This is a genomic window from Micromonospora rosaria (assembly GCF_001567585.1).
GTDB lineage: Bacteria > Actinomycetota > Actinomycetes > Mycobacteriales > Micromonosporaceae > Micromonospora > Micromonospora rosaria.
Genome location: NZ_LRQV01000002.1, coordinates 54675 through 110625, shown reverse-complemented (window position 1 = coordinate 110625; position 55951 = coordinate 54675). Strand labels below are relative to the sequence as shown.

Below are 55951 nucleotides of genomic sequence, written 5' to 3'. Positions count from 1 at the left end.
CCTGCGTGCCCACGAGATACAGCGTTCTGATCGGATTCGCAGCCGATCGAGGCCTCCTTCCGGAGGTGACTACCAGCAATCCTCACCGGGGGCGTACGCCACGCGCCGCAAACGCCCGTGCCGTTCCTGCTTCGTAGGGTGTACACCGGCCGGCGGACGGCAAATTCCCCTTTCGTTCCTAGCATCAGAGGAATGCGAATCAACCGTCGTCGTCTGCTGCAACTGACTGGCCTGTCGGCGCTCGGGATCCCGCTGGCCGCTGTCTCCGCCGGCTGCTCGTCCGACGTCACCGGCAGCGTGCTCAAGAGCAAGGCGGACGTGCCCGACCCGTTCCGCGTCGCGCTGACGCTGCCGCCGGTGCTCAAGCCGGTGCGCCGCACCGATTCGGCCGACTACTACGAGATCACCGCCCGCGCCGCGTCGGTGGGGATCCTGCCCAACCTGCGTACCCCGATCTGGGGCTACAACGGCTCGTTTCCCGGCCCGACGATCGTCTCGCGCAGCGGCCGGCGCACCGTGATCCGACACACGAACCGGCTGCCCGTGCCGCTCGTCGTGCACCTGCACGGTGGCCGCACCCCGCCGGCCGACGACGGCTACCCCCTCGACCTCGTCATCCCCGAGGGGGGCAGCGCCGGCGGCGGGCCCCACGCGGGGCACGGCGACACCAGCACCGGGTCGAGGGAGTACGACTACCCGTTGGAGCAGCGTGCCTCCACGCTCTGGTACCACGACCACCGGATGGACTTCACCGGCCCGCAGGTGTGGCGGGGCCTGGCCGGCTTCCATCTCGTCCACGACGACGAGGAGGAGAGCCTGCCGCTCCCGTCCGGTGACCGGGACGTGCCGCTGATGATCTGCGACCGGTCGTTCGACCGGGACGGCTCCCTGATGTACCCGTCGGTGGACGACTCGTTGATGGGCGACCACGGCGTCGACAACGACTACCACGAGGGCGTGCTGGGTGACGTCATCCTCGTCAACGGCCGGCCCTGGCCGGTCATGGAGGTGGCGGCGGCGCGGTACCGGCTGCGGTTGCTCAACGCCTCCAACGCCCGGCGCTACGAGTTGGCGCTGGACCCGGCGCCCGACGGGCCGTCCTTCGTGCAGATCGGCAGCGACGGCGGCCTGCTCGGCGCGCCCCGCTCGCTGGACACGCTGCCCATCGCCCAGTCGGAGCGGTACGACGTCGTCGTCGACTTCGGGAAGTTCAAGCCCGGCACCACCGTCGACCTGGTCAACCGGATCGACGACGGCAAACTCGGCAAGGTGATGCGGTTCGCCGTCACCGAGACGGTACGCGACGAGTCACGGATCCCCGACCGGCTGTCGGACATGTCGGAGTTCGACGCGCTCGACCCCGCCGACGCGGTGGCCACCCGCAAGATCGCCTTCGGTCGGGGCGGCAAGCAGAACGGCCACGAGACCTGGGTGATCAACGGCAAGCTCTTCTCACCGGACTTCTCGGTGGCGGAGCCGAAGCTCGGCACCAGCGAGATCTGGGAGTTCAACACCGACGCGCACCACCCGGTCCACGTACACCTGGTGCACTTCAAGATCCTCGGTCGGTCCGGGACGGGGGGTCCGGCGCTGCTGCCCACCGACGGTGGCTGGAAGGACACCGTGGACCTGCGCGGCGGCGAGAACGTCCGGGTGCTCGCCCGGTTCGGCCCCTACAAGGGGAAGTACGTCATGCACTGCCACAACCTCGAACACGAGGACATGGCGATGATGGCCAACTTCGTGGTCCGCTGACAGCAGGTGCCGCCGGTCGGTGTCCGACCGGCGGCACCGCACCCCGGCCCTACGCCCCCACCGCGTGCACACCCCCGTCGACGTGCACGATCTCGCCGGTCGTGGCCGGGAACCACTCCGACAGCAGCGCCACGCAGGCCCGCGCCGCCGGCCCGGTGTCCGTCACGTCCCACTCCAGGCACGCCCGGTCCTTCCATACCGCCTCGAAGTCACCGAACCCGGGGATGTTCCGCGCGGCCACCGTCCGCAGGGGGCCCGCCGCCACGAGGTTGACCCGGATGCCGCGCGGCCCCAGGTCCCGGGCGAGGTACCGCGCGCACGACTCCAGGCCGGCCTTGGCCACGCCCATCCAGTCGTACCCGGGCCAGGCCACCGTGGCGTCGAAGGTGAGCCCCACGACCGCGCCGCCGGCGCCCATCAGCGGCAACGCCGCCGTGGTCACCGAGGCGAGCGAGTACGTCGAGACGTGCACCGTCCGGGCCACGTCCTCCCAGCCGGTCCGGAGGAACCGCCCGCCCAGCGCCTCCTTCGGCGCGAAGCCGACGGCGTGGACGACGCCGTCGAGGCCGTCGACGTACCGGCGCACCCGGTCGGCGAGGCCCGCCAGGTGCGCGGGGTCGGTGACGTCCAGTTCCAGCACGGGTGGCGTCCCCGGCAGCCGGGCGGCGATCCGTTCCACCAGGCCCATCCGGCCGTACCCGGTCAGCAGGACCTGCGCGCCCTCGGCGATGGCCACCTGGGCGGTGCGGAACGCGATCGACGACTCGGTCAGGACACCGGTCACCAACAGGCGCTTGCCGTGCAGCATCGACATGGTGCCTCCCCTGGGTCGGCCCCAGGTCTACCAACCCGGGCTGGTGCGGCGGCACGAGACGCGGTCGGATCCGCCTCGCGGGGTGGTCGAGGGCGACTGGTGGGCCTTTGTCCGGTACGCCGTCCTGCCCCTAGCCTGGGTCACGCGGGCATTCCCGCTTCTCGATGCAGTCGGCCACGGCCACCCGAGGTCCCGCGCGGTGGCCGTGGCCGGTCGTGGCGTACGTCGCTGAGAAGGAGAAACCGATGCGGGTGGACGAGACCGGGGTGCTGATCGTGGGCGGCGGGCTGGCCGGACTCGCGACGGCCGCCTTCCTGGCGCACTGGGGAGCGTCCCCGGTGCTGGTGGAGCGACACGAGACGACGTCGAGGCACCCGCGGGCGCGCGGGGTGAACGCCCGGACCATGGAGCTGTTCGACGTGCTGGGGATCTCCGGCCGGGTGCGGGGGACACCGTCCGGGCGGGCGCTGGCCGGCAACCGGGGCATCCGGGCGATGGAGAGCCTGGCCGGCCAGGACATCGGCGAGTTGCACGCACCGTACTTCGTGGACACCGACGTGGACATCTCCGACCTGAGCCCGGCCCGGTGGTGCCTGTGCGACCAGGACGAACTGGAGCCGGTGCTGCGCGATCGGGCGGTGGAGCTGGGCGCGGACGTCCGGTTCGCCACCGAGCTGGTCGACGTGACGGTCGACGACTCCGGGGTGCTGGCCGAGGTGCTCGACCGGGCCACCGGGGAGCGGCGGCTGATCCGGGCCCGCTACCTCGTCGCCGCCGACGGGCCGCAGAGCCCCCTGCGACAGCGGTGGGGGGTCGGCACCGAGGGCGAGGGCACCCTCGCCACCTACCTCAACATCCACTTTCGGGCGGACCTCGCGGCGCCGCTGGGCGACCGGCGGTTCATCCTCTCGTACGTCGTCAACCCCGATCTCATGGGCGCGCTGGTGCCGGTCGACAACGCCGACAACTGGCTGCTGCACGTCATGTACGACCCGGCGAGCGGGCAGAGCCCCCGGGACTTCCCCGAGCAGCGGTGCGTGGCGTTGGTCCGCTCGGCGGCCGGCATCGCCGACCTGGACGTCAAGATCCAGAGCGTGCTGCCCTGGGAGGCGGCCGGACGGTGGGCGACGCGGCTGCGGCGGGGGCCGGTGTTCTTCGTCGGGGACGCCGCGCACGTGATGCCTCCGACCGGGGCCCTCGGCTCCAACACCGGGATCCAGGACGCCGTGAACCTCGCCTGGAAGCTCGCCGGGGTGCTGCGTGGGGTCGCCGGCGCGGAGCTGCTGGACTCGTACGAGTCGGAACGGCTGCCGGTGGCCCGCGCCACGGTGCAGCAGGCGGTGCTGCGGTCCCGGGACCGGCCGGTCCTGCTCGGTGAGGAGTTCGAGGGCTCGGCGGAGATCCTGCCGGACCGGGTCGTCCACTTCGGCCAGCGGTACCGCTCGACGGCGGTGGTCGGCGGGGACACCGCCGCCGTCCCGGCCGACGCGGACCCGGTCTGGGTGGACCACTGCGACGGTACGCCGGGCACCCGGGCCCCCCACGCGCCGGTACGCCTCGACGGCCGGCCGGCCTCCGTGCTGTCGTTGTTCGGCGCGGGCTGGACCGTCGTGCTCGGCGCGGAGGCCGCGGTCGACGACACCGTGGCGGCCGTCGCGGCGGATCTGGACCTGCCGGTGACCGTCCACCGCATCGGCGCCGACGTGCTGCTGGACGACCCGGTGGGCTCGCAGCCGTACGCCGACGCGCAGCTCGTGCTGCTGGTCCGGCCGGACGGCCACGTCGCGTGGCGGGCGGCGGCCGACGCCCTGCCCGACCCGGGGCAGGCCCTGCGCGACGCTCTGACCGGGGTGCTGTCCCGGGGCGGGTCCCGATGAGGCTGCACCTGCTGCGGCTGGGCACGATCGCCGGTCTCGACGCGCCCGTGCCGGGGTACCTGGTCCGCGCCGACGACGGCACGAACCTGCTGGTCGACACCGGGCCGCCGGTCGACGCCCCGGACCCGGCCGGTGTGCTGACGGTCGCCCCGCACGAGCGGGTGGACCGGGTACTCGACGGGCTCGGCCTCCGGCCGGCGGACATCCACGTGGTGGTCTGCACCCATCTCGATCCGGACCACGCCGGCAACCACGCCCTCTTCCCCGACGCCGAGTTCGTGGTGCAGCGCCGGCACCACGAGGCCGCGCTGGCCGGCAGGATCGACCGGATCGCCCGGACCCGACCCCGCTGGGACGTGCCCGGAGCGCGGTACCGCCTGGTCGACGGGGACACTACCCTGCTGCCCGGCGTCGAGCTGGTCGAGACGTCCGGGCACGTACCCGGTCACCAGTCCGTCCTGGTCCGGTTGCCCGGTGACGGGCCGGTGCTGCTGGCCGGGGACGCGATCCCGATGGGCATCGCGGCGGACCCGCAGGAGCGGCCGATCCTGCCGTTCGACCTGCACGAGGAGGACACCCGGCGCAGCACCGCCCGGCTCGTGGCCCTGGCCGGGGCGGAGGGCGCGCTGCTGGTCTTCGGGCACGACCCCGTGCAGTGGCCGGCCCTGCGGACGGGGACAGCCGGCTACCGCTGAGCCGGCACGGTACCCGCCCGGAGGGCTCGCCCCCCGGGCGGTGCCGCGTGCGCCCACCCGGATCGGGGCGCGGTGGACCGGGCCGGGAGCGTCGGCCCCCGGCCCGGCCCGGTCGAGGCGGTCAGGGGATCTCGACCACCTGGGCCGCGTAGACCATGCCCGACCCGAACCCGATCAGCAGCGCCAGGTCGCCGCTGGTGACCTCGTTCTGGCGCAGCAGCCGGTCCATCGCGAGCGGGATCGACGCCGCCGACGTGTTGCCGCTCTCCCGGATGTCGGTCGCGACGACGACGTCGTCGCCCAGCTCCAGCGCCGTCGCCACCGCCTGGCTGATGAGCAGGTTGGCCTGATGGGGGATGAAGGCGGACAGGTCCCGCGCGGTGACGCCCGCGGCGTCCATGGCGGCCCGGGCGATCGGGGCCAGCTCACTCGTGGCCCAGCGGAACACCCGCCAGCCGGACATGCCCAGCACCGGCCAGGCCCGCTCCGGATCCCGCTGCAGCTCGGGCAGCCAGTAGCCGGTCATCCCGACGGCGGCGGCCCGGGACCCGTCGGAGCCCCAGACGACCGGCCCGATCCCGGCCTGTCTCCCGGGACCCACCACCACCGCGCCGGCACCGTCGGCGAAGAGGAAGGCGGTGCTCGGGTCGGAGCGGTCGAGGATGTCCGAGATGCGTTCCGCGCCGAGCACCAGGGTGTAGCGGCTGCTGCCGGCGGCGACCAGGTCGTGCCCGAGGGCGAGGGCGTGGCAGAACCCGGCGCAGGCGGCGGAGACGTCGAAGCCGGCGGCGGTGCGGCGGCCGATCTGGTACGCGACCATCGAGCCCAGCGACGGCATCTGGGTGAGGTGCGTGGTCGTCGCGGCGACCACGCAGTCGATCTCGGCCACGTCGATGCCGGCGGCGGCGGCGGCCTTCTGCGCCGCGGTCACCGACATGCGGACCAGGGTCTCCTCGTCGGTGGCGAACCGGCGTTGCCGGATGCCGGACCGGGACTCTATCCACGCCGCGGACCGACCGACCTGCGGGGCGATCTCCTCGTTGTCGACCACGGTGCTCGGGCGGTAGACGCCGAGGCCGAGCATCCGGGCGGTGACCGGGGCGGAGTTCCGGCGAAGTGCTACAGGCATGGAATGTGCACCTTCCTCCGAGGGGGACGTGAACGACCGGCGACCGGCCGCCGAGGTGGCGGGACGGTCACCAGGCGACCGGCAGGGCCCGCAGGGCGCGGATCATCGAGCTGGCGCCCCAGTCGAGCTCGGTCGGCGGTACGGCCAGCCGCAGGCTGGGGAAGCGGCGGGTGAGGCCGCTGATCGCGGTTTCGAGCTCGATCCGGGCCAGTCGGGCGCCCAGGCAGTGGTGGATGCCGTGGCCGAAGGCGAGGTGCCGGTTGTGCTCGCGGTCGAGGCGGAACCGGTCGGCGTCGGCGAAGACCGAGCCGTCGCGGTTGGCCGACGAGGTGGCCGGGATGACCGCCTCTCCGGCGCGTACGGTCACTCCGGAGAGCTCGACGTCGGTCACGGCGACCCGGATGGTGCCGCCACTGGCGGCGGCCGGCGTGTGCCGCAGCAGTTCCTCGACGGCGACCGGCACCAGTTCGGGCCGGTCGTGCAGGAGCTGGACGGTGCCCGGGTGGCGCAGCAGGGTGAGCGTCCCGTTGGCGACGCCCGCCGCCACCGTGTGGTAGCCGGCGGTGAGCAGCGTGGAGCCGAAGGTCAGCAGCTCGTCACGGGTGAGCCGGTCGTCCTGGTCGTGCGCGGTGACCAGGACGCTGAACAGGTCGTCGCCCGGCTCCCGGCGCTTCTGCTCGACGAGGGTGCCGAGGTAGGCCGAGAGCGCGTCCCGGGCGGCGGCCACCTCGTCGGCCGCGCCCGGTCGGAGCAGGAGGGTGCTGTCGGTCCAGCGGCGGAAGTCGTCGCGTCGGTCGTGCGGGACGCCGAGCAGCTCGCAGATCACCGCCATCGGCAGGGGCGTCGCGTACGCCCGCACCAGGTCGACGGGCCCGCCGGTGTGCGCCATGGCGGTCAGGAGCCGGTCCACGGTGGCCTCGATCGTCGGGCGCAGCGCCTCCACGCGCCCGGTGGCGAAGGCCGGTGCCACCAGGCGTCGCAGGCGGGTGTGCTCCGGTGCGTCGAGTGACATGATCGACGCGCGGTCCGGCGGAACCGGCCGCAGGCGGGGGGCGCCGGGACGCGCGGCGGCGGCCCGGCTGAAGCGGTGGTCACCGAGCACGGTCCGGACGTCGTCGTAGCGGGTGGCGAGCCAGGCGGTGTCGCCGGTGGGCAGCGACACCCTGGCCAAAGTCCGCTCGGCACGGAGTCGGGCGAACTCTGGCGGCGGCTCGAGCAGGTCTGGCGTGGGGAAGGGGAACGGCAGATGGACGTCCCGGTCCGCCGGGTGCGGTGACTTCATGGATGACCGTCCCTGTCGGCGAGGATCTCGGTGGGCCCCGGCGTGGCGTGGGGGCCGGCCTCATCCTCACTGCGAGGGATCGAGCTGCGGTCGACGACCGCTGGTGCCGACGGGCTCGGGCCGAGGGTCAGTAGCTGGCCAGTTCCCTCAGCGGCGCGTCCGCCAGGATGGCCTGCTGGGCGTGCTGGAGCTGGTGGGAGGGCTCCAGGCCGACCTCTTCGCGCAGGATGCGCCGGACGTCCCGGTAGACGGCCAGTGCGTCGGTCCGTCGACCGGTGGCGTGCAGGGCGATCATGAGCTGACGGTGGAGCCACTCGTTGAGCGGATGCAGTGCCGTCAGGGCACGCAGCTCCCCGACCAGTTCCCGGTACCTGCCGAGCCGGAAGTCGGCCTGAATGCGCAGCTCCAGCGCCGTCAGCCGGGTCTCCTCGAGCCAGGCGATGTGCGCCGCCAGCCGGGGGCCCGGCTCGACGTCGGCGAGGGCGGCCCCGCGCCAGAGGGACAGCCCGGAATGGAGCATCGTGCTCGCGGTGGCCGGATCGTCGTCGTCGAGTGCGGCCCGGCCGCTCCGAACCAGGTGATCGAAGCGGGTCGCGTCGAGCTGGTCGCAGGTCGTGTTGATGACGTATCCGGGTGGGCGGGTCATCAGGATGTCCCGGTTCTCGCCACCGCGCTCGGAACAGAGGATCTTTCGCAATTGATAGATGTAGGTCTGGAGGGTGGCCTGGGCGCTGCGCGGCATTTCTCCCCGCCAGAGCTCCGTGGCGAGGGTCTCGGTAGGAATGACCCGGTTGGATTGCAGCAGGAGCAGGGCGAGTAGTTCACGCAACTTCGGCGCGCTCGGTGTGCAGTCACGGTCGCCCTTGATTACCTCGAGTGAGCCGAGGATTTTGAAATCAGTCACTAGTCTCCCCCGATACTAGGCTGGACATCGATGAATGTAGCACCGTGCGGTGGTGGTGTCACTCCCCACTGCGTATTCCCGTGGATCCTTCTGGAGTATCTTGATCTAAGCGCTACACCCATAGGCTTACTTCAAATGATCTAATTCCGCTCCCCACTCGGCGCTGCCGTCGCATCGGGTTCCCGGGTGGCGGGCCCGCCCCGTGCTGAACTGCCCAACCCTCCGAGGTGTGGCCCGTCGCAGGTTGGCCGGCACGCGATTCTTCGACCGGGGCTCGGTCGGGGCCTGTTCCGGTGCGCCCCGTCGACGTGGCGGCGGATGTCGGGTGGCGGGGGAGCGCCGGAATTAGGCCTTTTGGTGGCCCGAGCGGATGTCTTGGTATATTTGTCGCACTCTCCGGATGGGTTGTGTGCGTGTTGCCGGCGCGTTGGCTGTCGCATGTCGGACACGGGGTGACTGGTGGCGCGGCGATTCGGTCGCGCCGTCGGTCGGGATCCGTCCGGAGTAACGCGACTACTTCGGAAGATGTACGTGGATGGATTATTGCTTTAGCGGGCCGAGATCGTATCAATATGTAGTCCGAGATGCTCCGCCTGTTCGCCGGCGCGGTGTCCGCCCCGACAGGCAATCGCCATTCCGCAGGGGGGTGCCCCTGCAGCCGATACGGAGGTCGCCGGCAAGTGGCCGAGCCCGGAGCAGAATACAGCCGCCGGTCCAGTGTCTATTGGTTGACCGACCGAGGCGCCCGTGAGCGGGACCTCGTCGGCGACGAGATGGCGTGCCTCAGTGGACTCGCCGACGAACTCCCGGTGCCGCCGGCGTTCTGCATGACCGCGCTGTCGCCGTACGACCTGCTCGCGGGGGAACTCGACGAACTGTGGGCGCTGCTGACCACCGCGTACGCGCGGATGCAGACGATCGCCGGCCAGTCCGAGCCGCGGCTGGTGGTGCGCCGCTCCCGCTGCGACCTGTCCCCGGTCGCCGGCATGCCGCCCACCTTCCTGAACATCGTCGGCCTCGACGGGCTCGCCGCCGCCGTCCACGAGGTGCTCGCCTGGCCCGCCCCGACCCGCAGCACCGACCCGAGGCTGCCGCCGGAGGCGCTCGGCGGCCGGGGCCGCTCGGCCGTCCTGGTGCAACTGCTGGTCCCGGCCGAGGCCGCCGTACGGGTCGGCCCCCGGCCGCGGGACCCGCTCGCCGCCACCCCGACGTCGACGACCGGAACCGGGTCGGCGGCGCCGGTCCGTGCCGCCCCGGTCGACCACGCGGTGATCTCGGTGCGGGCGACCTGGGGCCTCGGTGAGGGCATCGCCGACGGGGCCACCCCGGCGGACGTCCACCTCTTCGACCACGACCTCCGCCTGCTGCACCACGAGGTCGCCGACAAGGAGTGGATGACCGTGCTGGCCGACGGCGGCGTGGACAACGTCCGGGTGCCCACGCGGCTGCGCCGGGCGGGCAGCCTCGACCTGCGCGACGCGCGCCGGGCGGCGACGCTCTACCTGCGGGCCCGGCAGCGTCTCGGCCGCGACGTGTGGCTGAACGTCGCCGCCGCCGACGGGGACCTGACGGCCGTCGCCTGCACGGAGGCGGACTGACGGCCGTCGGCCGCCGGGTCAGGCCAGGTGGCGACCCAGTCGCCGGGCTCCCAGCGCCACCATCGTCGCGACCAGTGCCACCAGGAGGCCCAGCCCCGCGAAGTACCCCGTCTGGGGTACGACGTCCGCCAACCGCGCCACCTGGCCGCCGATCGCGACGCCGAGCGCGGCGAACAGCCACCAGACGCCCATCAGCTGACCCACCAGGGCCGGCGGAGCCACCTGCGACAGGGCACTCAGGCCGGTGGGCGCCAGCGCGAGTTCACCGCAGACCTGGAGCAGGTAGACCAGGACCAGCCACCAGACCGTCACCAGGACACCGTCGGCGGCCCGCTGGGCGGCGACCGCCATGACCAGGAAGCTCGCGCACATCAGGGCCAGCCCGGCGGCGAACTTCGCCGGCACGCCGATCCGCCGGTCGGTACGCACCCAGAGCCAGGCGAACAACGGCGCGAGCAGCAGGATGAAGCCCGGGTGCAGCGACTGCAGCCAGCTCGCCGGGAACTCGAAGCCGAGGACGTCGCGGTCGGTCTGGCGCTCGGCGAAGAGGTTCAGCAGCGAGCCGCCCTGGTCGTACGGCAGCCAGAACACCGCCGAGGCGAGCAGCAGCCACCGGAACGCCCGCAGCCGCCGCCGGTCCGCCGCGTCGAGCGTCGGACTGCGCAGGATCGCCCGGTACGTCAGCACCGGCACCACGAGCGCGGCCACGCCGATCACGGCCAGCACGTGCTCGATCGTGAACGTACCGGCGGCCACGTCGACCGCGACCAGCAGCGCGGCCACCACCACGGCGACCGTCACCCACCGGGCGACCCGGCGGCGCAGCTCGGGCGGCGCGGGGTCGGTCGGCGCGGCACCGAGGTCACCGAAGTGGCGCGAGCCGAGCACGTACTGGACGAGCCCGACGGTCATCCCGACAGCCGCCGCGCCGAAGCCCAGGTGCCAGTTGATCCGTTCGCCCAGCAGGCCGGTGACGACCGGCGCGAGCAGGGCGCTGACCTGGATGCTCATGTAGAAGACCGACCAGGCGGCGTCGCGCTTGCCGGTCTCGCCCCGGTAGAGGTGGCTCACCATCGAGCCCATCGACGGCTTGATCAGCCCCGTGCCGGCCGCGATCAGCGGCAGCCCCAGGACGACGCCGGTGGTGGTGGGGATCGCCATGCTGTAGTGCCCGGCCGCGATCAGCAGCGCGCCCAGCAGGATCGCCCGGCGTGCGCCCAGCAGCCGGTCGCAGACCCATCCACCGGGCAGCGCGGCCAGGAACACCGTCGACATGTAGAGCCCGAACACCGCGGCGGCCTGACCCGCCGGCACCCCCAGGCCGCCCCGCTCGGTCGGCGCCACCAGGTAGAGGAACAGGATGGCCCGCATCCCGTAGAAGCTGAACCGCTCCCACATGTCGACCATGAACAGCGTGCCGAACCACCGGGGCTGACCGAAGAACGTCCGGCCCGGCGTACCCGCGGCCGGTGGCGGCGTGCCGGTGACCGGTGGTGCCGGGGCGGTGGCCGCGCGGTCCGGGGCGGCGGCCGGGTGGCCCGGGGCGAGCGCGCCGGAGCCGGACCGGTCGGCGGTCACCGGGGTCCCTCGGGCAGCGGTGTGCGGGGTCCCGGCGCCCACCGGCCGGTGACGTGCTCGACGACGACCGCGGCGTCGGCGTCCCCGTCGCCCCGCCGGGCCACCTCGGCGAACCGCCCGGCCGCCGCCGCGGTCACCGGCAGGTCGACCCCGAGCCCGGCGGCCTCGGACAGGGCGAGGGCGAGATCCTTGCCCATCAGCGTGCTGCGGAACGCCGCCGGGGTGTAGCTGCGCTGCCGCATGATCTGCGCGCGGAAGCTCATCACCAGCGAGCTGAAGCCGCTCTCGGCGACGGCGGTCAGCAGCATGTCGCGGTCCAGGCCGGCCCCGACCCCGTACGCCACGCCCTCGGCGAGCGAGGTGACCTGCGCGCCGAGCAGCAGGTTGAAGACCAGTTTCAGGGTGGCGCCGGCACCCGTGTCGCCGACGTGCAGCACCTGGTGACCGAGTACGTCGAGCACGTCGCGTACCGCCTCGACGTGCGCGGCGGGTCCGCCGGCGAAGACGCGCAGCGCCCCCGCGCGGGCCTGCTCGGGGTTGCCGAGGACGCACGCCTCGACCCGGGTGACGCCGTGCCCGGCCAACCGCGCGGTCACCTCCCGCGACCAGGTCGGGGAGACGGTGGAGGTGTCGACCAGCCACGTTCCGGCGCGCAGGGCCGGCAGGGTCCGCGTCAACAGGACGTCGCGCTGCGCCGGCTCGTCGGCGAGGCTCACCACCACCACGTCGGCCCCGGCGACCGCCTCGGCCGGTGTCGCGGCGAGCCGGGCGCCGGCCGCCACCACCGCCGCCGCCCGGGCCGGGGTGCGGTTCCAGACCACCAGCGGCAGGTCGTTGTCGAGCAGGTTCCCCGCCATCGCCGAGCCCATCGTGCCCAGCCCGAGGAAGGCGTACGACCGGGCGCTCACGCGCGTCCCGCCGCGGACTGCCGGTACCGCTCGATCGGGATGTCGGCCATCAGCTCCGCCGGGACGCTGAGCTGCTGGATGGAGCGCATGGTGCTGTTCTCGAAGTAGTGCAGGAAGCCCTCGACCGTGCTCGTGTCGCGGGCCTCGGCGAGGTACGGTGCGAGCCGCTCCTCGGCGGTGTGCACGCCGGCCTGCCCCGCCATGTGCCTCGCCACGTCGGACAGGTGGCCCTCGTACTGGATGACGCGGACCATGGTGTCGTCCTTGATGAAGAGTCCAGTGGCGAGGATGATCCCCACCTCGTCACCGTCGTCGTCGTGCAGGATCGGGGAGTCCGCCCGCTGGAAGTCGGCGAAGATCGCGGCGATCTCGTCCTCGTGGCCGGGCTTGACCTTGTAGGTGATGGCGGCGAAGGGCATGGTTCCTCCTCAGGGTCCGAAGCGGACGGGTGCTCAGATGCCGCCGTCGACCGGGATGGTCGCTCCGGTGACGTAGCGGGACAGGTCGGAGGCGAGGAAGAGCACCACGTCGGCGACCTCCTCCGGCTGTGCCAGCCGGCCGAGCGCGACCATCGCGCTGAACCGCTCGTACAGCTCCTCCGGGAGCCCGGCCTGGGGCTCGGTCTCGACGATTCCCGGCGCCACCTGGTTGACCCGGATCCGCCGCCCGCCCAGCTCCTTGGCCAGCGAGCGGGTCAGGCCGAGCACCCCGCCCTTGGCCGCGCCGTAGTGGGCCCGCAGCGGTACGCCCCGGGCCGCGGCGGCACCGCCGATGTTGACGACGCTGCCCCCGTCGGCCAGCAGCGGCAGCGCCGCCCGGGTCACCAGGAACAGTGAGGTCAGGTTGGCGTCGAGCAGGTGGTGCCACTCCTCGGGCGTCATGCTCTGGAACGGGTCCATCCCGTCGATGCCGGCGTTGTTGACCAGGATCTCCAGCCCGCCGAGCGACGTGCGGACCTCCTGCGCGAGCCGGGCGACCTCGTCGGCGTCGGTGACGTCGGCCCGGACCACCACGTGCCCGTCGCCGTGCCGCTTCAGCTCGTCGGTCAGCGCGGCGGCGGCCTCGTCGTCGGCTCGGTAGCAGGCGGCCACGGTGGCACCGGCCCGGGCCAGGCCGAGGCTGATGCTGCGACCGATGCCCCGGGTCCCCCCGGTCACGAGGGCCCGGCGGCCACTCAGGTTGAGGTGCATGTCTTCTCCTCGGGTCAGGGCTGGACGAAGAGGACCGTGACCAGGCCGAGCAGGAAGGCCGCCAGGGCCAGCGAGGTCCGCAGCAGGTGCAGCCGTCCCCACACCGGGCGGGGGTCCACCCAGTCCGGGCCGGGCACGGTCTCCGCCGGCAGCGACTTCACGCTCCGGTTCAGGGGCACGTTGCCGAGGTGGGAGACGCCGGCGACCGCCGCCATCAGGACCGCGCCCAGGCCGAAGGCCACCCGGCTCGGCACCGGGTCGACCACGACGGCGAGGGCGAGCAGCGCCGCCACCGTGGTCAGCACCACGATCGGCATGGTCGGGTCCCAGTTGCGGCCGAGCAGCCGGTGCGCCTGCACGTAGCGGTCCACCGGCATGGCGCGCAGCGCCGGCACCATGCTCAACGCCACCGCGAACAGCACGCCGGCGGTGGTCCCGCTGCCCAGCAGCGCGACGAAGGTCAGGACGTCGGTGGCCATGGCAGAACCTCCGGTCGACTCCGGTCAGGTCGCAGCGACGGTGCCACGGGCGGCTAGAAGGCGGATCGAGGACGACTCGACGGGCACCGGCGGTCGTCGAGCGAGGCTCGACAGCGCTCCGAGCGGGCTTTGCCAGCCTGCGTCACAGGCCGCGCGGCGGCTCGACGAGAGGAGCCCTGATGCACCGGACCCTGATCGTGGCTCGGCTGGAGCCGGAGAACGCGGCGGACGTGGCGGCGATCTTCGCGGAGTCCGACGCCACCGAACTGCCGGAGCTGATCGGCGTCCGGAGCCGGACGCTGTTCACGTTCCACGGACTCTACTTCCACCTGGTCGAGGCGGACGAGGACAGCACGCCACGGCTCTACCAGGCCCGGGAACACCCCCTGTTCCAGGACGTGAACACCAAGCTCGCCAAGTACATGAGCCCGTACCACCCGTCCTGGCGGGAGCCGAAGGACTCGATGGCCGAGCGGTTCTACGAGTGGGAGCGGGACTGAGTCCCGGCGACCCTGACGAAGAAGGAGACACGCTGTGTCCGCTCCGATGATCCGCAAGGTCTCGCTGTGCGACACCCCGGCCGACCACCGCCGGGGCGGCACCATCAACCTGCTGCTGAGCCCCCGCTCGGTGGGCGCCACCTCCGGCTTCATGGGTGTGGGCCGCCTCGAACCCGGCGAGTACGTGATCGAGCACTACCACCCGTACTCCGAGGAGTTCGTCTACGTCGTCGAGGGCGAGCTGCACGTGCGGGCCGAGTCGCAGGAGCTGACGCTGCGCGCCGACGACAGCCTGCTGATCCCGGTCGGCGTACGGCACCGGTTCGAGAACCGCGGCGACGTGCCGGCCCGGGTGGTCTTCCACAACGGCCCGCTGGCGCCCCGCCCGGACCTCGGGCACGTCGACGTCGAGGAGCCGCTGACCGAGGGCCCACCCCCGCAGGTCGGCGGGCCGGTGCGGGAAACCGGGGGCGTGCGGTGAGCACCCGCCGCGCGGTGGTCACCGGGATGGGGGTCGTCGCGCCCGGCGAGCCGGGCAGCAAGGCCTTCTGGGACATGATGACCTCCGGCCGGACCGCGACCCGCCCGATCTCGCTGTTCGACGCGGCCGGGTTCCGCTGCCGCATCGCCGCCGAGTGCGACTTCGATCCGGCGCTGTCCGGGCTGACCCCGCAGGAGATCCGGCGGATGGACCGCGCCGCGCAGTTCGCCGTGGTGGCGGCCCGCGAGGCGCTGGCCGACAGCGGCCTCGGCGATGGCGAGGTCGACCCGGACCGGGTCGCGGTCGCGATCGGCAACGCGGTCGGCAACACCACCAAGATGGAGCAGGAGTACGTCGTCGTCAGCGACGGCGGCCGGCGCTGGCTGACCGACTGGACGTACGCGGTGCCGCACAGCTACCAGTTCATGGTGCCCAGCTCGGTGGCGACCGAGGTGGCCTGGCTGGTGGGCGCGGAGGGACCGGCCACCGTGGTCTCCACCGGGTGCACCTCCGGCCTGGACGCGCTGGGGCACGCCATGCAGCTCATCGCCGAGGGCACCGCCGACGTGGTGATCGCCGGTGCGACCGAGGCGCCGGTGTCGCCGATCACCGTGGCCTGCTTCGACGCGTTGAAGGCGACCACACCGAACAACGCCGACCCGGCCGGGGCCTGCCGCCCGTTCGACCGTGACCGCGACGGCATCGTGCTCGGTGAGGGCTCGGCGGTGTTCGTCGTCGAGGAGGCCGGCCACGCCCGTCGCCGCGAGGCCCGCGTCCACGCCGACCTCGTCGGGTACGCCAGCCGCGCCAACGCGTACCACATGACCGGTCTGAAGGCCGACGGCCGCGAGATGGCCGAGGCGATCCGCGCGGCGCTGCGGCAGGCGCGGATCACCCCGGCGGAGGTGGACTACGTCAACGCGCACGGCTCGGGTACCCGGCAGAACGACCGGCACGAGACGGCGGCGGTGAAGGCCAGCCTCGGCGGGCACGCGTACCGGGTGCCGATGAGCTCCATCAAGTCGATGGTCGGGCACTCGCTGGGCGCGATCGGTTCCATCGAGATCGCCGCGAGCATCCTCGCCATCACCCACGACGTCGTGCCGCCGACGGCGAACCTGCACCACCGGGATCCGGAGTGCGACCTGGACTACGTGCCGGTGCACGCCCGGGAGCACCCCGTCGACGTGGTGCTCAGCGTCGGCAGCGGGTTCGGTGGCTTCCAGACGGCGGTGCTGGTGGCCGCGCCGGGGCGGGTGGCGGCATGACCACGGCCACGGTCACCGGCATCGGTGTCGCCGCGCCCACCGGGGTCGGGTTGGCGGCGTACTGGTCGGCCACCGTGGCCGGCAAGGGCGCCATCGACGTGATCGGGGCGTACGACGCGAGCGGCTATCCGAGCCGGCTCGCCGGTGAGGTGCGCGACCTCGACGCGGTGGAGCGCGTCCCGAAGAAGCTGCGACCGCAGACCGACCACATGACCCACATGGCGCTGGTCGCCGCCGAGGAGGCTCTCGCCGACGCGGGCATCGACCCGCTGGCCTGGCCCGAGTACGAGATGGGGGTGATCACCGCCAACTCCGCCGGTGGCACCGTCTTCGGGCAGCGCGAGCTGCAGAAGCTGTGGACCAGGGGTCCGCTGCACGTCAGCGCGTACATGTCGGTGGCCTGGTTCTACGCCGCGACCACCGGGCAGCTCTCGATCCGGCACCAGATGCGCGGACCCTGCGGGGTGCTCGCGGCCGACCAGGCCGGCGGGCTCGACGCGCTCGGCCAGGCGCGGCGCGTCCTGCGCGGCGGCACCCGCATGGTGCTGGCCGGCGGGACGGACGCGCCGATGTCCCCGGCCGGCCTGACCGCCCAGATCGCCACCCGGCTGCTCAGCCGCAGCGACGACCCGGCCCGGGCGTACCTGCCGTTCGACAGCGCCGCGGGCGGCTTCGTGCCGGCCGAGGGCGGCGCGATGATGACCGTCGAGGACGCCGCCGCCGCGCGTGGGCGTGGGGTGCGGGGCTACGGGGTCATCGCCGGGTACGCCGCGACCTTCGACCCGCCGCCCGGCTCCGCCCGGCCGCCCGCGCTGGGCCGCGCGATCGTGCGGGCGCTGGCCGACGCCGGCGTCCGCCCGGACGAGGTCGACGTGGTCCTCGCCGACGCGGCGGGCGTGCCCGCGCTGGACCGGGCGGAGGCCGACGCGCTGCGTGGCGTGTTCGGCCCGCGTGGTGTGCCGGTGACCGCGCCCAAGACCACGACCGGCCGGATGTACGCCGGCGCCGGCCCGCTCGACGTGGTCACGGCGCTGCTGGCCATCCGCGACGGCGTCATCCCGCCGACCGTCAACGTCGCCGAACCGGCGCCGGAGTACCAGCTCGACCTGGTCTGCGGCGCCGCCCGGCCGGCCCGGCTGGCGACCGCCCTGGTGCTGGCCCGGGGCCACGGCGGCTTCAACTCCGCGGTCGTCGTCCGCGGCCCGGACCGCTGACCAGCACACCGTCCGAATCACCCGACACCCTGGGGAGGGGTCATGAGTCAGTTCACCTTCGACGACCTGTTGGGCATCCTGCGCGCCGTCGACGACCAGAGCGGCGGCGACGTCACCGAGGAGTCGCTCGACGCTCCGTACGAGGACCTGGAGTTCGACTCGCTCGCGGTGCTGGAGATCGCCACGCACATCCAGCAGAAGCTCGGCATGTCCATCCCGGACGAGGCGGTCGAGGAGATGCGCACGCCCAGGGCGACTCTCGACTACGTCAACCGGCGTCTGGCGGCGGTGTGACATGGCGGGCCGCACGGACAACCGGGTCGTGATCGCGGCTCCGCTGGACCTGGTCTGGGACATGACCAACGACCTGGAGTCGTGGCCGACGCTGTTCGGCGAGTACCGCAGCGTGGAGATCCTGGAGCGGGAGGGCGACCGGGTCCGCTTCCGCCTGACCATGCACCCGGAGCCGGACGGCACGGTCTGGAGCTGGGTCTCCGAGCGCCGCGCCGACCGGGCGTCGCGGACCGTGCACGCCAAGCGGATCGAGACCGGGCCGCTGCTGGAGTTCATGCACCTGTTCTGGGAGTACCGCGAGGTGCCCGGCGGGACCGAGCTGCGCTGGATCCAGCAGTTCCAAATGAAGCCGGACGCGCCGGTCGACAACGCCGGCGCCCAGCGGCACCTCGACGCGCAGACCGCGAAGGAGATGCGGCGGATCAAGGAGATCGTGGAGCGGGCGGCGGCGGAGACGCCGGCGACCGGCGCCCCGGCCTGACGGGGGTGGGTGACCGTTGTCCGAGGTGCTCGCGGTGGTGGCGGTGGTCGGCAGCGGTCTCACCGCCGGGGTGCTGGTGTCCACCATGCTCGGGATCATCCCGTTCATGCGGACCCTTCCCCCGGACCGCTACGTCGCCGCGCACCGCTACCTGTGGAGCCGCTACGACCCGTTCATGCCGATCTGCTTCGGCCTGAGCGTCCTGGCCGACCTGGTGCTCGCCGTCCGCGTCACCGACCCCACCGTCCGCACGCCGGTCGTCCTCGCCACCGTGTGCCTGGCCGCGGTGATGGTCATCTCCGTCACCCGGCAGGTGCCGATCAACCGGTGGGTGCGCGACCTCGACCCGGCGGCGCTGCCGCTCGACTGGGCCGAGGTCGACCCGCGCCGACGCTGGCGGAACTGGAACCTCGCCCGCACCGTGCTGGCCTGTGCCGGCTTCGGGCTCAACGTCGTGGTCCTCACGGCGATGCCGTGACCCGCTCGACAACCACTGAGAGGAAGTCATGACCGGTCTACTTGCCGGCAAAAACGTGATCGTCACCGGGGGAAGCCGGGGGATCGGGCGGGGCGTCGTGCTCGGCCTGGCCCGCGCCGGTGCCACCGTCGTCACCTGCTACCGCACCGAGGGCGAGCACGTCGAGACCCTGCGTCGCGAGCTGAAGGACCTCGGCGGTGACCACCGGCTGGTACGCGCCGACGTCACCGAGGTCGCCGACGTGGAGCGGCTGGTGGCGGAGGCCCGGGACACCGGGCGTCCGCTGCACGGGCTGGTGCACAACGCCGGGGTGATCAGCCACGTGCCGTTCGCCGACCTGACCCCGCAGGAGTGGCACCGGGTGGTGGACACCAGCCTCACCGCCGCGTTCCTCGTGCTGAACAAGGCGCTGCCGCTGATGGGTGAGGGTTCCTCGGTCGTCGCCGTCGGCTCCCGTGTGGCGACGGTGGGCATCCCGCTGCGCGCCCACTACACCGCCGCCAAGGCCGGCCTGGTCGGCTTCATGCGGTCGCTCACCAAGGAACTCAGCCCACGCGGTATCCGGGTCAACGTGGTCGCCCCCGGGATGATCGAGACCGAGGAGGCCGAGAAGCTCTCCCCCGAGCAACGCCAGGCGTACGCCCAGCGCTACGCCCAGATCATCGCGATGGGCCGGTTCGGCCGGCCGGAGGACGTCGCCGACGCGGTGGCGTTCCTCCTGAGCGACCGGGCCGCCTACATCACCGGCGAGACCCTCAACGTGGACGGAGGCATCTGACGTGGGCACCTTCCGGGTGATGCTGCGGGCCGAGATCAGGCCCGGCATGGAGAACGACTTCGAGCAGGCGTGGTTGTCCGTCGGGCGGAGGGTCACCGACCACCCGGCCAACCTCGGGCAGTGGCTGTGCCGCAGTGAGACGGAAGCGCACGTCTACTACATCTTCAGCGACTGGACCGACGAGCCGAGCTTCCGCGAGTTCGAGCGCAGCGACCAGCACGTCGAGCACCGGATGACGCTGCACCCGTACCGCTCGGGCGGCGCGATGAGCACCATGACGGTGCGCCACGCGCTGACCGGTACCGAGGCGGCGACCCGGTGACCGGGCGGGCCCGGGTGATCGTCTACCTGCGCGCGCCGCAGGAGGGTCCGGGGGCGATCGAGAAGGCGTACCACGAGATCAGCGGCCGGCTGGCGGCGACGCCCGGGCTCCTGCGCAACGAGCTGATGCGCTCGACCCTCGACCCGGGTGGCTTCGCCGTGCTGTCCGAGTGGTCCAGCCTGGCCGACTTCCGCGCCTGGGAGGAGGGGGCCGCGCACCGCAACGCCACCTCGCCGCTGCGGCCGTACCAGGACCGCGACGGGGCGCGGCACTACGGCATCTACGAGATCGTCGCCGCGTACTGAGAGGGGTGGCCCGTGAAGCCGACCCGGATCCTGCACGCCCTGGTACGCGCCGGCGCGGCCTCGCTCCGGTGGGTGTGGGAGAGCCTGTGCGTGTACGGCAGGTCGATCGAGTTGGCCGCCGGGGTCACCCCGTACCGCCACCGCGGACCGCCCCCGACGCATCCGGAACGGCCGGCGGGCCACATCCCGCCGACGCCGGTGGAGCGGCGGTTGTGGTCCCAACTGGACGACCGGGCAGACAAGGGGGAGAGATGACTGCGCTGCTGACCGACGCGGCGAGTTGGAGACGGTGTGGCAGCTGCGCCGAGCTGATCTACCAGCGGCGGTTCCTGCGCAACCTGCGGGTGTGCCCGCACTGCGCGCACCACGAGCGGCTGGACGCGCCGGCCCGGCTGGCGCAGCTGCTCGACCCCGGTTCCGCCGAGCCGCTGCCGGCCGGCGCCGCCACCGTCGTGGACCCCCTGGACTTCGTCGACGACCAGCCGTACCCGCACCGGCTCAAGGCGAGCGCCGACCGGACCGGGTTGGACGAGGCGGTGGTCTGTGTCCGGGGCCGGATCGAGGACCAGCCCGTGGTCGTGGCCGCGATGGACTTCCGGTTCATGGGTGGCAGCCTGGGCGTGGCGGTGGGGGAGCGGATCACCGCCGCGGCCGGGGTGGCGCTGCGCGAGCGGGTGCCGTTGCTGGTCGTCACCGCCTCCGGCGGCGCGCGGATGCAGGAGGGCGCGCTGTCGCTGATGCAGATGGCGAAGACCAGCCAGGCGATGGCCGCCCTCGACGAGGCGGGGATCCTCACGCTCTCGGTGGCCACCGATCCGACGTACGGCGGCGTGGCGGCCTCGTTCGCCTCCCTCGCCGACGTGATCATCGCCGAGCCTGGCGTCCGGATGGGTTTCGCGGGCCGGCGGGTGATCGCCCAGACCATCCGGCAGGAGCTGCCGGCCGACTTCCAGAGCGCGGAGTTCCTGCTGGAGCACGGTCTGATCGACCTGGTGACGCCCCGCGCCGCGCTGCGGGGAGTGCTCGGCCAGCTGCTGCGCGCCGGCCGGCGGTGGCCGGGGCCCCCGCCCGTGGCGCCCGCCGACCGGGTGCTCGTCACCGACGCCGCCGCGCTGCCGGAGCGCCGCGCCTGGGATTCGGTGCAGCTCGCCCGGCACGTGGACCGGCCCACCACGCTGGACTACGCCGCGCACCTGCTCGACTGGTTCGTCGAGCTGCGGGGCGACCGGATGGGCCGGGACTGCCGGGCGATCGTGGGCGGCATCGGTCTGCTCGACGGCCGCCCGGTGCTGCTGATCGGCCAGCAGAAGGGTCACACGACCCGGGAGCTGGTCGACCGGAACTTCGGCATGCCCAGCCCCGAGGGCTACCGCAAGGCGGCCCGCCTGATGCGCCTCGCCGCCAAGGTGGGGATGCCGGTGGTGACGTTCGTCGACACGCCCGGCGCGTACCCGGGGATGGCGGCGGAGCAGCACGGCCAGGCGGCGGCCATCGCGGAGAACCTGCGGCTGATGTCCGGCCTCCCGGTGCCGGTGGTGTCGGTGGTGACCGGGGAGGGCGGCAGCGGCGGCGCCCTCGCCATCGGCGTCGCGGACCGGGTTCTGGCCTGCGAGAACGCGGTCTACTCGGTGATCAGTCCGGAGGGGTGCGCCGCCATCCTCTGGCGGGACCCGGCCGCCGCGCCGACCGCCGCCGAGGCGTTGCGGCTCACCGCCCGTGAGCTGCTGCGGCTGGGCATCGTCGACGGGGTGGTCCCGGAGCCCGCCGGTGGCAGCCAGCGCGACCACGTGGCGGCCGGGGAGTCGGTCCGGGCGGCGTTGGCGGAGGTGCTCGCCGACCTGGCCCCCCTGGCCGGGCAGGAGCTGATCCGGTCCCGGCGCCAGCGCTATCTCGCTTTCGGCAGGGAGGACGTCGGTGACAGCGCAGCATGAACGACGCGGGGTCCGCGACCCACGGGACGCCCTGGAGGCGGTCGCGCTGAGCGCGATCGAGCTGGCCCGCCGGGCCAGCGCCCGGCCGCGCCGGATCAGCGTCCGACACGGGGACACCAGCGTGGAGATCGAGTGGGAGGCGGGCGAGGGCGGCCCGGCGGCCCCCGCCCCGGCGGACCCGGCGGTCGGTGCCGACGGCGACGCGGCGAGCGGCCACGAGGTCGTCCGCTCGCCCGTGGTCGGCACCTTCTACCGGGCGCCCGAGCCCGGCATGAAGCCCTTCGTCGAGGTCGGCGACGCTGTCGAGCGGGGCCAGCAGGTCGGGATCGTGGAGGCGATGAAGCTGATGAACGGGATCCAGTCCGAGGTGACCGGCCGGGTCGTGGAGATCCTGGTCGCCGACGCGACCCCGGTCGAGTACGGGCAGCCGCTGATCGTCGTGGCGCCCCTGGACGTGGCCGTGGATCGGGGGGAGTGATGTTCAAGAAGGTCCTCATCGCCAACCGGGGCGAGATCGCGCTGCGGGTGGCGCGTACCTGCCGGGAACTCGGCATCGCCACCGTGGCGGTGCACTCCACGGTGGACCGGGACTCGGCGGTGGTCCGCTTCGCCGACGAGGCCGTCCAGATCGGGCCGGCCGCGGCCCGGCGTACGTATCTCAACGCCGGCGCCATCGTGGAGGCGGCCCTGCAGACCGGGGCGGACGCGATCCATCCCGGGTACGGCTTCCTGTCCGAGGACCCGGACATCGCCGACATCTGTGCCGAGCACGGCATCACCTTCGTGGGGCCGGGGCCGGAGGTGATGGCCCAGCTCGGCGACAAGGCGACCGCCCGGGCGCTGATGGCGTCGGCGGGGCTGCCGGTGCTGCCCGGGTCGCCCCGGACCCTGGACAGCCTGGACGGGGCCACCGAGGTGGCCGACCGGATCGGCTACCCGCTCATCATCAAGGCGGCGGCCGGGGGCGGTGGTCGCGGCATGACCGTGGTACGGGCCCGGCGTGACTTCCGGGCCGCGTACCGGAGCACCCGCGCCGCCGCCCAGGCGGCCTTCGGTGACGGCCGGGTCTACGTCGAGCGTTATCTGGAGCAGGCCCGGCACATCGAGGTCCAGGTGTTGTGCGACAACCACGGCAACGCCATCTACCTCGGCGAGCGGGACTGTTCCATCCAGCGACGGCACCAGAAGCTGGTCGAGGAGACCCCGGCGGTGGCCCTGCCGCCGGGGCTCGCGGGGCAGATGGGGGAGGCGTCCGTCGCCGGCTGCCGTGCGGTCGGCTTCACCGGCGCGGGGACGTTCGAGTTCCTGGTCGACGGCGACGGCTCCTTCTACCTCATGGAGATCAACTGTCGGATCCAGGTCGAGCACCCGGTCACCGAGATGATCACGGGGATCGACATCGTCCGGGAACAGTTGCGGGTGGCCGCCGGTGGCCGGCTGCCCTTCACCCAGGCCGATGTCGCGCCCCGGGGCGCCGCGATCGAGTGCCGGGTCATCACCGAGCACCCGGAGCGGGGCTTCCTGCCCACCCCCGGTCTGCTCACCGAGTTCGAGCCGCCCGGCGGGCCGTTCGTCCGGGTGGACACGCACGGCCGGGCCGGCTACCGGGTGACGCCGGACTACGACTCGCTGCTGGCGAAGGTGGTCACCTGGGGCGCCGACCGGGACGAGGCCATCGCGCGGATGGACCGGGCGCTCGGGGAGTTCCGCGTCGCCGGACCGGGCGTGCACACCACCATCGACTTCCTGCGCCGCGTCCTGGCCAACCCCGAGTTCCGGACCGGCACCCACACCACGGGGACGCTGGACACGATGCTGGCGGGCTGACCGCACGTCGAAGGGGGCCGCGCCGGAAACGGCGCGGCCCCCTTCGACGGCACGCTAGAGCGTGCTGAACCAGTCCCGCCACTTCATCGCGAAGAAGGTGTTGCCCGAGACCTTGAGCTTGCCGGTCATGAACGCCTGCGGGCCGGCCAGCTTCCCCGTGGTCATCTGGAGGAAGTCCGGCAGCGCCACGCCGATCTTCACCTTGTGCTCCGCCGGGATCCCCTTCCCGATCCGGCATTCTCCGTGGTCGATCTCGACGTGGTAGTGCTTCGCGCCCTCGGGCGTGCTGATTTCGTACAGGAACGTGCCCTGCTGCTTGCGGGTCTTCTCCGCCTTGAAGGTGCTCGGCGTCAGCTCGAAGACCAGGTCGAGGACACCGTCGATGCCCTCGGGCTGCTTCGCGATCTGCTCGACCAGGTCGTCGCCGCTGGTGGAGTCGATCACCGGTCGCAACTCTTCGAAACGGTTCTGTGCGTCACTCATCAGCGCCTCCTGCTGGCATGGCCACGTGAGGCGAGATTGGCAGCCGGCGCTAGGAGCGCACTAGAAAAATGCTGGGTCGCCCCCGTTGAGCCGGTCTCGATTCCGCCCCTAGCGCGGATTGCCAGCATGTGGCCGTCGGAGCCGACGCAGGGAGGCACGGAGATGGCATTGGTGAACCGGAGGGCCCTCGCGGCCATCACGTCGGTCGTCACACTGGCGCTCGCCGTACCCGGCGTCGCGGCGGTCACCGCCGGTGCCCCACCGGGGGCGCCGTCGCTGACCGGTGGCGCCGACCCGGCGGAACGGCTGCGCGAGATGTCGTCGTTCACCGGCCGGTGGCGGTGCACCGGCCGGGACTCCACCCCGGAGGGTACGTCGTACCCGGTCGTCGCCGACGCGACCGTCGACTGGGCCGCCGACGGCAGTTGGCTGCGCTTCGACCTGGCGGAGCGGCGTACGGCGGAGAACCCGGAGCCGCTGTCCGGCACCTGGCTGTGGGGGTACGAGACCACCGACAAGCGGTTCAGCGCGTTCTTCTTCGACAGCCTCGGCAACCGGACCGAGCAGTACGCCCCCGGCTGGCGCGGCGACGAGCTGCTCTTCGAGGGGCGGATCGTCGGCCCGGGGTTCGAGGCGCCGTACCGCGACGTGGTGACCCGCACCGGCGACACCGGCTTCACGGTCAGCGGTCAGGGCCACCTGGCCGGTCAGTGGATCACCTTCCAGGAGCTGGAGTGCCGGGGCTGAGCCGACGGCACGCCGCACCCCCCACCCACCCCGTAACGAGACCAAGGAGCGTGCACGCATGTGCGGTATCGCCGGCTGGATCGATTTCGAGCGTGACCTGTCCCGGGAGGGTGCGGTCGCCGAAGCCATGAACGAGGCGCTGGCCTGTCGGGGCCCCGACGGCCGGGGCGTGTGGGTGGACCGGCACGCGGTGCTCGGCCACACCCGCAACGCGGTCATCGACATCCCCGGTGGCGGCCAGCCGATGGCCGTCGAGTCCGACGGCCGGACCGTGGCCGCGATCTCCTACAGCGGGGAGATCTACAACTACCGCGAGCTGAAGAAGGAGCTGGAGTCGTACGGGCACCGGTTCCGCTCGAACTGCGACACCGAGGTGGCGCTGCGCGCGTACCTGCAGTGGGGGCTGGCCAGCGCCGAGCACCTGGTCGGCATGTTCGCCTTCGGCGTCTGGGATCCGCGTGAGCAGCGCCTGGTCCTGATCCGCGACCACATGGGCATCAAGCCGCTGCACTTCGCCCGGGTCGCCGAGGGCGTGGTCTTCGGCTCCGAGCCGAAGGCGTTGTTCGCCTCCGGCCGGATCAGCCCGGCGGTCAACGCCGACGGCCTGCGCGAGTTGTTCTGCCAGTCGAAGACGCCGGGCGTGTCGGTCTTCACGGGGGTGCAGGAGGTCAAGCCCGGCCACGTCGTGGTGATCACCCGGGGCGGCCTGACGGAGCACTGCTACTGGCGGATCGAGTCCCGGCCGCACACCGACGACCTGGCCACCACCGTCTCCACCATCCGGGAGCTGCTGACGGAGTCCGTCGCCTCGCAACTGGTGGCCGACGTGCCGGTGGGCATCCTGCTCTCCGGCGGCTTGGACTCCAGCGTCATCACGGCGCTGGCCGAGCGGGACCGCCGGCGGCGGGGCGCCGACCCGCTGCCCACCTTCTCGCTGGACTTCGCCGGCTACACCGAGAACTTCCAGCCCGACGAGGTGCGCGACACCCCGGACGGCCCGTACGCGTGGGAGATGGCCCGCCACGCGGGGACCGAGCACCGGGAGATCCTGCTGGACCCGGGGACCATGATGGACCCGGAGGTCCGCCGGACCACGATGCGCTGCCAGGACCTGCCCACCCCGATGGGGGACGGCGACGCCTCGATCTACCTGGTCTCCCGGGAGGTGCGCAAGCGGGCCACGGTGGTGCTGTCCGGGGAGACCGCCGACGAGGTCTTCGGCGGCTTCAACTGGGTGCACAGCCCGCAGCTCGTCTACGCCGAGACGTTCCCGTGGGTGGCGATCGGCCAGCTCGTCGACCCGACCTGGCCGGGGCTCGGCGCCGGACTGCTCGACAAGGGGCTGTTGGCCAAGCTGGACATCGCGGGCGCCACCGCCGACCGGTACCGCGACGCCCTCGCCGAGGTGCCGCACCTGCCGGGTGAGCAGGGGCACGAGCGCCGGATGCGGGAGCTGCTGCACCTGCACCTGACCCGGTGGCTGCCGGTCCTGTTCGACCGCACCGACCGGCTGGCGATGGCGGCGGCGCTGGAGATCCGTGTCCCGTTCTGTGACCACCGGCTGATCGACTACGTGTTCAACACCCCGTGGGCGATGAAGAGCTTCGACGGCCGGGAGAAGAGCCTGCTGCGCGCCGCCGCCGGGGACCTGGTGCCGCGGTCCGTCCTGGAGCGGCGCAAGAGCCCGTACCCGGTCACCCAGGACCCCCGGTACGCGCGGCTGCTGTGCGCCGAGTTCGACCGGCTGCTCGCCGACCGCGACGCCCCCGTGGCGCCGCTGTTCGACGCCGCCGCCGCCCGGCAGGTGACCGCCGACCCGGACGAGCTGGCCACCGGCATGGGTGCCTGGGTGCAGCGCGGCAACGTCGAGATGATCCTCCAGCTCGACGCGTGGCTGCGCGACTACGACGTCCGGGTCTCCCTGTGAGGCCGGCGGAGGTGGGGAGGGCACCGTGACCGCGCCGCCGACCGACCTCGACGACCTGCTCGCCGCGACCGAGCGGGACGGCATCGAGTTCGTCCTGATGATGTTCGTCAACCTGTCCGGTAAGCCGTGCGCCAAGCTCACCCCGGTGGCCGTCCTGCCCGAGCTGGCCCGGACCGGGATCGGCTTCGCCGGTCACGCCGCCGGTGAGCTGGGCCAGTCGGCGGCCGACCCGGACGTGGTGGCGATGCCCGACCCCCGGTCGTACGCGCCGATGCCGTGGCAGCCCGGACTGGCGGTGCTGCAGTGCGACCTCTGGGTCGAGGGCGCGCCGTGGCCGTACTCGCCGCGGGTCATCCTGCGGCGGGAGACCGAACGGCTGCGCCGGCGCGGCCAGGTGCTGAAGGTGGGGGCGGAGCCCGAGTACTTCCTGCTGGAGCGCGACCCCGGCGGAGGGCTGCGGGTGGCCGACCCGCTCGACGACGGTCACTCGCCCTGCTACGACGCCCGCGCCGCGACCCGGGCGTACGGGCACCTGACCGAGGTGAGCCGGACGCTGGACCACCTCGGGTGGGGCAACTACTCCAACGACCACGAGGACGCCCACGGCCAGTTCGAGCACAACTTCGGCTACGCCGACGCGCTGACCACGGCCGACCGGGTGGTGCTGTTCCGGTACCTGGTGCACACGCTCGCCCAGCGGGCCGGTCGGATCGCCACCTTCATGCCCAAGCCGTTCGCGCACCTGACCGGCAACGGGCTGCACCTGCACCTGAGCCTGTGGAGCACCGACGGCGACGAGCTGTTCGCCCCGGGGCCCGACGACGCGGCGGGCCTGTCCGGTCTGGGCAGCCGGTTCGTCGCCGGCATCCTGGCGCACGCGCCCGGGCTGATGGCCCTCACCTGCCCGACGGTGAACTCCTACAAGCGGCTCGGGGCCGGGTCGGCGACCGCCAGCGGGGCGAGCTGGGCCCCCGGCTACGCGAGCTGGGGCGGCAACAACCGCACCCAGATGCTGCGGGTACCGGCGGACGGGCGGGTGGAGGTCCGCTGCGTCGACGGCGCCGCCAACCCGTACCTGGCCCTGGCCGGGCTGCTCGCCGCCGGCCTGGACGGCATCGACCGGCACCTCGATCCCGGCCCGCCCAACACCGACGACCTGGAGCGGGGCACCGCCACCCGGGGCGCGGCCCGGCTGCCGCAGACCCTCCTGCACGCGGTCGACGAACTCGCCGTGGACGGGGTGCTGCGGCAGGGCCTCGGCAAGGTCCCCGGTGGCGAGTACGTCGACTACTACGTCGCCGTCAAGCGGGCGGAGTTCGCCGACTACCACGCTCAGGTCACCGACTGGGAGCTCAGTCGGTACCTGACCGGGTGCTGACGTGACGGTCCTCGTGGTCGGGGCCGGCCCGGCCGGTCTGGCGCTCGCCGCCGGGCTGGCCGGGCACGGCGTCCGGTGCCGGGTCGTCGACCGGCGGCCGTCCGCGCCCGCCGGAACCGGCTGCCCGAACGTGTGGCCGCGTACCCAGCGGGCGCTGCACCTGCTCGGTGTCGACGTCGAGGAGCTGCGCCGGTCGGCCCGGTCGTTCACGCACAAGGTGTGGCAGCCGCACGACGACCCGATCACCATCGACATCCGGGAGGACACCGACGACGGCCCCTGGCGGGTGCCGTTCACCGTCGACCAGGAGATCCTGGTGGCCGCGCTCCTGCGACGGCTGGCGGAGCACGGTGTCGAGGTGGAGTGGGGCCGGGACGTCGAGGCGTTGCGCCCCGGGGGCGGCGGGGTCCGCGTCCGGTGGCGGCACGGCGGGGTGGCCGGCTCCGCACCCGTCGACTGGGTGGTGGGCGCGGACGGCGCGGAGAGCACCGTCCGGGCCGCCGCCGGCGTCGGCTGGGAGGTGACCCCCTTCGACCAGGTCGACTGGGTGCAGCGCGACGTGGTGGTACGGGCGCCCCGACCGCTCGACCCGCACACCGAGTACATCTTCCACGCCCCGCGTACCCATCTCGGGCTGGTGCCGCTGCCCGGGGGCCGGCACCGGCTGTTCCTCGCCGCCCCGGCGGACGGCGGCGGGGCGCCGGAGCGGCTCGCGGACCCGGACCGGCTGGCCGCCCTGCTCCGGGACGTCTCCGGGGCGGCGTACGAGGTGCGGGCCGCCGGCCCGGCGTGGTCGGTGCGGCCCCGCGCGGCCCTCGCGGAGACCTTCCGCCGGGGCCGCTGCCTGCTCCTCGGTGAGGCCGCCCGGGTCTTTCCGCTCCCGGTGCAGGCCATGAACACCGGCGTGCAGGACGCCGCGAACCTGGCCTGGAAACTCGCCGCCGTGGCGTCCGGGCGGGCCGACGAGGGCCTCCTGGACACCTACACCGCCGAACGGCGGGAGGTGGCGGCCGGCCTGCTGGCCCGGACCGGCTGGCTGCTCACCAGCAGCCTGGAACCGGAGGCGGTCGAGCTGTTCCGCGCCGGGTACGCCCGTCGGGGCGGACGGCCGCTGGTGCGTACCGAACCGGAGGTGGTCCTGCCACCGGGCCGGCTGGTCGGCGGACCCGGCCCGGCCGGCGCGGAGCTGGCCGGTCGCCCGCTGCCGGACGTGCCGGTGGTCGACCACGCCGGTGCCGAGGTGTCCCTCGCCGCCACCGTCGCCGGCCCGTGGTGGACGGTGCTGGTGCTGGCCGACACCCCGGTCCCGCCCGAGCTGTACCGGCGGCTGCGGTGCCGGCCCGTCGCCCCGGCCGTCCGGGTGCGCGTGGTCGGGCCGTGCGGCGTCGCCACCGGCCCGGAGGACCTGCGGGACCGGTCCGGGCGGGCCCGCCGTCGACTCGGCACCGGACTGCTCGTCGTCCGCCCCGACGGCTATCTCGCCCAGCACTTCACATCGGACGGGGGCGCCGCGGTCGGTGCCTTCCTCACCCGCGCCCTGGGAGGCAGCGATGGACGTTGAACACCACCCGGTCCTCATCGTCGGGGGGAGCCTGGTCGGGCTCTCCACGGCGGTGTTCCTCGCCGACCGGGGCATCCGCCCCCTGCTGGTGGAGCGGCACGCGGACACGTCGCGGTACGCGCGCGCGTGGGGGGTGAACCCGCGCACCATGGAGCTGTACCGGTCGGTCGGCCTGGAGGAGGCGATCCGGCGGGCGCAGCGCCGCCTCGACGGTGCCGCCCGGCGCAGCGGGATCCTGCGGGCGGAGAGCCTGGCGGGGGAGGAGCACGGCTGGTTCGACGCGCCGTACGTGCACGGCGTCTACGAGGACTCCGGCGCGGTCAGCCCCACCGGGTGGGCGCCCTGCCCGCAGGACCGGCTGGAGCCCGTGCTGCGGGCGCGTGCCGGGGCGCTCGGCGCGGACCTGCGCTTCGGCACCGTCCTGACCGGTTTCGACCAGGACGCCGGCGGGGTGACCGCCACCGTCGAGGACCGGTCCACCGGCGTACGCCGGCGGGTGCGGGCGGAGTACCTGGTCGGGTGCGACGGCAACACCAGTGCCGTCCGCGCCCGGCTCGGCGTCGGCACCAGCGGCGTCGGCACGATGGTGCACAACGTCGCCATCCTCTTCGCCGCCGACCTGACCCCGGTGCTGCGCGGCCGGGCGTTCATGCACTGCCAGGTGATGAACGAGGAGGTGACCGGCGTCCTCGGCACCGACGGCGAGCGCTGGCAGTTGGACGCGCTCTACTGGCCGGCCAACGGTGAGCGGTTCGAGGACTTCACCGAGCAGCGGTGCGTGGCCCTGGTCCGCGCGGCGGTCGGCGTACCGGACCTGCCGGTGGAGATCCTCGGTCGGCTCCCGTGGGAGCTGGGCGCCCGGGTGGCGGACACGTTCGCCGTCGGCCGGGTGTTCCTGGCCGGCGACTCCGCCCACGTGCACCCGCCGACCGGCGGGTTCGGGGCCAACACCGGTGTGCAGGACGCGCACAACCTCGCCTGGAAGCTGGCCGCCACGCTCACCGGCGCCGCCGGGCCCGGCCTGCTCGCCAGCTACGACGCCGAACGGCGTTCGGTCGGGTCGTTCACGGTGGACCAGGCCGTGGCGCGGTCGCTGCAACGGTTCCGCAACCCGGCGGTCGCCGACATCGAGGCGGTGCCGATCGTCGACGACCTGACGGTGATGATGGGCTACCGCTACCACTCCGGCGCGGTGGTCGCCGAACCGGACGACCCCGGCCCGCCGGCCACGGTCGGCGACGACTACGAGAACCCGGGCAAGCCGACCGGCCGGCCGGGCACGCGGGCCGCGCACGTGCCCGTCGAGCACGGCGACCGTGAGGTGTCCCTGCTGGACCTGCTCGGCCGGCAGTTCACGCTGCTGCACGCCGACGACGGCCAGGACTGGCGCACGGCGGCGGACCGGGCGGCCACGGCCCTCGGGGTGGCGGTGGCCGTGCTCGGCGTCGGCGTCGACCTGCTCGACCCGGCCGGCGCCTGGCCGGCCGCGTACGGCGTCCACGGCGCGGGCGCGGTGCTGGTCCGTCCGGACGGTTTCATCGGGTGGCGCGGTGCCGATCCGGGCCGGGTCGGCGACGCGCTGCGCCGGATCCTCGACCGGCCGGAGGTGTGAGCGATGAGCTCGATGCAGGTTCCGACCGGGCCGGCGCGGGCCCGGACCGGCCGTGGCGTCGTCGGCTGGGGCGTCGCGGCGCTCGCGCTCGCCGTCGTGCTCTGGGCCACCCAGCGGCAGGTCATCTGGTGGATGGCCGACTGGCGGGTGTACGACGTGGCGGTCCGCGCGGTGCTCGACGGCGACGGGCGGCTCTACGACGTCACCGCGCCGCCGCTGAGCGCCGAGTTGCGGTTCGCGGCCCCGTTCAACTATCCGCCGTTCGCGGCGTTGGTGCTGCTGCCGTTCGCGGTCCTGCCGTGGGACGTCCTCGCGGTGGTGTGGACCGCGCTGAAGCTGGTCGCGTTGGGCCTGGTGGTGGCGCGGTGCCTGGACGCGCTGCGGGTGGACCGGGCCCGGCGGCGCTGGGTGCTGCCGGCGTTCCTGGCGGGGCTGCTCCTGGTCGACCCGGTCTTCACCGACGTGCAGGTGGGCAACATCAACACGTTCCTGCTGGCGCTGGTGGTGCTGGACCTGACCCGGCCGGTCGGTGCCCGGGGCCGGGGCGCGCTGGTGGGCCTGGCCGCCGCCATCAAGATCACGCCGGGCTTCTTCGTGCTCTACCTGCTGGTAACCCGGCAGTACCGGGCCGCCGGCTGGGCGGCGGCCGGGCTCGGCACGGTCGCGGTGGGCGCGGCGGTGCTGCCCCGCGACTCGTGGCGGTACTGGACCGACGTGGTCGTCCGCCCGGAGCGGGTCTTCGCACCGCAGTTCACCCACAACCAGTCGCTGCGCGGGGTGCTCGTCCGGTTGCAGGGCACCGCCGAGCAGAACCTCGGCTGGCTGCTGCTGGCCGTCGTGGTGGGGCTGCTCGGGCTCGCCCTCGCGGTCGGCCTGCACCGCCGGGGCGAGGAGATCGCCGCGATCACCGTCTGCGGGGTGGTCACCGCGCTGGTCTCCCCGTTCTCCTGGAACCACCACTGGATCTGGCTGGTGCCCGGCCTGGTGCTGCTCTGGGTGGTCGCCGCCCGACGCCGGTCGGGGGCGGTGTGGGCGGTCACCGCGGTCGTCACGCTGATCTTCCTCACCCGGCCGTACCTGTTCGCCACGTTCGACCCCATCGACGGCTTCGGGCTCGGGCCGGTGGCCCAGTTGCTCGCCGCCTCGTACGTGCTCACCGGGCTCGCGCTGCTCGCGCTCGCCGAGGGGCACCGCCGCGCGTCGGTGGCGCACCCGGCGGCGTACCGCGCCCCGGTCGACGGAAAGGAAGGTGTCTCCCGATGAGAGTCCTCGTCACCACCCCGCCCGGCCTGGGCCACTCGCTGAGCCTCATCCCGGTGGCCTGGGCCCTGCGGGCCGCCGGGCACGACGTGCTCGTGGCGACCAGCGGCAGCTCCGTACGGGCGGTCGGCCACGCCGGCCTGCCGGTCCTCGACGGCTACCCGGACGGCGACATCGCCGAGGTGTTCACCCTGCACGAGCAGCGGGCCGCCGAGACGGGCTTCGAGCTGTCCCGCTTCGTCGGTGGCCTCTTCGGCGACCTCACCGACCGGATCGCCGACCGGGTCGTGGCGGCTGCCCGGGCGTGGCGTCCTGACCTGGTGATCCGCTCCTCGCTGGAGGAGGCCGGCTCGGTCGCCGCCGCCGTCCTGGGCGTGCCGGTGGTCTGCTACCACTTCGGTCTGCCCGTCCCCGTGGCGCTCCGGGAGGCCACCCGCGCCGCCGCCCGGGTGACCGCCGAGCGGCACGGCGTGTCGGAGTGGCCGGTCCGCCCGGCCCGTGTCCTCGACCCGATGCCGGCCAGCCTCCTCGACGAGGGCATGGAGCTGGACCAGCCCATCCGCTTCATTCCGTACTCCGGCGACGACGCGCCCCGCCCCGGCTGGATGCTGAAGCCGCCGGTGGACCGTCCCCGGGTCTGCGTCACGCTCGGCACCGAGGTGCCCCGCTGGGCGGGACTCGACGTGGTCGAGGAGGTTGTCGCGGCCGCCGCCGACGTCGACGTGGAGCTGCTGCTGGCGTTGGGCGGCGCCCCGGTCGACAGCCTCGGCCCGCTGCCGCCGAACGTGCGCGCGTTCTCCTGGTTCCCGATCGCCGACGTGGCGGCCACCTGCGCCGGCATCGTCCACCACGGTGGCGCGGCCACGGTGCTGACCGCCTGCGCCAACGGCATACCGCAGGTGGTGGTCCCGCACGGCGGCGACCAGTTCCTGGTCGCCCCGCTGCTGGCCAAGCGGGGTCTCGCGGTCGTGCTGGAGACCGGCGGGGTCGACCGGGACAGCGCCGCGGCGGCGCTGCGGCGCCTGGTGGGGGACGCCGCGCTGCGTGCGGCGGCCGGGGAGGTCCGCGACGAGATGGCCGCCGCGCCGGCCCCCACCGACCTGGTGGACCTGCTGGTCGGGGTGGCCCGCGCCTGAGCGGTACACGACCGGGGGTCCGGGGCCGGACGGCTCCCGGACCCCCGGTCGTTCGTGCGGGTCACCGCGTCGGTACGCCACCGGAGGTGGGTCGCGCCGGCAGCAGCCGGATCAGCGGCACGCAGAGCAGGGAGGCGAGGACCTGGTACCAGACGGCGACCGTCACGGCGTCGGCGAAGGTCTCCGCCCGGGCCTCCGCCACCGACCCGGCGACCTGGTCGAGCACGCGGACGGCGGTGCCGGCCGGCACCAGGTCCGGCCGGTCGAACACGTCGAGGCAGGCCGGCGGCGGCAGGAACGAGTTGCGGGTGTCGACCTGTTCCTGCGCGCACCGGTGCAGCAGGCGGGTGACCTCGGCCTGGTCGGCGGTGGCGACCAGTTCGGTGCCGGCGACACCGCTGCGCAGCGCCGGCTCCAGCGGTCGGGCGCGGTCGGCCGCGCCCGCCGAGAGCACGCTGAAGAACACCGCGCCCACCACCGCGATCCCGACGGCGGCGCCGACCTGCATCATCGTGTTGATGATCCCCGACGCCGCGCCCGCCTCCCGGGCCGGTACGCCGGCGATGACGGTGTCCATCAGCACCGGGGTGATCGCGCCGACGCCGAGCGCGGTCACCACCATGGCCGGGCCGACCACCCAGCCGGACACCGCCGGACCGGTCAGGTGCAGGGTGAGGCTCATTCCGGCCATCCCGGTCGCGGTCAGCGCCGCGCCGATCGTCAGCAGCCGCCGGCCGAGCAGCGGGGCGAACCGTACGGCGACCGCCCCGGCGACGACCACCCCGACCGACCACCAGAGCAGGGTCAGGCCGGCCCGCAGCGGCGTGTGGCCCAGGCCCGTCTGGAGGAAGATCACGAAGACGAAGAAGAACGACGAGACCTGCGAGAACAACAGGAACGCCAGGAACAGGCCGCCGGTGAACGCCCGCTGCCGGAACAGCGCCAGGTCCACCAGCGGCGACCGGCCGCGCGCCTTGCGGGCCCGCTCGTGCGCCACGAACGCGCCGAACGCCACCACCGAGGCGGCCATCACCAGGAAGCCGCTGGTCGGCCAGCCGGTCTCGTGGCCCTGCACCAGCGGGTAGAGCAGCAACAGCAGCGCGCCGGTGAGCAGCAGCACCCCCACCACGTCCGGGCGCAGCGGATGCTCGTCGCGGGACTCCGGCAGCAGCAGCGCCGCCGCCACGATGGTCAGCACGCCCACCGGCACGTTGATGAAGAAGATCATCCGCCAGCCCAGGCCGAAGAGGTCCGCGTCCACCAGGATCCCGCCGGCCAGCGGCCCCAGCACGGTGGCGAGGCTGGTGACCGCGCCGTAGAGCATGTACGCGGCCGGGCGCTGGGCCGGTGGCAGCCACACCCGGATGATCGACAGGACCTGCGGAATCATGATCGCCGCAGCGACGCCCTGCACCACGCGGGCGGCGATCAGCGTCTGCGCGGTGGTGGCCAGCCCGCACGCCGCCGAGGCGAGGGTGAACCCGGTGACCCCGGCGAGGAAGACGGTCTTGCGGCCGTACATGTCGCCGAGGCGTCCGCCGACGACGAGCAGGACGGCGAACGCGAGGACGTAGCCGGCGACGATCCACTGCAGGGCCGAGTTGCCGGCGAACAGGTCCCGCTGGATCCGGGGCAGGGCGACGCCGATGATCGTCGCGTCGAGCAGGTCCATGAAGGTCGCCAGGAGCACCACGGCGAGGCCCAGCAGGGTACGGCGGTCGGGTCGGCCGGCGGCGGTGCCGGTGTCGGGTTGGTCCAGGGTCAAGGCCATGACGGGTCCCCCTTGGCTGGTCAGAACGAGCCGGACACGGTGTCGGCGCGGTACGCCGCGAAGTCCGGTTCGGCCGACGCCACGACGTGCCGGACCCACGCGTCGCGCTCGTGGGCGATGGCGACCATCTCCCAGACGCAGGCGGTCGCCGCTGCGCCGGCCGGCGTCCAGGCCGCCGGATCGGCCCACCCGGACAGCCAGGTCCGGGTGTGCAGGATGACGCGGTTGGGGCTCCACCAGCCGACCACCAGGTAGCAGCCGTCGGCGTCCTCGTGGACCACGCTGAACGCCCAGGGGGCCGCCCCGTCGTACGCCTCGGGCAGGCTCGCCTCGACCGCCACCCGGGCCGCCTCGATCACCCGTACGGGAGGGCGGGGCCGGTCCGCCGAGATCCCGTACCGCTTCACCGTCCAGCCACGGACGTCGTCGGCCGGGAGGCTGACGAGTCGCCGCGGCGCATACCGCACTGATACCTCACCCACAGTCACGATATCGAGGCTAGTCAGCGCGGGTGGTTCCCGATAGATGCCTGTTCCGGGGCACCAGCGACGCCCTAGCGAGCGTCGAGTGGGCGTTGCGAGCATGGGTCCGACGGTGACTCAGAGTCACTGATTCTGTCGGCGCTGGCGAGAGTGGTGACCATGCGGGAGTTCAGCAGGACCTCATCGGCCTTCCGGCCGGAGCACGGCATCGACATCGCGCGGTGGCCGATGCCGACCGCCGCGCCGGTCGCGCCGCCCTTCGCCGCGATGTGGTGCGTGGTCCCGCCGTCGTCGGCCAGCCGGCCGGACGCGCACCCCGAGGTGGAGCTGGCGGTGGTGGTGCAGGGACGCGGCACGTTCCAGGTGGACGGCGACCGCCTCGACGTGGCGCCGGGCAGTGCCGTGCTGTTCGAGCCGGCCGAGCGGCACGTGATCCACAACGGATCCGACGACGAGCAGCTCGTGGTGCTCAGCGTCTACTGGATGCCGTCGGACGGCGCGTCGTGACCGCGTCCGCCGACGCCCCGCTGACCGTCCTGCTCTCGCCACCGCCCACCCCGAACGGGCCGCTGCACGTCGGCCACCTCGCCGGCCCGTACGTGGCGGCCGACGTCGCCGCCCGCGCGGCCCGCGCCCGGGGCGAACGGGTGCTCACGGTGTGCGGGACCGACGACCACCAGAACTACGTGGTCACCCGGGCCGACCGCGACGGGCGCGGGCCCGACGCGGTCGTCGCCGACCACGGCGCGCGGATCCGCGAGGTGTTCGCGCGGGCGCGCGTCGAGCACGACGTGCACACCAGCCCGTCGACCGACCCGGCCTACCGGCGCGCGGTCGGTGATCTGTTCGCGCTGGTCGACCGCGCCGTCCTGACGGCCGGGCCGCCCGCCCTGGCCTGCCGGGACTGCCACCGCACCCTGCACCACGCGTACGTGGCCGGCCGCTGCCCCGGCTGCCGCGCGGCGATGGGCGGCGGCACCTGCGAGGAGTGCGGCGAGTTCGCCACCGCCCGCGACCTCGTGGCGGCGGCCTGCGCCCGCTGCGGCGGCCCTCCCGTGGAGACCGACCGGCCCACCCGGGTGCTGCGGCTGGAGGAGCACCGGGCCGGGCTCACCGAGGTGTGGAGCCGGGCGGCGCTGCCCGACCGGGTACGCGGGCTGCTCGCCGCCCTGCTGCGCCGTGGCCTGCCCGACGTGCCGGCGAGCTACCCGACCGACTGGGGTCTGCCCGGCGGCACCGGCCGCATCGACGTGTGGTTCGAGATGGGGCTGGCGTACCTGTCGGTCGTGGCCCGCAGCGTCGACCCCGACGCGCGGACCCTCGACGACCACGTGCGGGCCTGGCGGCGCCTCGGCGGCCTGTGGGCGTTCCTCGGCGTCGACAACGCGTTCTACTACGCGGCGCTGTTCCCGGCGCTGCTGCTCGCCACCGGTGTGCCCGCCGAGCGCTGCCTGAGCGGCCTGGTCGTCAACGAGTTCTACCGGCTCGACGGGGAGAAGTTCTCCACCAGCCGCGACCACGCCGTCTGGGCCCACGACCTGCTCCGGACGGCGGACCCGGAGACCGTCCGCCTCTACCTGAGCCTGGACCGGCCGGCGCCGCACCCCACGAACTTCACCACGGCCGCGTTCCAGCGGTTCGCCCGCCGCCCCTGGTCGGCCGGGCCGCCGCTCACCCCGGGCGAGGTGGACCGCGCCGGGCAGGCCCTGCGGCTCGCCCACTTCGACCCGGCGACGGCGGTCCGCTGCCTGCTGCCGGCCGCCGGCGCCGGGGACCCGGCGGCGGTGCGGCTGCTCGACCTGGTGCGCGGCCGGGCCACCGAGGCGCGGGGGTAGGTGGCCATGCGGATGTGCGTCCTCGGCGGGGGACTGGCCGGCAGCCTGCTCGGGTGGCGGCTGGCGGCGGCCGGAGTCGCCGTCGACCTGTGGTCGCCCCCGGGCACGGCGGACGCGACCGCCGCGTCCGGCGGGCTGGTCCGCGCGTTCGAGCCCGACCCGACGCTGTTCCGGCTCGCCACCGAGAGCCTGGCCGAACTCGCCGCCGACCCGGACCTGCGGCGGGCGGCCGGCTACCGGCGGACCGGGTCGGTCTACCTGCTGCGCGCCGACCGGGTCACCCCGGCGGTCGCGGCCCGCCTGGCGGCGGCCGGCCCGGACGGCCCTCGGCCCGGTCCCGCCGCCCTGCTCACCGGGTCCCCGCTGCGGTGCGCCGACGACGACGTGGTCGCGGTCCGCGAGCGGGAGGCCGGCTACCTCTCGCCGGACGCCCTGCGGCGGTACGCCCACACGCTCGTCGCCCGGCACGGCGGCACGGTCGTCCCGGCTGCCGCCGTCGCCGTGGAACCGGGCCGCGACGGGGTCACCGTCCACGGCCCGGCCGCCCGGCGGCACCGGTACGACCTGGTGGTGCTCGCCGCCGGCCCGTGGACCGGGTCGGTGCTGGCCCGCTCGGGGCTCGACCCGCAGCCGTTGCGCACCAAGCTCATCCAGTACCAGGTGCACCCGTGCGCCGGTCCCCGACCGCCGGCCTTCGTGGACGAGACCACCGGCCTCTACGGGCGGCCGTACTCCCCGGGCGCCGTGCTGCTCGGGGTGCCGAGCCGGCACTGGGACGTCGACCCGGCAGCGCGGCGGCCGGTACCGGAGCTGGTCGCCGAGACCGTCCGGGCCGCCCGGCTCCGGCTGCCCGGCCTCGACCTGGGCCGCCCGCACCGCACGGTGGTGGCCGTCGACGGGTACGCCCCCGCCCCGTACCTGAGCCTGCGCACGGTCCCCGGGACCGAGGACCGCCTGCGCACCTTCGCCGGTGGCAGCGGGGGCGCCGCGAAGCTCGCGCTCGCCGCGACCGCCCACGCCGCCCGGTCACTGCTCGCCGGGACGCCCACCCGAGCGGAGCCCCGGCGACGTCCCGCCCTGCCCGACGCAGGGTTGTCCACGGAAGGAACGTGATGACCGATCCGCTGTACCGCACGCTGACGCCGGTCTGCCCGCAACGGCTGTTCCGGCCCGGTGACGCCCGCTACGACGAGCTCCGGCAGCTCTTCAACGGCATGTACGACCGCCGGCCCGACCTCATCGCCCTGCCGTGGAACCGGACCGAGCTGTCCCTGGTGATCCGCGCCGCCCGCGAGGCCGACGTCCCGTTCACGGTCCGGGGCAGCGGCCACAACGTCGCCGGCTCCGGGTCCCGCGACGGCGGTCTCGTCATCGACCTGCGGCTGCTCGACGGCGTCCGCGTCGACACCGCCACCCGGACCGCGCGGGTGCGCGGCGGGGCCACCTGGGCGGCGTTCGACGCGGTCGCCTCCGCCAGCGGCCTCGCGGTCACCGGCGGCACCTTCGACACCACCGGGGTGGGCGGGTTGACCCTCGGTGGCGGCATCGGCCACCTGATGGGCCGCTACGGGCTGGCCTGCGACAACGTCCTGTCGTTCACCATGGTCACCGCCGACGGTACGCACGTCGTCGTCGACCCGGAGTCCGAGCCGGACCTGGACTGGGCCCTCCGGGGCGCCGGCCACCAGTTCGGGGTGGTGGAGGAGTTCACCTTCCGGCTGCACCCGGTCGGCCACGTCTACGGCGGGACCGTCGCCTACCCCGGGGCCGAGATGGTGCGGGCCGTGCGGCTGTTCCGCGACCTCGCCGCCACCGCGCCGGACGAGCTGGTGCTGATCCTGCTCCTCGAACGGTACGGCCCGCAGCAGGTGCCGGCGGCGGTGCTGAGCGTCTGCTACACCGGGCGGGACGCCGCGTACCGGGAGACGCTGACCGCCCGGCTGCGTGAGCCCGAGATCCTCGACTGGCAGGTCACCGACCGGCCGTACCTGTCGATGCAGCAGATCCTCGGCCGCCTGCCGTACGGGTTGCGGCACTACTGGAGCGCCCGGTGCAGCACGGACCTGCCCGACCAGCTCGCGGAGGAACTGGTCGACCGGTTCCGGTCCAGCCGCCACACGGGCAGCTTCAACGACACCGTCTACCTGGAGGAGTTCCACGGCGCGGTCCGGCGGCCGGCGTACGACTCGGCGGTGCCCTTCCGCCAGGCCCGCTTCAACGTGACCGGCATGGCCATCTGGGAGGACCCCGCCGCCGACGACGACCAGGTGGCCTGGGCGCGGGGTACGGCCGATGCGGTGGCCGCCTGGGAGGTCGCGGGAAAGGGCTACGTCAACTACCTCTCCGACGGTGGGCAGGCGGCGACCGCCGGCGGGGTGGCGCGCACGTTCGGTCCCGCCGCGTACCGGCGGCTGCTGGCCGTGAAGCGGCGGTGGGACCCGCACAACGTCTTCCGCTCGTCGTACCAGCTCGACCCGGACCCGGGGGTGACGGTGTGACCGCGCACCGGTACGACGTGGTGGCCGTCGGCGGCGGCCCGGCGAACCTCAGCCTGGCCGCCCTCTACGGCACCGCCGCCGGCCGTCCGATGCCCGTGCTCGAACGCGCCTCCGGGCCGGGCTGGCACCCGGGTCTGCTGCTGCCCGGCGCCCGGTTGCAGACCTCCTGGGTGAAGGACCTGGTCTCCCTGGTCGACCCGCGGCACGAGCTGGGTTTCCTCAACTACATCGTCTCCACCGGGCGGATCTACGCCTTCCTCAACGCCCAGTTCGACGCCATCCCCCGGCTCGAGTACGCGCGCTACCTGCGCTGGGCGGCCGACCGCCTGGACGTCCGGTACGGCACCGGCGTCGAGGAGGTGTCCTACGACGGCGAGTTCCTGGCCTGGTCGGCGGGGCAGGTGGTGGCCCGGACCCGGCACCTCGTCCTCGGCCTCGGCACGGTGGCCCACGTGCCGCCCTGCTTCGGCGGGCGCGGCACGCCCGGCGTGCTCCTCGCCGAGCAGCTCGCCGGCCGGCTCGACGAGCTGGACCGGCACCGCGCCGACCCGGTGATCGTGGTGGGCGGCGGGCAGACCGGCGCGGAGTGCGTCCTGGTGCTGTTGCAGCGCGGCTTCTCCGACGTCCAGTGGATCGGCCGGCGGCACTGGTTCGCCCCGCTGGACGACTCCCCGTCGGCCAACGACCTGTTCCGCCCCTCGTACGCCCGGTTCTTCCAGGGGCTGCCGGCGGCGGTCCGCGAGACCCTGCTGCGCGACCAGGTCCTCACCAGCGACGGGGTCTCCATGTCCAGCCTCCAGGAGATCTACCAGACCCAGTACGAGGGGTTCCTGCGCGAGGGCCGCTCCCCGCTGATCCTGCTGCCCGGCCGGGAGGTGGTGGCGGTGCGCAGCCGTGGCGGCGTCATCTCCATGCGCTGCCGGCTCTCCACCGGGGGGCAGGAGTTCCGGGAAACCCGGCACGTGGTGCTGGCGACCGGGCGGCGGCCCACCCCGCTGCCGCTGGCGCCCGGTCTGGCCGAGCTGATCGAGACCGACCGTACCGGGCAGCCGGTGGTGGAGGACGACTACCGGCTCCGGTGGAAGCACGGCGACCAGAACCGGATCTACCTGCAGAACCGGTCCCGTCTCACGCACGGCGTCAACGACCCCAACCTGAGCCTGCTCTCGGTGCGGGCGGCGCTGATCGTCAACTCGCTGCTGGACCGGGACGCGTACACGATCGTCGACGAGCAGAACTTCACCTACTGGCCGACCGCGCACTTCGACGAGCAGGAGGGCCGTACCCGTGGACTATGACGGCCGCCGGTTCAGCTCGTCCGCCGCGGAGACCGCCGACCGGGCCGGCACGACCCCGGTCGGCTGCTACCACCAGCGCGGTGACCTCGTGTGGGCCGACTTCGCCGGCGGGGCGGTACGGACCGGCCGGTTGGTCGGCACCTGCGCCGCCGACGGCACCCTCACCGTCACCTACTGCCAGGTGCTGACCGACGGGCAGGTGCTGGCGGGCGCCTGCCGGTCGGTGCCCGAGGTGCTGCCCGACGGCCGGATCCGGCTGCGCGAGGAGTGGCGGCGCTTCGACGCCGCCGGCTCGCGCGGCGTCTCCTACCTGGAGGAGCTGCCCGGCGGCGGCACGCCGGCACCGGGCTGCACCAGCCCGGTCTCGTAGGCCAGGGTCACCAGCTGGGCGCGGTCGCGGACCCGCAGCTTGGTGATGATCCGGCTGACGTGGGTCTTGGCGGTCAGCGGGCTCATCCGCAGCGCCTCGCCGATCTCCGAGTTGCTCCGTCCGGCCGCGATCATCCCCATCACCTCGCGTTCCCGGGCGGTCAGCAGCGACAGCCGTTCCGGCGAGGACCGGACCGGGTCCGGCCGGCGGGACAGCTCCGCGATGACCCGCTCGGTGACGCTGGGGCTCAGCAGCGCCTCCCCGGCGGCGACGACCCGGACCGCCCGGCACAGCTCCTCCCGGCTGACCGTCTTGGTGAGGAAGCCCTTCGCCCCGGCCTTGAGCGCCTCGAAGATGTACTGGTCGGTCTCGAAGGTGGTCAGCACGACGATGCGGACGTCGGCGAGGTCGGGGTCGCCGGTCACCTGGCGGGTCAGCGCGAGGCCGTCGAGCTCCGGCATCCGGATGTCCACCAGCGCGACGTCCGGGCGTACCTCGCTGATCAACCGCAGGGCCTCCCGGCCGTCCTCGGCCTCCGCCACCACCTGGATGCCCGGGTCCCGTTCCAGCAGGCCGCGCAGGCCCGTGCGGACCAGTTGCTGGTCGTCGGCCAGTAACACGCGGATGGTCATGCCGCCGTTCCTCCCCCTGTGTCAGGCGCTTCTGAGCTGGGACACGGGCGCGTACGCCCAGGGCAGCCAGGCCTCGACCACGAACCCGCCGTGGTCGCCCGGCCCGGCCGAGAGCGAACCGCCGATGCTGGTGGCCCGCTCCCGCATCCCGGTGAGCCCGTGCCCCTCGCCGGAGGGCGTCACGGGGCCGCGACCGTCGTCGACGACCTGGACGCGGACGCCCTCGTCCGAGTACTCCACCTCGACCGTCGCGCTGGTGGCGTCGGAGTGCTTGAGCACGTTGGTCAGCGACTCCTGCACGATCCGGTAGAGAGTCAGGCCGACGGCCGGGGCCACGCTCCGGCGCGGCCCGCTCTCCACCAGCTCGATCCGCAGGCCGCTCTCGATGGTGCGGTCGATGAGCGCGTAGAGCTGCTCCGCCCCGGGCGTCGGGGTCAGCCCCGGGCGCTGCGGCTCGTCACCACCGCGGAGCACCCGGACCGCGGCCTGCAACTCGCCGATCGCCTCGGTGTTGATCCGGCGGGCGGTGTCCAGCGCCTCCTGCGCCGCCTCCGGATCGTCGTGCATCAGCTCCCGGGCCAGCCCCGCCTGGATGCCGACCACGGCCAGCGCGTGGGCGGTGACGTCGTGCAGCTCCCGGGCGATGGCGAGGCGTTCCTCGATCAGCCGGCGGCCGAGCTCGCGTTCCCGCTGGTCCTGCTCCATCCGCATCCGGGCGCGCAACTCCCGGGCCCACATCTCCCGGTTGCGCAGCGCGACCGCCAACGCGAGCACTAGGGCCAGCAGCACCGACTCGCGGATCGCCCCGTCGAGCACCTCCAGCGGGAGATGTTCCGACCAGGCGATCCAGCTGATCGAGATGAGCAGCATCGAGCTGCCCACCAGGGACGCGATGAGCAGTTGCCCGGCCCGGGCGACGGTGTAGAGCGGGACGAGCAGCGGCCAGATCGGTGAGACGCTGGGGAAGTCGGTCATGTTGTAGACCAGGACGGTCAGCAGGGAGCCGACCAGGACGCCGGCCGGCCACTGCCGGCGGAACAGCAGCATGCTTCCGAGGATCACGCCGAACACGTACGCCGCGAGGCCCGACGAGCGACTCGTCGGCTCGGCGGCCACGGAGGTGGAGACGGTGATGGCCGCCCCGCCGGCCCCGGCGACGAGCAGGTCGATCAACCAGGTGAACCGGGTGCGTCGCTGCTCAGGGGCCGGCGGCGGTGGTGGGGCGACCGTCATGACATGGGGGTACCCTCCGTGAAAGACTGGCACCGGTGCGTAACTCTAACCCATGGGGTGTCCGCGCCGCCTCAGTCTCCGTGGTCGTGGGCCAGCGGGAGGCGGTCACCCTGGACCAGTGACCGGTCCGCGGGGGAGACCGTCACGAACTGCCCCATCATTCCGGAGTCCTCGTGCGCCAACAGGTGGCAGTGGAACATGTACGGGTACCGGGCGTCGGAGTACGGCAGGAACGACACGGCCAGGTTCACCGTGCTGTTCGGCGCGACGTACACGGTGTCCTTCACCCCGCGCAGGTGTGCCGGCGGGGCCTCGCCGTCGACGTCGACGACGTGGAACGACGACCCGTGCACGTGGAAGTTGTGCGGGATCAACTGGCTGTTGACGATCTCCCACCGCTCGACCGTCCCGGTGCCGACGACCCGGTCCAGCCGTTGCATCTCCATCGTCCTGCCGTTGAACGTGAAGTCCCCCATGGTCAACCGGAACGGGTCTCCGGTCGGTTGCGGTGCCGGCGGTTGCGGCGCGAGCGTGGCCGGCAGGGCGGGGGAGGGGCGCAGAGTGCCGGCGGCGACGAACTTGACCAGGTCGTGCTCGTCGTCGCCCCCGGCCAGCCGCGCGTAGGCGAAGTTGGCCTTCAGCGGCGGCGGGAAGCTCTTCATGACCACGTCGTCGCCCGGCGCGAAGCGGACGACGATCTCCGCGCGTTCGCCGGGGGAGAGCAGGAGCCGGTTCAGCGGTTGCGGCGCCCCGAGCAGGCCGCTGTCGGCGGCGACCAGTTGGAACTCCCGGTCGTCGGCGAACCCGACGTGGAAGATCCGGGCGTTGGACCCGTTGAGCAGGCGGAAACGCACCAGCTCCGTCTTTACCTCGAAGTGCGGGTCGTAGGTGCCGTTGACCAGGATCTTGTCGCCGAGCAGGCCGGTGATGGTGAGGCCGCCGAAGTTCATCTTCGACGTGTCGAGGGTGCCGTCGTCCTTGATCTTCTTGTCCTGGATGACCAGCGGGACGTCGTCGACGCCGTACTGCTTCGGCAGGGGCAGGGCGTCGGTGGCCGGATCGTCCACGATGAAGAGGCCGGCCACCCCACGGTAGACGTGCTGGGCGGTCGTCTGGTGCAGGTGCGGGTGGTACCAGAGCGTCGCGGCCGGCTGGGCGATCGTCCAGTACGGCTGCCAGGTGGCGTTACGGTCGATCGGGTTGTGCGGCCCGCCGTCCATCTCGGCCGGCAGGTGCATCCCGTGCCAGTGCACTGAGGTGCGCTCGGGCAGGTGGTTGGTCACATCCACGGCCACACGGTCACCACGCCGTGCCCGCAGCGTCGGCCCGAGGTAGGTGCCGTTGGCCCCCCAGGTGGCCGTGGGCAGGCCGGGCAGGAACTCCGTGGACCCCTCGCGCAGGTCGAGCCGGAACCGCTTGCGCCCGTCGCTGTCGGTCGTGGGGTCGAGCAGCGGCGGGATCTTCAGCCGGTTGCGGAAGGAGAGGCTGCCGGTGTTGCTGCGACCGGAGTCGAGGTAGAGCCAGCCGACGAAGCCGGCAGCCGGCGCGACGAGCACGATGCCGGTGGCGGCGAGCCCCTTGAGCACCGCGCGGCGTCGGGGACGGGCCGGTGCCGGCGCGGTCTCCGTCCGGTCGTCGGGCTCCGGCGTGGCGGTCTCGCGGCCCGGCGGGTGCTGAGCGTTCACCGGCGTGCTCGACCCCGCTGGCTCCAGACCATCATCAGGACGCCCACGGCGACGATCCACCAGCCGACGAGGACCTCGGGCATGGGGACGAGCTTCGGGTCCTCCAGCCACACGTTCAGCGGTACGAAGAAGAGGCCGAGGTTGAAGACTATGCCGAGAACGGCCACGGCCAGCCCGGCCCACAGCAGTGGGCTGCGCAGTCGCGACCGCCCCTCACTCGCCTGACTGTTGCTCATTGTCGCTCCTATATTCGTGGGTACGCCTCGAAGTTACGTCCCGGCGGGCACCGCGACGTCCGCTGGCAGGAGACACTTTTTGTACTCCCCCGGGTGTAGGTCGGAGTGGTTGCTGCTGAGCGGCTGCTGAATTTCCGTATGGTGCGATTCCTGTTCCGTCCGGCGTCCCGCCAGGTTCCGTGGTAATCGTCGGTGCACGCTCGGCCGGCGGGCGGCCATGTCCGGCTCGGCCGGCGGGCGGCCATGTCCGGCCGGCGGGCGCCGGCGCGCCCTCGACCGGTGGCCTGGCGTCGACCGGGCCCGGCACGGCAACCGGGGTGCGACAGGTGGCCGACTCGTGTTGACTCTGCCGGTGGACCGTCAACGGATCAGCAGCATCGCGCATTCGCACCACCCGGTCGCCGCCCCGATCTCCGGGGTCACCATGAACCGGCTCCTGCGCCGGGCGGACCGGCAGCCGGCGGCGCGTGTCCTGGACCTCGGCTGCGGAGCGGGAGCCTGGGCGCTGCAGGCCCTGGCCCACTACCCCGACGGGCATGCCGACGGCGTGGACATCAGCCCGTACGCGCTTGAGAACGCCGTCACCGCCGCCGCCGAACGCGGACTCGCCGACCGGTTCACGCCGCACCAGCGGGACGCCCGGACGTACGTGCCGGACGGCGACTACGACCTGGTCCTGTGCGTCGGGTCGACCCACGCCTTCGGCGGGTTCGGCGGGACGCTGGAGGGGGCCGGTCGACACGTGAACGCCGACGGCGTCCTGCTGGTCGGTGAGGGCTTCTGGCAGGTCCCGCCGACCCCGGAGGCGCTCGCGGCGCTCGACGCGGAGCCGGCGGACCTGACCGACCTCGCCGGTCTGGTCGACGCCGCCGAGCAGGCCGGGTGGACGCCGGTGTACGCCCACGTCAGCGACGCCGCCGAGTGGGACGACTACGAATGGTCGTGGATCGGCTCGCTCACCGGGTGGGCGCTGGACAACCCCGGTCATCCGGACGCCGCCGAGGCGCTCGCCGCCGCTCGGCAACACCGTGACCAGTGGCTACGCGGGTACCGGCACATCCTGGGCTTCGTGACCCTGGTCCTGCGCCGCGTCTGACCTGTCGGGGCCGGTGCCGGCGGCCGATCCGGTAGTGACCTGGTGAGGTTCCTGGCGTGAGCTGGCAGGCCGGACCCTTGCCCGCGAACGGGAGCAGCCCTAGATTGTATCGATGATCCTCAGCGGGGAGCCCCGCCCTGATCCTCCTCCGGACCTCGGTCACGGCGATCTGCGGCCCGAGGATCTCGGCGGCGTCGCCTATCTGCGGGCACTGTCGAGACGGGGGTTCATCACCGGCGCCGCGTTGGCCGCCTCCGGGGTGTCGGCCGCCTTCGCGCTGTTGCCCGGCGCCGCTCAGGCTGCTGGCGGCTATCAGCGACCGTGCGGACAGGTCAGGATCTCCAGCTCCTGGCAGGACCACCGGAACCGGACGCCGCCCTCGGGCGAGCCGGGCACCGACTATGCGGTCGGAACCGGTACTCCCGTCATGGCCGCGGCGAACGGCACGATCCGTTTCGTGAAGACCGACAACTCCACCGCGGCGGGGCGCGTCGTCGGGATGGCCCATGATGACGGCAACTACACCCGGCACCTGCACCTGTCGACGATCACCGTCTCCACCGGTCAACGGGTGTCCCGAGGTCAGACGATCGCGTACTCCGGCGCCTCGGCGCACGGCAGCGACCGCGGTGTCGGCCCGCATGTGCACACGAGTCTCTGGCTGAGCACCGGCAGTCCGACGAACTTCCGCGCGACGGTGGATTTCGAGAACCACGTCGGGGACGCCACCAACCCGAACCCGCCTGACCAGGAGGTAGATGAAGTGTTCATCGCCAACGTGAGGGGCAACTGGTACCTCGTGGTCCCGCAGGGCACCGGTAAACCGCGGGCCGTGGTCCTGGGCGGGGAGAGCAACGCCGGCGCGTCCGGAATCCCCGTCCTGAACTTCAGTTGGGATCCGTCGATCAACGCACTCAGGGCGGCCGTCGACGGCATCGGTTGAGGCGGCGCGGTGCGGTCCCGGGTGGGTCGTGTCCGCAGCGCCGGACGCGCTCGATGCCCGGAAAGACCCAGGAAAGTACGCGCTGACCACCATCCTCGACCTGCCTGCGGGCGGGGCCTGCCACCGAGGGCGGCGCGCGATGCCGCACGCGACCCTGGCTCGGTGTGCCCGGCCCGGCCGTACACCACAGCTGCGACCTGGGATCCACGCTCCCGACCACCGGCAGACAAGGCGGATCAGCCTGCTGAGCTCTCGTCCACGGGGACCACCAGGGTCATCCGGCGACGCCGGGCAGCGAGGAACAACAGGCCTCCGGCCGCCAGCGCCGCGACGCCGATGCCGCCGATCAGCCCGGCCTGCGGCCCAGTGACCGGCAACCCGCCGTCACCGTCGCCGTCACCGCCACCATCGCCGCCGTCGCCGCCGTCGCCCTTCGCGGCCAGCAGCACGGCGAACCCGTCCTGATTGTCGCTGTGGTCCGCGTCGGCCACCCGTACGGCGACGGCGTTCCCGGGCAGATCGGTCCGCGCAGCCTTGGCGCGGTCGTTCGGAGACCGCTCGGCGAGGCCCTCCACCTGCACGGTGCCGCCCCGCAACGTCGCCGGCGCGGTGGCGGATGCCGCAGTCGTCACCAGGTTGTACAGCTCGACCGCCGAGTAGATCGTGTCGTTCGGATCGGTGTCCTCGGCGGCCGGCACGAGGGTGAGGCTCTCGTAGGTGCAGACCGCCGACCGCCCGGCATCGGCGAGCACACACTGGGTCGGCTGCCTGGTGAAGGTCACCCCCTTGGGCAGGCGCAGCGTGACCCGCACTCCGCTGACCGCCTTCCGGCCCTGGTTGGCGACGGTGTGCCACACCGCACCCGTCTCACCCGGGTTCAGCGTCCCGGTGGGCTCAGGCGTGCCGTCAGCGCCGATCCGCACCGACTTCTTCACGTCTCGGGCGACCACCGAGAGGTCGGCACTGGGCTGGTCGACCAGCACCAGCGGGAACCATCTGGTGTTGTCGGCCGGATTCGCGTCCTTCTCCGGCCCGATGGTGACCGAGACTTCGAATCTGCCCTCGTAGGGCTCCGCAGCCCCGTAGACGGTTGCGTCGACGGGAACGTCGATGGTCTCGCCCGGCCCCGGAATCAACTCCGGTAACAGTCGGCAGTAGAACCCCCCGAAATCGCCGTCGCACTCGCCCACACCTGAATGCCAGAGCAGGGCGACCGGTAGGGGTTCGGGGCCGTGCGGCGGCTGGTGGACCCTGACGACGACGTCGCCCGGAGTCTCGTCGCCCAGGTTGCTGATCTTCAGATAGGCGACCTTCCTCTCGACCCCCAGCGGGATCGTGGTCCCGGACGCGTCGACCGCCAGGTCCGGACCCCTCTTCGCCGCCTCGGCGGGACCGGCGGGGACAGCCACCCCGGCGAGGAAGAGCAGCGCGGCGGCGACAGTTCGCGACAGCCGCCGACGACCACAGCTCATGGCGGATCCCTTCAGGGCGTGCGGGCAGTGTGGTAGAGAACACTATCGGCAATCGGCTTCCATGAGTGCGACCGCGCCATTGAAACCAGAGAAGAGTTGATCCGCGTGGCGCCGGGGTGGCGACTCCCCGCTGTGGACGGACCCAAGACCGGACAGCGGGCCGCTGGCGCCTTCCGAACTCGCGCAGAGACTCCCCCGGCGGACGCCACCCTCGGCCGAACCCGGCCTGACCGGGGGTCTGTCTCGGCAACGGAGACCTCTCTGCTCGTGGTGTGGTCCCGGCTGGGAGAACAGAGCCCCGGGCGATGCGGGAGTGCGTGGGTCAACACGGGGCACGCCCTGCCACCGCAGGTCGCGAGAAGGCCCTCGCGCCCCCGTAGCTCAGGGGGCAGAGCATCGGTTTCCTGAGCACCGGTCAGCATCTGTGGACGGGGCTGTCGCCTGTCGGGTTCAGCGACCCCGCCGATTGCTGATGGTCGACTGATCGGGTCGAGGAAATGGTTCAGCGATGGAGGTGCCGCCTGGGACGCTGCCGACCAGAAGGTCGGCGAGTTCCGTGCGACGGCTGATGCCCAGTTTGGCATTGATTCGGTACAGATGGTTTTCGACGGTACGCACCGACAGGGTCAGCCGCTGGGCGATGTCCCGGTTGGACATGCCCTGCCCGGCCAAGGTGCCGATCTCCCGTTCCCGGTCGGTGAGGGGGAGCTGGTGGATCACGCCGCTCGTCGTGGGAGTCCCGATTCCCTCGCAGCTTCCGATCAGCCGTCGTACCCGCGCCTCCGCCTGGTACGCCGCCCCGCGCTGCTGCGCCCTGCGGTACACGACCGTCGCCTGTGCGGCTGCGTCAGCGGCGGCCAACAGGTCTCCCATTCCTTCCAGCAGGTCCGATGCCGCCTGGATGGCGTCGCCATCGTTCGAGTTCAGCGCGGTGGCGTGGACGGCGGCGGCCTGCGCGCGTGGGCCGTCCACCCGACGGGCCAACACGGTGAGCCGCCCGACGGTCGACCGGTCGCCCAGACACGTCGCCGTGTGCAGGGCCAGGACCTCGTGAGCGGACTGTCCGGTTGCCGCCGCCACCGAGGCGGCCTCCCAGGCGAGGGCGACCCCGCCCTGCTCGCCAGGCCCTGAGCCGCAGCCAACGCAGCCTGCGACAGCAGCAGGTCCGGCCGGAGGAACCGCATCATGGGGTGCTCCCGGGCGCGCAGGGTCGCCGATGCCTCCGCTGCGGCCGTCAGGTCACCGGTGAGAGCCAGTGCGCGGATCAGTGGGATCAGACAGACGTGTTCGAAGCCACCGGCGTGGTCGAACGGCTCGAGTCGCGCGTAGGCCTCACGCAGCCACCGTAGGGCGCTGACCGGCCGACCCCGGGCCAGGAGCACGTCTCCCATCAGTACGCTGGCGATCGCCGTCGGAAGCTCCAGGCCCTGGACCGACTCCCAGCACTCCCGCGCCACGTCCGTGGCCTCTCCGAGGTGGCCCGCCAGGCGCAGGCCGAGCAGCCGCGTGGCGGTCAGCGGGAACTGGAGGAAGGCGTACTGCGCGGCGCGGCCCGCCGCCGCCACTCCAACAGTCACCAGGGGAGCGAGTTCGTCGGCCCGGCCGACGGTGGCCAGCCCGGTGATGTACCCGGTCGTGGCGAGAAGGACGGCTTCGTCGGGCAGCAGCGGCGAGGCGAGTGCCGTCACGGCGGCCTCGATGGCCCGGTGTGGGCGGGCAAGCTGACCGTTGAACAGCGCGCGTAGCGCCATGAGCTGCCGGTGGGCCTCCTCCCCGGAGGTCTGGGACTCGGCGGCATCGAGGAGCGCCTCCGCCTCGGCCGGTCGTGACGCCATCCAGGCCAGGTCGATGGCCCGCGCCACCGTGGCCCGGACCAGGTCCGCGTCCGTCCCGGCAGCCGCCGTCAGCGCCGCGAAGTCGGCGGTGGACGGACGACTCAGCCCGTTGAAGGCACCCATCGCGATCATCGCTGCCTCGAAACCGCCGCCCGCCGCCTCTGCCGCTCGCCCGAGCCGTACCGCCGTGGGCAGGTCGCACAACTGTCCGGCGCGGCGACCCGCCTCGACCAGGAGCCGCCAGTCCGGCGCGAGGTCCGAGTCCAGGGCCAACACGGCGCGCCGGAGGAGGTCGTCGGCCTGGTCGCACCCGGCCTCGGCGAGCGCCTGGCTGACCCGTCCGCGTAACCGCCGCGCCCGCAGGGTCCCCATCCGGACTCGCCTGGCCTCGCCGAAGAGGGGGTGCGCCAACCTGGCTTCGAGCCGTCGCCCCGCCTCCTCGACCCGGATGAGGCCGGACTCCTCGGCCCGTTCGACCGCCGAGGCGTCGGTGAGCCCGGCGAGCAGGCCGACCTCCAGCGGTTCCGCGAGGGCGAGGACGTCGACCACCAGGGCCGCCGGGCCGGTCAACTCGCCCATCCGGGTCGTCACCAGATCCGTCAGCCCGGGTGACATCGACGCACCACCGGACCACCGCCAGATCCCCCGGACCGGCTGCAGCCGGCGGGCCTCGACCTCCCCGGCGACGAAGTGCCGTAGGTACAACAGGTTGCCTCGGGCGACCTCCCACACCCGGCCCACGGTCGTCCGCTCCACCGGGCCGCCCAGGAACTCCTCCAGCAACGATGCGGTCTGCCGCTGCCCGAGGGGCCCCACCTCGAACCGCTCAAGGTGACCGTCATTCCACAGGCGCCCGACGAGGTCCGGCACCGGTTCGCCGGTCCGTACGGTGGCCACCACCACGGCCACGCCCTGCACGGCGAGCTGATGGACGAGGAGCGCCGACGTGTCGTCCAGGAGATGGGCATCGTCGACTCCGAGGAGCACCTGACCGTCCCTCGCACCCGACAGGAACCCGCGCAGGGCTTCGGTCACGAGCCCGGTCGGGTCACCGCGCAGATCACCGAGCAGCCCTGCGAAGGCGCCGAGCGCGAGCCCGCGTGAGGAGAGGGCACCGACGACCCAGCGGGTGGTGACGCCCCGTCCTTCCGCCCGCCCGACCACCTCGCGGGCCAGCCTGGTCTTTCCCACTCCGGCCGGACCGGCCAGCAGAATGCCGCAGCCGGCGCCGTTGCGAAGGACGGCCTCGATCGAATGCAGCTCCGCCTGGCGCTGCACGAACGGCCACGCACGCTCCATAGGAAGAGGTTAATGCCATTGACGGCGATGCGATGAGTCGAACCGGCGACTGTCCGATGCCGGTCCGTCTCTCGACGGCGGCCATCGCCGGTAGGGCCGCCGCTTCCGATCAGTTCACGCGAACGGTCAACGGATGCGGCGGGCCCCCTCGAATCCCCGTCGGTCAGCGCGGAATTTCCACAGATCACGAACTGCGGCGGTGGATCAGTAGTACATGAAGGCGGGGATCAGGCCCGACGGGCTCGGGATGGCGATGAGCGCGCCGGGTCCGACGCCGGCGCTGTTCGCGACGGCGGTCACGTCGTAGACCGAGCCGTAGTTGCCCATCCAGCGCCACTGCAGCGCTGCCGTGGTCTTCGCAGCCGAACATTCCTTCACCAGCGCGATCCCCTCCTCGACGGTGAGGACCTTCTCGCTGCTGGGCGCGTGGCAGGTGGAGGTCGCCGCCGCCACGGGAGCGTTCGGAGGGGCGGCGCCGGCGGTCGGATTGAGAACGACCGTCGACCCGACGAGCAGTACGAGGGGAACACCCGCCAGGGCGGCGATTCGCCAGCGTTGCATGATGGAAACCTCCAGAGGGAATTCGAAGGTGCCCGGGCTGAACACCTGAACCGACGCTAACCACGCCGCAGTGACGTGTCGTGAGTAGCGCGGTACTCAGTTCGCGCGGCGACGCCGACCGGGACCGAGACGGGATGTCGGCAGCCTGCCGAACGGTCAGATGTGGAGCTGATTCGAATCGAGGGCAGGTGTCAGGTCGTCGTCGCGGAATGAGGGTGTGCTGACGACAAGCCCGGTTGCAAGAATCGCTGCCCCTGCACCGGAATGACGGTTGTCCGGGTCGGCTGCGGCGCGCAGGGCTTCATCATCTCGGCAGCTCTCCGCGTGCCGTGGGTACCCGTCCGGCGCGACGCCACCGTCGGCTCCGCCCGCCACCAAGGGCTCGCGACCGACCGGACAACCCGCAGGAATGGGGTCTTGTGTGCCGTGCCCAGCGCGGTGACGCCGACGCCTTCGGTCGGCTCCACCAGCACCACCACGACCGCGTCCTCGGCTACACCATCACGCGGGTCGGCCCCACCAGCGGCCACTGGCCGAGGAGTCCTGATGACCGGAGGACAGGAAATCTGGGTCGGTGGGACTAGACATCTTCTGCGGTGTGGCATACTCTTCTTCGAGTTGAGAGGAAAGATCCGTCACGACGCAGACGGGCCGTCCGGCCGTGAGGTCACGACGGGTGGCGAGGAGAGGGACAAGCTTCACCGTTCCCTCCCGACAGGCAGTAGGAGCACGTCAGACCCGGCGTGACACACGCCGGGGCGCAGGTGGAGCCAAGGCTCTTGTGGGGCTCCACCTGATGTCCGCCGTACGTGTCGGGGCCATGAAGTCGCGTGGGCTCCGGTGCCGGTGGACCGTACGACAGCAAGGGAAAGAAGTAGCAGAGGAAAGGGAGGGCCGTACACCGTTGGATCGCCCGCCGTCGGCCGTCATGTCAGGCCGGGCGGACACCGCAGTTTCCATCGAACGAGAGGTGGTCTCCGGTCACGCTTATGCGATCCTCGCACCCGAAGCCGTCAACGGCGGCTGGTGCGGATACGACAAGCCGACGTCTCTGTCGGCAGGTGTTCTGACCCGTAACCCTGGGCCCCGGCGCGTAAGCGCCGGGGCCCTCGACGTGGAGGTGAAATGGGGCAAAACCCCGATGACATGTTCGGCGATGAGAACTACCCGGCCTACACCATCGGCCAGGCCGCGGAGATGCTCGGCACGACGCAGGACTTCCTGCGTCGTCTGGACGAGGCGAAACTGATCAACCCGCACCGTTCTGGCGGCGGGCACCGCCGCTACTCCCGCTACCAGCTTCGCCTGGCCGCCCGGGCCCGGGAGATGGTTGACCAGGGCACCGCCCTGGAGGCCGCCTGCCGGATCATCATTCTGGAGGACCAACTCGAGGAAGCCCTCCGGCAGAACAAGCAGCAGTAGCGTCGGCTGCGGCGACAGGACTGGCCAGCACGCCCCTCGTGCGAGGTCGTCGGCAGGCGATGAGCCGACCGGCTCGCCAGGCGACGGCCCCGTCCCCGCCCCGGTCCTGGTGATCCCGCTCGTCGTACCTCTTCACACCCGGCCGGCGACCGGGATGCACCTCGACGCTTCCCGTCCCCGCGCTCAGCACTCAGCAGACCCACGCCTTGCTACCGGGCCGCGCCGAAAGCTGAGCGACACCAGGGCCCGACCAGCCGGGCGGCGGCTCGGCTGGCTTCCCGAGCTGGCTTCACCTCAACGGGAGCGCTCATGCCGCCGACGGTGCACGGCCTGCTGATCGGTCTGCCGGTATCCGTGGCCGCCGTTCGCGGCGCTGCCGCATCGTGCGTGGAGCACCCGGCGTCCGCGCTCCCCGGGCCACGATCCGGCCCGGGGGACGCCGCCTAGGATGGTCCCCGATGAGCACTGCCGAGAAACGACCCGACGATGTCCCCTCCGACGGAGCCCGGGTCGAAGAGGCCCTGCGGCTGCTCTCCGGCGTGCCGGTCGGACTCGAGGTCGCCGTGAAGCGGCTCAGCCGGGGCAGCGGTGTCTACGCCTGGTGGGCTGATCCTTCGGTCCTTCCCGACCTCCCTGGGCCGCCGAACGACAACGACCCCTCGCTACGGCTGCTGTATCTCGGACGGGCCACCAGCCTGCGGGGCCGGATCCTGCGGAACCATCTGAGGCGTTCGGGCAGCTCGACGCTGCGCCGTACCCTGGCCGGACTTCTCGTGTCCGAGGGATACCGGACGACCTGGACCGATCGTGTGGTCCTGGTCCCTGAGGACGAGACGCGGCTGACGGCGTGGATGTCCGCGCATCTGCGCCTGACCTGGGCGGAGGACGCGGAGCCGACGACCATCGAGGCCGAACTTGTCCGGCGGCTGCACCCGCCGCTCAACGTCCACGGCGTCGCCCCCGAGCACGTCCAGGCGGCCGTGGTCGCCGCCAAGAACTCGTACAACGCCAGCAGCCGCCCGGCCGACCCCCCGCAAGAGCCGTAACCGGCCGGCGGTGCAGCATCAGCGTGCCGTAGGTCTGTTCCACGA

56 protein-coding genes are annotated in these 55951 nt (G+C 73.0%); 35 read left to right on the top strand and 21 right to left on the bottom strand.

From position 1 onward, the window contains the following. Positions 1-192: 192 nt before the first annotated feature. Entirely contained in the window at positions 193-1755 is a 1563-nt protein-coding gene (locus tag AWW66_RS01280; RefSeq protein WP_067359423.1) for a multicopper oxidase family protein, read from the top strand. A 49-nt stretch (positions 1756-1804) separates the two neighbouring features. Here AWW66_RS01280 and fabI read toward each other — a convergent pair whose 3' ends face one another. Then, positions 1805-2569, bottom strand: a complete 765-nt coding sequence (gene fabI / locus AWW66_RS01275) for an enoyl-ACP reductase FabI (protein ID WP_067359422.1) — start codon at positions 2567-2569, stop codon at positions 1805-1807. Between the two features lie 245 nt (positions 2570-2814). Between fabI and AWW66_RS01270 the strand changes: the two genes are divergently transcribed. Both AWW66_RS01270 and AWW66_RS01265 read left to right on the top strand, forming a co-directional pair. Beyond that, positions 2815-4446 carry an FAD-dependent monooxygenase gene (locus tag AWW66_RS01270; RefSeq protein ID WP_067359464.1) on the top strand — a complete coding sequence of 544 codons (1632 nt, stop codon included), beginning with the start codon at positions 2815-2817 and terminating at the stop codon, positions 4444-4446. Next, the gene (locus AWW66_RS01265) at positions 4443-5141 is read left to right on the top strand and encodes an N-acyl homoserine lactonase family protein (RefSeq protein ID WP_067359421.1); all 699 of its coding nucleotides are present in this window, start codon (positions 4443-4445) and stop codon (positions 5139-5141) included. Before AWW66_RS01270 ends, AWW66_RS01265 begins: the two co-directional genes overlap by 4 nt. 121 nt (positions 5142-5262) lie before the next feature. Here the strand turns inward: AWW66_RS01265 and AWW66_RS01260 are convergent, their stop codons facing one another. The 3 genes from AWW66_RS01260 to AWW66_RS01250 all read right to left on the bottom strand — a co-directional run bounded on the left by AWW66_RS01260 (position 5263) and on the right by AWW66_RS01250 (position 8456). Beyond that, positions 5263-6270 carry a beta-ketoacyl-ACP synthase 3 gene (locus AWW66_RS01260; protein WP_067359420.1) on the bottom strand — a complete coding sequence of 336 codons (1008 nt, stop codon included), beginning with the start codon at positions 6268-6270 and terminating at the stop codon, positions 5263-5265. A gap of 67 nt (positions 6271-6337) precedes the next feature. Next, positions 6338-7552 carry a cytochrome P450 gene (locus AWW66_RS01255; protein ID WP_067359419.1) on the bottom strand — a complete coding sequence of 405 codons (1215 nt, stop codon included), beginning with the start codon at positions 7550-7552 and terminating at the stop codon, positions 6338-6340. A gap of 127 nt (positions 7553-7679) precedes the next feature. Next, positions 7680-8456 carry an AfsR/SARP family transcriptional regulator gene (locus tag AWW66_RS01250; RefSeq protein WP_067359418.1) on the bottom strand — a complete coding sequence of 259 codons (777 nt, stop codon included), beginning with the start codon at positions 8454-8456 and terminating at the stop codon, positions 7680-7682. Positions 8457-9184: 728 nt separating this feature from the next. On the opposite strand from AWW66_RS01250, the gene AWW66_RS01245 reads away from it, so the two are divergent. Next, positions 9185-10054, top strand: coding sequence for a PEP/pyruvate-binding domain-containing protein (locus tag AWW66_RS01245; RefSeq protein ID WP_067359417.1), 870 nt, complete (start codon positions 9185-9187; stop codon positions 10052-10054). 18 nt (positions 10055-10072) lie between these two features. Here AWW66_RS01245 and AWW66_RS01240 read toward each other — a convergent pair whose 3' ends face one another. From AWW66_RS01240 to AWW66_RS01220, 5 genes are read right to left on the bottom strand one after another with little or no spacing between them, the layout of a single operon-like run. Further along, on the bottom strand, positions 10073-11632 hold the full coding sequence (locus AWW66_RS01240; protein ID WP_067359463.1) for a peptide MFS transporter: 1560 nt from the start codon (positions 11630-11632) through the stop codon (positions 10073-10075). Beyond that, the gene (locus AWW66_RS01235) at positions 11629-12540 is read right to left on the bottom strand and encodes an NAD(P)-dependent oxidoreductase (RefSeq protein WP_157527051.1); all 912 of its coding nucleotides are present in this window, start codon (positions 12538-12540) and stop codon (positions 11629-11631) included. Before AWW66_RS01235 ends, AWW66_RS01240 begins: the two co-directional genes overlap by 4 nt. Next, on the bottom strand, positions 12537-12959 hold the full coding sequence (locus AWW66_RS01230) for a SchA/CurD-like domain-containing protein (RefSeq protein WP_067359416.1): 423 nt from the start codon (positions 12957-12959) through the stop codon (positions 12537-12539). The genes AWW66_RS01235 and AWW66_RS01230 overlap by 4 nt, the downstream gene beginning before the upstream one ends. Positions 12960-12992: 33 nt before the next feature. Next, positions 12993-13730, bottom strand: coding sequence for an SDR family NAD(P)-dependent oxidoreductase (locus AWW66_RS01225; protein ID WP_067359415.1), 738 nt, complete (start codon positions 13728-13730; stop codon positions 12993-12995). A gap of 14 nt (positions 13731-13744) precedes the next feature. Next, on the bottom strand, positions 13745-14209 hold the full coding sequence (locus AWW66_RS01220) for an anthrone oxygenase family protein (RefSeq protein ID WP_067359414.1): 465 nt from the start codon (positions 14207-14209) through the stop codon (positions 13745-13747). Between the two features lie 179 nt (positions 14210-14388). On the opposite strand from AWW66_RS01220, the gene AWW66_RS01215 reads away from it, so the two are divergent. Genes AWW66_RS01215 through AWW66_RS01150 form a run of 14 tightly spaced genes read left to right on the top strand, consistent with a single transcriptional unit; the run spans position 14389 to position 24088 of the window. Next, positions 14389-14709 (top strand): TcmI family type II polyketide cyclase, encoded by a 321-nt coding sequence (locus tag AWW66_RS01215; protein WP_067359413.1) that lies wholly within the window; start codon positions 14389-14391, stop codon positions 14707-14709. A gap of 46 nt (positions 14710-14755) precedes the next feature. After that, positions 14756-15190 carry a cupin domain-containing protein gene (locus AWW66_RS01210; RefSeq protein ID WP_067359412.1) on the top strand — a complete coding sequence of 145 codons (435 nt, stop codon included), beginning with the start codon at positions 14756-14758 and terminating at the stop codon, positions 15188-15190. Beyond that, positions 15187-16458 (top strand): beta-ketoacyl-[acyl-carrier-protein] synthase family protein, encoded by a 1272-nt coding sequence (locus tag AWW66_RS01205; RefSeq protein WP_083978124.1) that lies wholly within the window; start codon positions 15187-15189, stop codon positions 16456-16458. Before AWW66_RS01210 ends, AWW66_RS01205 begins: the two co-directional genes overlap by 4 nt. Beyond that, positions 16455-17672 carry a ketosynthase chain-length factor gene (locus AWW66_RS01200; protein WP_067359411.1) on the top strand — a complete coding sequence of 406 codons (1218 nt, stop codon included), beginning with the start codon at positions 16455-16457 and terminating at the stop codon, positions 17670-17672. The genes AWW66_RS01205 and AWW66_RS01200 overlap by 4 nt, the downstream gene beginning before the upstream one ends. 42 nt (positions 17673-17714) lie before the next feature. Then, positions 17715-17966 (top strand): acyl carrier protein, encoded by a 252-nt coding sequence (locus tag AWW66_RS01195; RefSeq protein WP_067359410.1) that lies wholly within the window; start codon positions 17715-17717, stop codon positions 17964-17966. Between the two features lies 1 nt (position 17967). Continuing rightward, positions 17968-18447 (top strand): SRPBCC family protein, encoded by a 480-nt coding sequence (locus AWW66_RS01190; protein ID WP_067359409.1) that lies wholly within the window; start codon positions 17968-17970, stop codon positions 18445-18447. Positions 18448-18472: 25 nt separating this feature from the next. Next, positions 18473-18925: an anthrone oxygenase family protein gene (locus tag AWW66_RS01185; RefSeq protein ID WP_245647811.1), complete on the top strand. Its 453-nt coding sequence runs from the start codon at positions 18473-18475 to the stop codon at positions 18923-18925. Positions 18926-18953: 28 nt separating this feature from the next. After that, positions 18954-19703: an SDR family NAD(P)-dependent oxidoreductase gene (locus AWW66_RS01180; RefSeq protein ID WP_067359407.1), complete on the top strand. Its 750-nt coding sequence runs from the start codon at positions 18954-18956 to the stop codon at positions 19701-19703. A gap of 1 nt (position 19704) precedes the next feature. Continuing rightward, positions 19705-20025: an antibiotic biosynthesis monooxygenase family protein gene (locus tag AWW66_RS01175; protein WP_245647809.1), complete on the top strand. Its 321-nt coding sequence runs from the start codon at positions 19705-19707 to the stop codon at positions 20023-20025. Beyond that, on the top strand, positions 20022-20330 hold the full coding sequence (locus tag AWW66_RS01170; RefSeq protein WP_067359406.1) for an antibiotic biosynthesis monooxygenase family protein: 309 nt from the start codon (positions 20022-20024) through the stop codon (positions 20328-20330). The genes AWW66_RS01175 and AWW66_RS01170 overlap by 4 nt, the downstream gene beginning before the upstream one ends. Positions 20331-20342: 12 nt before the next feature. Further along, complete coding sequence (locus tag AWW66_RS01165) at positions 20343-20585, top strand: DUF6059 family protein (RefSeq protein WP_067359405.1); 243 nt, start codon at positions 20343-20345, stop codon at positions 20583-20585. After that, entirely contained in the window at positions 20582-22261 is a 1680-nt protein-coding gene (locus AWW66_RS01160) for an acetyl-CoA carboxylase carboxyltransferase subunit alpha (protein WP_083978123.1), read from the top strand. The genes AWW66_RS01165 and AWW66_RS01160 overlap by 4 nt, the downstream gene beginning before the upstream one ends. Next, positions 22245-22739: an acetyl-CoA carboxylase biotin carboxyl carrier protein gene (gene accB, locus AWW66_RS01155; protein WP_211271808.1), complete on the top strand. Its 495-nt coding sequence runs from the start codon at positions 22245-22247 to the stop codon at positions 22737-22739. Before AWW66_RS01160 ends, accB begins: the two co-directional genes overlap by 17 nt. After that, complete coding sequence (locus tag AWW66_RS01150; RefSeq protein ID WP_067359403.1) at positions 22739-24088, top strand: acetyl-CoA carboxylase biotin carboxylase subunit; 1350 nt, start codon at positions 22739-22741, stop codon at positions 24086-24088. The genes accB and AWW66_RS01150 overlap by 1 nt, the downstream gene beginning before the upstream one ends. A 54-nt stretch (positions 24089-24142) precedes the next feature. On the opposite strand, the gene AWW66_RS01145 is transcribed toward AWW66_RS01150, so the two are convergent. Then, entirely contained in the window at positions 24143-24571 is a 429-nt protein-coding gene (locus AWW66_RS01145; RefSeq protein WP_067359402.1) for an SCP2 sterol-binding domain-containing protein, read from the bottom strand. Positions 24572-24733: 162 nt separating this feature from the next. Between AWW66_RS01145 and AWW66_RS01140 the strand changes: the two genes are divergently transcribed. The 7 genes from AWW66_RS01140 to AWW66_RS01110 are packed head-to-tail and all read left to right on the top strand — an operon-like array spanning position 24734 to position 34192. After that, on the top strand, positions 24734-25318 hold the full coding sequence (locus AWW66_RS01140) for a DUF1579 family protein (RefSeq protein WP_169807038.1): 585 nt from the start codon (positions 24734-24736) through the stop codon (positions 25316-25318). Positions 25319-25376: 58 nt separating this feature from the next. Further along, a complete protein-coding gene (gene asnB, locus AWW66_RS01135) occupies positions 25377-27245 on the top strand; it encodes an asparagine synthase (glutamine-hydrolyzing) (RefSeq protein WP_067359400.1) in 1869 nt (622 codons plus the stop codon). A 25-nt stretch (positions 27246-27270) separates the two neighbouring features. Then, positions 27271-28623 (top strand): type III glutamate--ammonia ligase, encoded by a 1353-nt coding sequence (gene glnT / locus AWW66_RS01130; RefSeq protein ID WP_067359399.1) that lies wholly within the window; start codon positions 27271-27273, stop codon positions 28621-28623. A gap of 1 nt (position 28624) precedes the next feature. Beyond that, entirely contained in the window at positions 28625-30184 is a 1560-nt protein-coding gene (locus AWW66_RS01125; protein ID WP_067359398.1) for an FAD-dependent monooxygenase, read from the top strand. Further along, positions 30174-31796 carry an FAD-dependent monooxygenase gene (locus tag AWW66_RS01120; protein WP_067359397.1) on the top strand — a complete coding sequence of 541 codons (1623 nt, stop codon included), beginning with the start codon at positions 30174-30176 and terminating at the stop codon, positions 31794-31796. Before AWW66_RS01125 ends, AWW66_RS01120 begins: the two co-directional genes overlap by 11 nt. A gap of 3 nt (positions 31797-31799) precedes the next feature. Further along, on the top strand, positions 31800-33059 hold the full coding sequence (locus AWW66_RS01115) for a glycosyltransferase 87 family protein (RefSeq protein ID WP_067359396.1): 1260 nt from the start codon (positions 31800-31802) through the stop codon (positions 33057-33059). After that, the gene (locus AWW66_RS01110) at positions 33056-34192 is read left to right on the top strand and encodes a nucleotide disphospho-sugar-binding domain-containing protein (protein ID WP_067359395.1); all 1137 of its coding nucleotides are present in this window, start codon (positions 33056-33058) and stop codon (positions 34190-34192) included. Before AWW66_RS01115 ends, AWW66_RS01110 begins: the two co-directional genes overlap by 4 nt. A 61-nt stretch (positions 34193-34253) precedes the next feature. Here the strand turns inward: AWW66_RS01110 and AWW66_RS01105 are convergent, their stop codons facing one another. Both AWW66_RS01105 and AWW66_RS01100 read right to left on the bottom strand, forming a co-directional pair. Continuing rightward, positions 34254-35963: an MFS transporter gene (locus tag AWW66_RS01105; protein WP_067359394.1), complete on the bottom strand. Its 1710-nt coding sequence runs from the start codon at positions 35961-35963 to the stop codon at positions 34254-34256. Between the two features lie 20 nt (positions 35964-35983). Further along, positions 35984-36430, bottom strand: coding sequence for a hypothetical protein (locus AWW66_RS01100; protein ID WP_067359393.1), 447 nt, complete (start codon positions 36428-36430; stop codon positions 35984-35986). Between the two features lie 174 nt (positions 36431-36604). On the opposite strand from AWW66_RS01100, the gene AWW66_RS01095 reads away from it, so the two are divergent. The 6 genes from AWW66_RS01095 to AWW66_RS01070 are packed head-to-tail and all read left to right on the top strand — an operon-like array spanning position 36605 to position 42446. Continuing rightward, positions 36605-36952: a cupin domain-containing protein gene (locus AWW66_RS01095; RefSeq protein ID WP_067359458.1), complete on the top strand. Its 348-nt coding sequence runs from the start codon at positions 36605-36607 to the stop codon at positions 36950-36952. After that, complete coding sequence (locus AWW66_RS01090; RefSeq protein WP_067359392.1) at positions 36949-38280, top strand: class I tRNA ligase family protein; 1332 nt, start codon at positions 36949-36951, stop codon at positions 38278-38280. The genes AWW66_RS01095 and AWW66_RS01090 overlap by 4 nt, the downstream gene beginning before the upstream one ends. Before the next feature lie 6 nt (positions 38281-38286). Beyond that, entirely contained in the window at positions 38287-39393 is a 1107-nt protein-coding gene (locus tag AWW66_RS01085; RefSeq protein ID WP_083978134.1) for an FAD-dependent oxidoreductase, read from the top strand. Beyond that, complete coding sequence (locus AWW66_RS01080; protein WP_067359390.1) at positions 39393-40778, top strand: FAD-binding oxidoreductase; 1386 nt, start codon at positions 39393-39395, stop codon at positions 40776-40778. The genes AWW66_RS01085 and AWW66_RS01080 overlap by 1 nt, the downstream gene beginning before the upstream one ends. Then, entirely contained in the window at positions 40775-42076 is a 1302-nt protein-coding gene (locus AWW66_RS01075) for a lysine N(6)-hydroxylase/L-ornithine N(5)-oxygenase family protein (protein ID WP_067359389.1), read from the top strand. The genes AWW66_RS01080 and AWW66_RS01075 overlap by 4 nt, the downstream gene beginning before the upstream one ends. Continuing rightward, positions 42066-42446, top strand: a complete 381-nt coding sequence (locus AWW66_RS01070) for an avidin-fold protein (protein ID WP_067359388.1) — start codon at positions 42066-42068, stop codon at positions 42444-42446. The genes AWW66_RS01075 and AWW66_RS01070 overlap by 11 nt, the downstream gene beginning before the upstream one ends. Here the strand turns inward: AWW66_RS01070 and AWW66_RS01065 are convergent. The 4 genes from AWW66_RS01065 to AWW66_RS01050 form a co-directional block, all read right to left on the bottom strand. After that, positions 42383-43078, bottom strand: a complete 696-nt coding sequence (locus AWW66_RS01065; protein WP_067359387.1) for a response regulator transcription factor — start codon at positions 43076-43078, stop codon at positions 42383-42385. The genes AWW66_RS01070 and AWW66_RS01065 overlap by 64 nt on opposite strands. Positions 43079-43099: 21 nt before the next feature. After that, entirely contained in the window at positions 43100-44311 is a 1212-nt protein-coding gene (locus AWW66_RS01060; protein ID WP_067359386.1) for a sensor histidine kinase, read from the bottom strand. A 71-nt stretch (positions 44312-44382) separates the two neighbouring features. Next, positions 44383-45996: a multicopper oxidase family protein gene (locus AWW66_RS01055; protein ID WP_157527049.1), complete on the bottom strand. Its 1614-nt coding sequence runs from the start codon at positions 45994-45996 to the stop codon at positions 44383-44385. Beyond that, entirely contained in the window at positions 45993-46232 is a 240-nt protein-coding gene (locus tag AWW66_RS01050; RefSeq protein ID WP_067359385.1) for a hypothetical protein, read from the bottom strand. Before AWW66_RS01050 ends, AWW66_RS01055 begins: the two co-directional genes overlap by 4 nt. Before the next feature lie 337 nt (positions 46233-46569). On the opposite strand from AWW66_RS01050, the gene AWW66_RS01045 reads away from it, so the two are divergent. Further along, complete coding sequence (locus AWW66_RS01045) at positions 46570-47328, top strand: SAM-dependent methyltransferase (RefSeq protein WP_245647807.1); 759 nt, start codon at positions 46570-46572, stop codon at positions 47326-47328. A gap of 112 nt (positions 47329-47440) precedes the next feature. Further along, positions 47441-48271, top strand: coding sequence for a M23 family metallopeptidase (locus AWW66_RS32265; protein WP_083978119.1), 831 nt, complete (start codon positions 47441-47443; stop codon positions 48269-48271). A gap of 236 nt (positions 48272-48507) precedes the next feature. On the opposite strand, the gene AWW66_RS33300 is transcribed toward AWW66_RS32265, so the two are convergent. From AWW66_RS33300 to AWW66_RS01015, 5 genes are all read right to left on the bottom strand, one after another. Next, the gene (locus tag AWW66_RS33300; protein ID WP_067359382.1) at positions 48508-49743 is read right to left on the bottom strand and encodes a COG1361 family protein; all 1236 of its coding nucleotides are present in this window, start codon (positions 49741-49743) and stop codon (positions 48508-48510) included. A 450-nt stretch (positions 49744-50193) separates the two neighbouring features. Beyond that, the gene (locus tag AWW66_RS01030; protein ID WP_067359381.1) at positions 50194-50715 is read right to left on the bottom strand and encodes a response regulator transcription factor; all 522 of its coding nucleotides are present in this window, start codon (positions 50713-50715) and stop codon (positions 50194-50196) included. Then, on the bottom strand, positions 50667-52877 hold the full coding sequence (locus AWW66_RS01025; protein ID WP_067359380.1) for an ATP-binding protein: 2211 nt from the start codon (positions 52875-52877) through the stop codon (positions 50667-50669). Before AWW66_RS01025 ends, AWW66_RS01030 begins: the two co-directional genes overlap by 49 nt. 204 nt (positions 52878-53081) lie before the next feature. After that, complete coding sequence (locus AWW66_RS33295) at positions 53082-53483, bottom strand: hypothetical protein (protein WP_157527047.1); 402 nt, start codon at positions 53481-53483, stop codon at positions 53082-53084. Between the two features lie 146 nt (positions 53484-53629). Beyond that, a complete protein-coding gene (locus AWW66_RS01015; protein ID WP_067359379.1) occupies positions 53630-53917 on the bottom strand; it encodes a hypothetical protein in 288 nt (95 codons plus the stop codon). Between the two features lie 646 nt (positions 53918-54563). On the opposite strand from AWW66_RS01015, the gene AWW66_RS01010 reads away from it, so the two are divergent. Both AWW66_RS01010 and AWW66_RS01005 read left to right on the top strand, forming a co-directional pair. Continuing rightward, positions 54564-54860 carry a helix-turn-helix domain-containing protein gene (locus tag AWW66_RS01010; protein ID WP_067359378.1) on the top strand — a complete coding sequence of 99 codons (297 nt, stop codon included), beginning with the start codon at positions 54564-54566 and terminating at the stop codon, positions 54858-54860. 458 nt (positions 54861-55318) lie between these two features. Then, complete coding sequence (locus AWW66_RS01005) at positions 55319-55906, top strand: GIY-YIG nuclease family protein (RefSeq protein WP_067359377.1); 588 nt, start codon at positions 55319-55321, stop codon at positions 55904-55906. The last annotated feature ends 45 nt before the right edge of the window (positions 55907-55951 follow it).

Bases quoted from the DNA above. Each gene is read 5' to 3' on its own strand.
- AWW66_RS01280 (WP_067359423.1), top strand. From the start codon at position 193: ATGCGAATCAACCGTCGTCGTCTGCTGCAACTGACTGGCCTGTCGGCG.
- fabI (WP_067359422.1), bottom strand. From the start codon at position 2,569: ATGTCGATGCTGCACGGCAAGCGCCTGTTGGTGACCGGTGTCCTGACC.
- AWW66_RS01270 (WP_067359464.1), top strand. From the start codon at position 2,815: ATGCGGGTGGACGAGACCGGGGTGCTGATCGTGGGCGGCGGGCTGGCC.
- AWW66_RS01265 (WP_067359421.1), top strand. From the start codon at position 4,443: ATGAGGCTGCACCTGCTGCGGCTGGGCACGATCGCCGGTCTCGACGCG.
- AWW66_RS01260 (WP_067359420.1), bottom strand. From the start codon at position 6,270: ATGCCTGTAGCACTTCGCCGGAACTCCGCCCCGGTCACCGCCCGGATG.
- AWW66_RS01255 (WP_067359419.1), bottom strand. From the start codon at position 7,552: ATGAAGTCACCGCACCCGGCGGACCGGGACGTCCATCTGCCGTTCCCC.
- AWW66_RS01230 (WP_067359416.1), bottom strand. From the start codon at position 12,959: ATGCCCTTCGCCGCCATCACCTACAAGGTCAAGCCCGGCCACGAGGAC.
- AWW66_RS01225 (WP_067359415.1), bottom strand. From the start codon at position 13,730: ATGCACCTCAACCTGAGTGGCCGCCGGGCCCTCGTGACCGGGGGGACC.
- AWW66_RS01220 (WP_067359414.1), bottom strand. From the start codon at position 14,209: ATGGCCACCGACGTCCTGACCTTCGTCGCGCTGCTGGGCAGCGGGACC.
- AWW66_RS01215 (WP_067359413.1), top strand. From the start codon at position 14,389: ATGCACCGGACCCTGATCGTGGCTCGGCTGGAGCCGGAGAACGCGGCG.
- AWW66_RS01210 (WP_067359412.1), top strand. From the start codon at position 14,756: ATGATCCGCAAGGTCTCGCTGTGCGACACCCCGGCCGACCACCGCCGG.
- AWW66_RS01200 (WP_067359411.1), top strand. From the start codon at position 16,455: ATGACCACGGCCACGGTCACCGGCATCGGTGTCGCCGCGCCCACCGGG.
- AWW66_RS01195 (WP_067359410.1), top strand. From the start codon at position 17,715: ATGAGTCAGTTCACCTTCGACGACCTGTTGGGCATCCTGCGCGCCGTC.
- AWW66_RS01190 (WP_067359409.1), top strand. From the start codon at position 17,968: ATGGCGGGCCGCACGGACAACCGGGTCGTGATCGCGGCTCCGCTGGAC.
- AWW66_RS01180 (WP_067359407.1), top strand. From the start codon at position 18,954: ATGACCGGTCTACTTGCCGGCAAAAACGTGATCGTCACCGGGGGAAGC.
- AWW66_RS01160 (WP_083978123.1), top strand. From the start codon at position 20,582: ATGACTGCGCTGCTGACCGACGCGGCGAGTTGGAGACGGTGTGGCAGC.
- AWW66_RS01150 (WP_067359403.1), top strand. From the start codon at position 22,739: ATGTTCAAGAAGGTCCTCATCGCCAACCGGGGCGAGATCGCGCTGCGG.
- AWW66_RS01145 (WP_067359402.1), bottom strand. From the start codon at position 24,571: ATGAGTGACGCACAGAACCGTTTCGAAGAGTTGCGACCGGTGATCGAC.
- AWW66_RS01140 (WP_169807038.1), top strand. From the start codon at position 24,734: ATGGCATTGGTGAACCGGAGGGCCCTCGCGGCCATCACGTCGGTCGTC.
- asnB (WP_067359400.1), top strand. From the start codon at position 25,377: ATGTGCGGTATCGCCGGCTGGATCGATTTCGAGCGTGACCTGTCCCGG.
- AWW66_RS01120 (WP_067359397.1), top strand. From the start codon at position 30,174: ATGGACGTTGAACACCACCCGGTCCTCATCGTCGGGGGGAGCCTGGTC.
- AWW66_RS01115 (WP_067359396.1), top strand. From the start codon at position 31,800: ATGAGCTCGATGCAGGTTCCGACCGGGCCGGCGCGGGCCCGGACCGGC.
- AWW66_RS01110 (WP_067359395.1), top strand. From the start codon at position 33,056: ATGAGAGTCCTCGTCACCACCCCGCCCGGCCTGGGCCACTCGCTGAGC.
- AWW66_RS01105 (WP_067359394.1), bottom strand. From the start codon at position 35,963: ATGGCCTTGACCCTGGACCAACCCGACACCGGCACCGCCGCCGGCCGA.
- AWW66_RS01095 (WP_067359458.1), top strand. From the start codon at position 36,605: ATGCGGGAGTTCAGCAGGACCTCATCGGCCTTCCGGCCGGAGCACGGC.
- AWW66_RS01085 (WP_083978134.1), top strand. From the start codon at position 38,287: ATGCGGATGTGCGTCCTCGGCGGGGGACTGGCCGGCAGCCTGCTCGGG.
- AWW66_RS01080 (WP_067359390.1), top strand. From the start codon at position 39,393: ATGACCGATCCGCTGTACCGCACGCTGACGCCGGTCTGCCCGCAACGG.
- AWW66_RS01065 (WP_067359387.1), bottom strand. From the start codon at position 43,078: ATGACCATCCGCGTGTTACTGGCCGACGACCAGCAACTGGTCCGCACG.
- AWW66_RS01060 (WP_067359386.1), bottom strand. From the start codon at position 44,311: ATGACGGTCGCCCCACCACCGCCGCCGGCCCCTGAGCAGCGACGCACC.
- AWW66_RS01050 (WP_067359385.1), bottom strand. From the start codon at position 46,232: ATGAGCAACAGTCAGGCGAGTGAGGGGCGGTCGCGACTGCGCAGCCCA.
- AWW66_RS32265 (WP_083978119.1), top strand. From the start codon at position 47,441: ATGATCCTCAGCGGGGAGCCCCGCCCTGATCCTCCTCCGGACCTCGGT.
- AWW66_RS33300 (WP_067359382.1), bottom strand. From the start codon at position 49,743: ATGAGCTGTGGTCGTCGGCGGCTGTCGCGAACTGTCGCCGCCGCGCTG.
- AWW66_RS01025 (WP_067359380.1), bottom strand. From the start codon at position 52,877: ATGGAGCGTGCGTGGCCGTTCGTGCAGCGCCAGGCGGAGCTGCATTCG.
- AWW66_RS01010 (WP_067359378.1), top strand. From the start codon at position 54,564: ATGGGGCAAAACCCCGATGACATGTTCGGCGATGAGAACTACCCGGCC.
- AWW66_RS01005 (WP_067359377.1), top strand. From the start codon at position 55,319: ATGAGCACTGCCGAGAAACGACCCGACGATGTCCCCTCCGACGGAGCC.